This window comes from Halioxenophilus aromaticivorans (assembly GCF_042850945.1).
GTDB lineage: Bacteria > Pseudomonadota > Gammaproteobacteria > Pseudomonadales > Cellvibrionaceae > Halioxenophilus > Halioxenophilus aromaticivorans.
Genome location: NZ_AP031496.1, coordinates 4,491,838 through 4,549,508 on the forward strand (window position 1 = coordinate 4,491,838; position 57,671 = coordinate 4,549,508).

A 57,671-nucleotide genomic window follows, 5' to 3' on the forward strand; every position below is an offset into this window, starting at 1 on the left:
ATGGGGTGATGTTAAAGCTGGTTTCCAAGCCGTTTAAAATACCGTCGATGGTGGCGCTGTCCATGTCGTTTTTGTAGCCAAAGCCAAACACTATAAACAGCACCAAGGCGATGGTAATGGAAGGGACGGTGGTGAAGGTAAGGTAGCGAATGTGGGTAAACAAATCCGTGCCCGCAGAGGCACTGGCTAAGTTGGTGGTGTCACTGAGCGGGGACAGTTTATCGCCAAAATAAGCGCCGGATAATATGGCACCGGCCACCAACCCCGGGTTAATGCCCAGCACCTGGCCAATGCCCATTAAAGCAATACCAATGGTGGCGGAGGTGGTCCAACTGCTGCCGGTAAATACCGCCACCACCGCACAAATGACACAGGCGGCAAACAGAAATATCACCGGGTTTAAAATCTGTAGGCCATAATAAATCATGGTGGGGATGATGCCGCTGACCAACCAGGTGCCGGATAGCGCCCCCACCATCAACAATATAAGAATCGCTGGCGTTGCCAATTTAATGGAATTGACGATGCCGTCCTCAATGGTTTGCCACCGACTGCCAAAAAAATGGGCCAACCCCGCGGCCAGAGCTGCGCATACAATCAATATGATTTGGTTGGAGCCAGAGATGGCGTTATCGCCAAAAATCTTCACGTTGAGAGTCAGTAGCGCTATCAGCACTAGGATGGGCAAAAGCGCCACAAACAACGGTGGATGTTTCAACGGTGGATTTTCGGCCATGCGGACCCCCTTAGTGACAATTGAGTGACACTAGCAGGACGAGCGAATTCACTCAATGCTCATAAGGGGAATTAGGCACTAACGCTGAAAGTCGTACACCGGGCCGGTTTGGTCAGTCTGTAACCGCAGTAAGCCAACCAGCTCATCCAATGCGGTTTGCGACTCTTGCATTAAGGCAGGGTCGTGCAGGTCTTGCGCGCTGAGTTCGTCCCGATAATGGCGATTCACCCAGGCCACCAAGTCCTCGTATAGGGCATCGTCCATAAACACCCGAGCTTTGCAGTCTTGGATTTGCTGCTCAGACATCACCACTCGCAGCCGCAGGCAGGCAGGGCCGCCACCGTTGCGCATGCTTTGGCGCAGGTCAAAGTAGATCACTTGATCTATGGCGGGGTGATCTGCCTCCAGCCATTGCAGGTAATCGTGCACCCGGCGCAGGTGCTTGCACTCTAAGGGTACAATAATGGTGGTGCCCTGCTTACCCGGCATGCGCAGCAGTTGAGAATTAAACAGATAGGAGTTCACCGCATCTTCAATGGGCACCTCCATGGCCGGCACTTCGATAAAATGAATGCCAGAGCCATCGGGCAGTTTTAGCGCCCGGTAAGCCGCATCCAATTGGCTGCGCACTTCATCGGTATTTAAAAACGCCTGCTGGTGATAAAACAGCACATTGGCGTTAGCCACGGCGATAACATCGTTGTGAAACACCCCGGCATCAATGGCCTCTGGGTTTTGCTGGGCGAACACACAGCGGTCGTCCTGCAATCCGTGATGGCGAGCAATGGCCTGGCAGGCCTCTAGGGTTTGCCGGGCTGGAAACCGCGCCGGCCGGGGTGCCGCTTTATTGAATGCACTGGCGCCGTAGACGAAAAACTCCACTCCGGCATGGCCGTAATCCACACCCAGGCGGCTGTGGTTGGCCGCGCCCTCATCGGAGAAGTGCGCACCGGCGGGTAACGCAGAATGATGCTGATAGCTGCCGCCGGTAAAAATGGATTTTAGGATGCGTTCGGTGGTGGGCGCCTCGATGGAGCGGTGAAACATACTGCTCAGGTTGGCGGTGGTGAAGTGGGTTTTGCCATCCACGGTATCCGGGTACGGCGATACCGTAGCGGCATTGGCCACCCACATATTTGAGGCTGAATACACGCCCTGCACAATCTCTGGCGAGCGCGCCAAGGCTCGGCTTAATACATCGGCATCGCTGGTGCCGGTAAAGCCGAGTCGCTTTAAGGTGCTGATGTGCGGCCGATCGTGGGGTGGTAGCACCGCTTGTTTTAAGCCGCGGTCGGCCAGGGCTTTCATTTTTTCTAAGCCCTGTAACGCGGCCAGTTTTGGCGAAGCTACCAAACCGGCGTTGTTACCCGAAGCAATATTGCCATGGGCCAAACCACCGTAGTTGTGGGTAGGGCCTACTAGCCCATCAAAATTGACTTCGAAGGCAGTTGGGCCGGCGTCTAGCTGCGTCATAGTTTAATTCCTGGCGACAGGGCTGGGGGTAGTTCGACTTTATCAGCCAGCAAGCTGGCCACGGGGTGGGCGCAATAGTCCGCCGCGTAATAGGCGCTGGGACGGTGGTTACCACTGGCGCCCATACCACCAAAGGGCGCGGCCCCGCTGGCGCCAGTCAAGGGCCGGTTCCAATTAACGATACCGGCATTAATGCGCGGACTAAAGTAATCCCACGCGGCCACGTCATCGGCCAATAAGCCGGCGGATAACCCAAAGCGGGTTTTGTTTGCGGCGATCACCGCTTGCTCCAAGGTATCCACCCACAGCACTTGTAACAACGGGCCGAAGTACTCTTCATCCGGCAGCTCGGCAACGTTGGTAACATCCATAATCCCCGGCCCAAGCAGCGGCTTATGCTCGTGCAATTTAGCCATGGTCAACAACGGGTGGCCGCCAGCGTCGATTAGATTCATTTGCGCTGTTAACAATTGCTCGGCAGCAGCCTCATGAATCACGGGGCCGTAAAAATCCTCTTCGCCAAAACCCACGGCCATCTGTTTGCTGGCTTCAACCAGGGCTTGCAGTGTTTTCTGGTTGTGCTCGCAACGCAGCATTATTAAACGCCGGGCGCAGGTACATCGCTGGCCAGCACTGACAAACGCGGATTGCAAAATGTTGTACACGCAGGCGTCGATGTCGGCAACCTGCTCTACCACCAGCGGGTTATTACCGCCCATTTCCAGGGCCAATATTTTTTCCGGTTGGCCGCCAAACAGTTGGTGCAGCGCGGCCCCCGTGCGGGAGCTGCCGGTGAACAGTAAGCCGTTGATATCGCTGTGGCCAGCCAGAGCTTTACCAGTGTCGCCGGCACCTTGCACCATATTGATTACCCCGCTGGGTAAGCCTGCCTGTTGCCAGCAACGCAACATTAATTCTGCGGTAGCCGGGGTAGCCTCGGATGGTTTGAACACAATGCAATTACCCGCCAACAGCGCCGGCACAATATGCCCGTTGGGCAAATGGCCCGGGAAATTGTAAGGGCCCAACACCGCCAGCACACCCTGGGGTTTGTGGCTTAATTGGGTAACCACGGGGCCGGTTTCGTCACGGCGATGGCCGGTACGAGCGTGGTAGGCGATGATGGATAATTCCACTTTACCCACCATGGCCGCCGCTTCGGTCTTGCTTTCCCACAAAGGTTTGCCGGTTTCCAAATGGATGACCTGGGCAAATAAGTCACTATGGCTTTTTAGCGCTTGCGCGTAATTTCGCACCACTACTTCACGCTGTTCAAATGGCAGCATGGCCCAGGCGTCAAAGGCGGCGCGGGCCGCGGCCACAGCCTGGCCAACCAGATTTTTGCTGGCGCTAACACCAGACCAGCCGGTTTGTTGTAAACCGGGGTTTTCTGGATGGAGAATTTGATCATCACCGGCCTGCCACTTTCCATTGATAAAATGCTCGCCGGTTAATTGCGACAATTGTTCTATCATCATTACTTCCTCACTAACGCAGCACTAAAGTCGAAACCCGCTCTCCGGGCTGAATGTTGAGTGCGTCTGTTGCTGTGGCACAGACACTGGCACTGCCATCCGAGTGCACAAGCACCTTGCCCATCACCGCGCGAAAATCGTCAAATGTACGATTACTGATAATGCAGTCCACGGCGTCCTGGAGCTGTTCATCGGCTAGACAATCGCGCACTGGGTAATCCTGGGTATCGGTTACCGAGACAATACGATTTTGCTCGCATTGCACCACCGGGCCAGCATCGAAAATATCCACCAACCCTTGATACTGAAAGCCCTCTCGCTCCAGGATTTTTTTAGCGGCTACGGAATCCCGATTAGGCTGGCCTATAACGTTGACGGCCTCCTCCGGTAGCAGTTCCAAATAAACGGGAAAGCGCGGCATTAAATCGGAGATAAACTGGTAGCCATTGACGGCACTGATAAAATCCGCTTTTAAAAACGGCATATCAAAAAACTTTTTGCCCAGGTTATCCCAAAAGGGCGAATTGCCTTCGGCATCTAGCCAGCCACGAATTTCGGCGAACACAGTTTTGGCAAAAAAATCACTAAAATCGCGGATAAACATAAATCGTGTGCGTGATAAAAACTGGCCAATTTTGCCCTGACGGTATTCCTGCTTTAAAAACAACGACACCAACTCGGTTTCACCGGTAAAGTCGTTGCACAAATTCAAGGTATTACTGTTCACCGTAATACCCAGCTGCTCTGACTTGGACATGTGCCGACTGAGTTTGTAGTTGTAAAAAGGCTTATTAAGGCCAACGCCGGTGTGCATGCCGCAGGTGCCGGCAATACTGCCGCTGATTGGATCTTCCAAAATAAAAAAGTAGATGGCCTCATCAATACTTTTCGGCGCTGGCCGGGCGCTAAAGCTGCGCTCTACCAACTGCAATTTTTTTTGCCAGCTGTCTTGATTGCACGGCATAGACGTCATGCCGCCGGGCAAGGAACTGGATAGATCCATCAGCGCGGGCAGATCGGATAATCGTGCGGAGCGAATAATCATGTTAAATCCTGTCGCTGTTAACCATTGGTTAATAGTGTTTTTAGCTGCTCGCCGTGACGACTGGCCCGTTGCAGCAATAAAAAGCTTAACTTGGCCCGCTCGGCCAAACTGTCCACCAACATAAATTCTTGGTCGGTATGAATTTGACCGCCGCGCACCCCCAAGGTGTCGATGTTGGGTAAACCAGCGGCGGCTAGGTTATTGCCATCGCAGCAACCACCGGTGGCCTTAAAGGTAATGGGCACCTGCAAGGCGGCACCGCAATCGGTGAGCCATTGGCACAATAGCCGATGGGCCGGTGTACTCAACTTGGCCGGCCGTGTAAAGCCGCCAAATAATTCCAGGTGAATGCCATCAAGCAAATTGGCTTGGGCCACAATAGCGTTGATTTCCTCTTGCAGCCAACGCTGTGCGCCGTCGTTAACCATGCGTACGTTGAAGTGCGCCACGGCTCGGTCTGGCACCACATTCACCGGGCCACCGCCCTGAATGCGGCCAATGTTCAGCGTTACACCGTCGTGCTGTTGCTGCGCCTTGGTATTAAGACCGTGTAACTGTACTAATACCTCAGCCAGGGCGGCAATGGCGTTGCGGCCTAAATGGAATTCTCGGCCAGCGTGGGCGCTGCGGCCGGTAACTCGCAGTGAAAAGTTACCACTGCCCTTGCGCTCACCCGCTAGGGTGCCATCGGCTAAGGCGGGCTCGAACACCATGCCCAAATCCGCCTCTTTGGCATAGTGGGCAAGGTGTGGAGCAGACGCTAAAGAGCCGGTTTCTTCGTCTGGATTAATCACCACCCGCCAACCCAGTTGATTGGCATCGGCCTGCTGCTCCCACGCAGCCAAAGCCATAAACATCACCAGTAAGCCACCTTTCATATCGGCAACGCCAGGGCCATGCAGCGTGTTGCCATCAATAAAGTTGGCGCTTTGAAAGGCACAGTCGGCGGGGAACACCGTGTCCATATGGCCGGTGAGCAACACCTGGATAGGCGCTTGTGGCCGCTTGCTAAAGGTCAGCAGCGAGCCATATTGCACCGCGTGGATTTGTCCATCATCAGCCAATTGTTCGGCATCGGCCAAATCAACACTGAGGGCATCTTCAGCAATGGGGGTGAACAACGCCTTTATTTGCTCCGCCATGGCTTGCAGGCCAGCGAGGTTATGGCTGCCGGAATTGATTCCAGACCAGGCTACCAACCGCTCCAACATGGCGGGTGCCGACTGATCTATCCAAGCAAAGGTGGTTTGGTTTTCACCTAAATGACTCACAAGCTACTCCTTCGGGGCCACCAGAGCGGCGGTTTCGGCTATGGCCGAATCGCTGGCGGCCGCCGCTTGGGCGGCGTCTTTTACAACGTCCTCAAGAATGGCGACGGCCTGTTCGATGTGCTCTTCGCTAACATTCAGCGGCGGCAGCAAGCGCAGCATATTAGCGCCGGCCTTGCCCACCAACAGGCCTCGCTGGCGACACTGGGCTAGCAATTCGGTGTTGGGCAGCACACACTCAACCCCTAGCATTAAGCCAGTACCCGCAACGCGCTTTAACACCTCGGGATAGCGCTCGCACAGGCTCTGCAATAGCCGCTGGGTTTTATCGCCTTTGGCTTGCACACTCTGTAACAAACCGGGCTCTAGGGTAAGCTCCACTACTTTACTGGCCACCGCCATGGCCAGGGGATTACCACCGTAGGTACTGCCGTGGGTGCCCATGGGCATGGCCTGGGCCACTGCTTCGCTGGCTAAACAAGCGCCCACGGGGAAGCCGCCGCCAAGGCCCTTGGCAGAGGCCAAGACATCGGGCTCCACGCCCAATGATTGATGGGCAAACAGCGCCCCGCTGCGGCCAATACCGCATTGCACCTCGTCGAACATCAGTACCAGGTTATGCTGGTCGCATAGCTCACGCACACCGCGTAGGAATGCTTCACTGGCCGGGCGGATGCCGCCCTCGCCCTGGATGGGCTCAAGAATAATACCCGCGGTTTGCGGGCCAATCAGCGCCTCCAACGCGGCGAGATCGTCCCACGGCGCTTGGTCGAAGCCGTAGTCACCCGGGATAAACGGCTGGCAATGGGCCGGATTGCCGGCGGCTGCCACCGCCGCCATGGAGCGACCGTGGAAGCTGCCGGCCATGCCGATGATGCGAAAGCGCTCGGCACGGCCAATATGCGCTTGGTAGCCACGAATGGCTTTGAGGCCTGCCTCTACCGACTCCGTACCAGAATTGGTGAAGAAAACGCCGTGGGCGAAACTGTTAGCCGCCAGGGTGTGAGCAAGGTGCTCCGCCGCTGGCACGCGGAACATATTGGATAAATGCCACAGTTTTTGGGCTTGCTCATTCAGCGCGGCAACCAGCGCCGGATGGGCATGGCCAAAGCCGGTAACCGCGATGCCGGAGATGAAATCCAGAAACGACCGGCCGTCTTCGGTGTACAGCACGGTGCCGTCGCCATGGCTAAACACCAAGTCCATGGGGGGCGCATAGGTTGGCCACAGCGCCCCTCTAGGGTCCAGGGCCGAATTTTGTTCGGTGGGCAAGGTCGTTTCTATTGTGTTCACGGCTTAACTCCTCGTCATAGCAATTGCTGAGAAATCTAGCACGCCGCCGGCCGAATGAGCTGAGCCATTTACCCCGATTAAAATAGAATGGACGCGGCTCGCGGCCCCACACCAAAGATTCTGCGGTAACATCGACTCAAATCAGGCCTAGGCCTACTAAACGCGACTTTGGGGCGTGCTACAGTGATAAAAGACTGGCCTTAATGGTGGCGAACCCGCCCTTCCCCGCACCACACGAGCTTGCTATGAAATTGGATCGAACCGACCTAAAAATTCTTACCACGCTGCAGAAGGATGCGCGCATTACCAACCAAAACCTGGCCGACGCCATTGCCCTGTCGCCCAGCTCTTGCTTACAGCGCGTTCGGAGATTAGAAAGTGCTGGTATTATCAGCAGCTATCACGCACACATTGAGTTAAATCAGCTGTGCCGGCACCTAACTTGCCTATGCACGGTGACTATGAAGAATCACACGCAAGAGGATTTTCGCGAATTTGAAAAGCTGGTTGGCGACATTGACGAAATCGTAGAATGCCTCACCGTCAGTGGAGAATTTGATTTCTTTCTGCGAATTGTTTGCCCAGATATGCAACGCTACGTGGAAATCAACGAACAACTGGTTAGCTCCGTAAAGCACGCCATTAATATTAATACCCATGTGGTTATGATAGAAAACAAACGCTTTACCGGAGTTCACCTAAAGACACTGGGCTTGCCCGATAACTAGCACGCAGCAGGAACAAGGCATCTTGTTTGAGTTAGTTTTATTGCAGCTTATTTATCACGGCATCCAGGAAGGTTTGACGGAACCATTTACAGGCTAAGAATTTTCAGGGCTATAAAAACAAAGTAAAGGGATAAAAAAATATGAAAAACATAACGTTATCGACACTATTCACCTTAGCCATGCTTGGCTGGGGCCTGTGCTGCAAGGCCGAAGCTTTTAACACCCAACCGCGAGCGGGTTTATGGCAGAGCGATGTTAAGCTCATCATCGATGGCCGAGATATTTTGGCCGAAGTTAAAGCCATGCAAGAGCAACTTATGGCCAATTTACCAGCAAGCGCCCGGGAGGCCATGGGTAAGAGCGGCATGATGCCCAACATGAACAACGACACGCTGTCTTGCATTACCCCGCAACAGGCCGCCGATGCGAAAGACATTGATCACTGGTTGGGGCAAGCCTCCCAAGAAGGTTGCGACGTTCAAGAAACCGACCGTTCAAAGAATACCGTGGGCATAAAAGTAAGCTGCGACGGCAGCGGCGGCTACACCGGTGAATACACCGGCACCTTGAGCGTAGAATCGGAAAAGTCCTGGTCAATGACCCTACAAGGCAAAGGCACCATGGGCGATAGCGGGCCGGAAGTTGCGCAGGATATCAGCGTCAATGGCACCTGGATTTCTGACGACTGCGGCGACGTCAACCCAGAAGAATAACCTCGGGCAACCTCTTCTATACGACCACCGGCGCACAAGCCGCCGGTGGCAATCGCCTCTTAAATTCTAGTAATTGGCTACATCGGCAATTTAACGGTAACACCCATCAAACGGTTGCCTGGGACCGGCGCATCCACACTGACACTACACAGTAAAAGTCACGAAATTAATAAATATCATACCGACCAAAATCGCGCATATGCGACCGTTTATCAAACCAGCTCGTCTATTTTGAAAAACCATTGCGGCTATCGACGACACATTCGTTTTAACGGCGAGATTTTTTTGGAGCAAAGGCATGCACAAGGCCTCACTTATTGCGGCTATTTTGGTTGCGCTCAGCGGTTGCGATTTTGCCGCTGAGATCCCACCAGAAATAAATAAAGACCCCTACCCCAGCACCTACCAAGCGCTGCCTCGCACGGATTTTGCCATCACCGGCGTTACTCTACTCACCGGCACAGGCCAGCGCATCGACAACGCCGATGTGCTAGTCAGCGACGGCAAAATCACCAAAGTAGGCACCAAACTCAGAATTAAAACCGACACCTTGATCGATGGCAGTGGCCGCTGGCTAACCCCCGGTATCATTGACGTGCATTCTCACCTGGGCGCCTACCCCAGCCCCTACGTTGATTCGCATCAGGATGGCAACGAGATTACCGGCCCCAACACCGCCATGGTGTGGGTGGAGCACTCCGTGTGGCCGCAGGATCCGGGCTTTAACCGAGCTCGAGCCGGTGGCATAACCACCCTGCAAATACTGCCTGGCTCTGCCAATTTGTTCGGCGGCCGCGGCGTAACCCTAAAGAACGTCCCTGCGACCACCGTCCAGGGCATGAAGTACCCAGGCGCGCCCTATAGCTTAAAAATGGCCTGCGGAGAAAACCCCAAACGCGTATACGGCAGCCGGGAGCAAGCGCCGGGCTCTCGCATGGGCAATATGGCCGGTTTTCGCCAAGCCTGGGCGAACGCCCAACACTACCGCGCTGACTGGGCCAATTACGAAACCGGCCTAGAGAAACTCCCCCCCAAACGGGACCTACAGTTGGATACCCTAGCCGGCGTGCTGGATGGCGAAATCATGGTGCACAACCACTGCTACAAAGCCGAAGAACTGGCCATGATGATCGATATGAGCAAGGAATTTGGCTATCACGCGGGCACCTTTCATCACGCCGTGGAAGCCTACAAAGTGCCGCAGCTGCTGGCCGACAACAACGTCTGCGCCGCCATGTGGCCAGATTGGTGGGGCTTTAAAATGGAAGCCTATGATATGACCCTGGAAAACATCGCCATTGTCGATAGCGTTAAAAATGGTTGCGCCATTGTTCATTCCGATTCCGATCGCACCATTCAACGCCTCAATCAAGAAGCCGCCAAGGTGCTGTATCGCGCCCAAGGCCTGGGCTACGAAATCACGGAAGCCGATGCGATCAAGTGGATCACCAGCAACGCCGCCAAGGCGCTGGGCATTGGCCAATACACCGGCGCCATTGAAGTGGACAAACAGGCCGACCTAGTACTGTGGAATCAAAACCCATTCAGCGTATACGCCCAAGCCGAGCAAGTATTTGTGGATGGTGCCAAGGTCTATGACCGCAACGACCCAGCCTACCAAGCGGTAAGCGATTTCAATCTCGGACAATCCTTGGAGGCGCTATGATCACTTTCCCTCTGCGCCAGCTATGCCTCGGTGTTAAACACTCTGCGCTGGCCCTGGCGCTGTTCACCAGCAACCTTAGCTTGGCCGACAGCACCGCCATCATTAACGCTCGGTTGTACACCGCCACCACCGCTGACGTCAGCGTTGGCAGCGTTCTCTTTGAGGACGGCATCATCACTGAAGTCAGTGACCAACCGTTAACTGCAGATCACGTCATCGACGCCGAAGGCAAAATAGTGACCCCGGGCTTTATCGGTAGCCTCAACCATTTGGGTCTATTGGAGGTCAACGCCGTCAGTGAAAGCGACGACAGCACGGTGGAAGAAGGCGATCTATCCTTCAGCCCCGTGACCGCCTTTAACCCCGAATCCTCGGCCATCCCTTTGGCGCGCATCGGCGGCGTAACCCGCAATATCGTCACCCCTGGCGCCGGTACAAAGGCGTTTGCCGGTGTGGCCGGCAATGTGGATTTGACTGGTGACTTAACCCTTCCCAGCAGTGCGGCCAGTGCCGCAGTGGTCTATCTCTGGGGCGATCAGGAATCCTCCCGCGCCAGGCGCTTGGGTAAGATTCGAGCCGCCCTGCAAGATCGCCGTGACAACGTGGCCAAATCCGAGGCAGATAACGCCAGCGAGGCCGAAACTGCTAAAAAGGCCACTGAAAAAGAAGCAACACAAAACACCGACAACGAATCCAATAGCCAAGCCGGTGCGGATAAGCAGCCAGAGACCAAAACCGAAGATGCCCATTCGGTAGTTGAGTCGGTAGTTGAGCGCCACCTGGATGAACTGCTGGCTGGCACCCTACCGCTGCTGGCATTTTGCGACCGACCCGCCGATATACTGCAACTGTTAGCGTTAAAAGAAGAGTTTGGCCTGAAATTGATCATCGCCGGCGGCGATGGCGCCGTGGCAGTAAAAGAGCAGTTGGCCGAGGCCCAGGTTGCCGTCATCTTGGATGCGCTCAATGATCTACCCAAGAGCTTCGACAACCTCCACGCCTCGCTCAATAACGCCGCTACCTTGCATCAAGCCGGCGTCACCGTGGCCTTGGCGGTATTATCCGATGCCACCCACGCTCTCTACCAACTGCGCTTTGGTGCCGGCAACGCCATCGCCAACGGGCTACCCAAGGATGCAGCCCTAGCGGCCATTTCCCAGGTGCCGGCGCAGTTGTTTGGCATCCAGGCCGGCAGCATTGAAAAGGGACAGTCCGCCGATTTAGTTCTGTGGGAAAACGACCCCTTTGACTACACCGGCAAGGCCAGCACTATGTGGATAAACGGCGAGGAACAGTCTCTCGAAACCCGGGCCGACAAACTCCGAGACCGCTACACACAACCATCCAAACTTCCTCCGGCTTACGTAAAGTAGGCAGTACGGCAGAAGCCGGCGCCACGCTGGCGCTGCCAAATGGTGGCAAGCCTTAGCGAATTGGTTAGCAAGTTAGGACGGACAAGCTATCTCCTAGCGAGATCCTCTGTGCTTAAATTCGGCCCTAAGCTGCCACCACCAATGCCTCAACGAACGGGGCAAAGGTGGTGAAACTGTGCAATTGTCCGCCTTTAAGGGGAGCAATCGTACACCGGAACCAGCCTGATACCCCTCGCCCAGAGACTTAAGCTGTGCTTTCGTGTTAGTATGCGCCGGCTAAATAACATCCTTAGTAGTGCATCCTAAGTATTAAATAGCGCATTACCGGGAAATAAAGAACTTTTGTCAGTCCGGAGAGAAACAGTAAACATGTCACTAAAAATACTCGTAGCTGTGAAGCGGGTTGTTGACTACAACGTCAAAGTGCGCCCACTAGCAGACGGCAGCGGCGTTGATATCGCCAACGCCAAAATGTCCATTAACCCCTTCTGTGAAATCGCTGTTGAAGAGGCCGTACGTCTTAAAGAGAAAGGCGTCGCCAGTGAAGTCATCGCGGTATCCATTGGCCCTAAGCAGTCCCAAGAGCAGATTCGCACCGCTCTGGCCCTGGGCGCAGATCGCGGCATTCTGGTAGAAACCGACGACGCACTGCAACCGCTGGCCATCGCCAAGTGCCTTAAAGCGCTGGTTGAAAAAGAATCACCTGACCTCGTCATCATGGGTAAACAGTCCATCGACGGCGACAACAACCAAACCGGCCAAATGCTGGGCGCCCTGACCTCCATGGGCCAAGGTACTTTTGCCTCCGAAGTTGACGTCAACGACGGCAAGGTTAAGGTAACCCGTGAGGTTGACGGCGGCCTGCAAACCGTTGAGCTAAACCTACCAGCCATCGTCACCACAGACCTGCGCCTCAACGAACCTCGTTACGCCTCACTGCCTAACATCATGAAGGCCAAGAAAAAACCATTAGACACCACCACCCCAGCCGACCTCGGCGTAGATTCAGCGGCCAGCGTACAAACGTTGAAAGTAGAACTGCCAGCAGAGCGCTCCGCCGGTGTGATGGTAGCCGATGTGGCTGAACTGGTTGATAAACTGAAAAATGAGGCGAAGGTAATCTGATGAGTATTTTAGTAATTGCTGAGCACGATAACGCTAGCCTGAAGCCCGCCACCCTTAACGTTTTGGCCGCAGCACAAGCCATTGGTGGCGACATTGATGTACTGGTAGCCGGTGCCGATTGTGCTGGTGCTGCTGAAGCAGCCGCCGCCGCTGCCGGCGTTGCCAAAGTGATCAAAGCCGACAACGCAGCCTACGCCCATCAACTGGCCGAAAACGTCGCTCTGTTGATCGCCGAAGTGGGTAAAGGCTACAGCCACATTCTGGCTCCAGCCACCACCAACGGTAAGAACATCATGCCGCGCGCGGCTGCTCTGCTCGACACCCAAGCAATCTCCGACATTATCGCCGTGGAAAGCGCCGACACCTTCAAGCGCCCCATCTACGCCGGTAACGTCATTGCCACGATTCAGAGCAGCGACAGCATCAAAGTCATCACCGTGCGTACCACAGCATTTGATGGCGTAGCAGCTGAAGGCGGAAGCGCCAGTGTTGAGAGCATCGATACTGCCACCGACGCTGGTATCTCCACCTTCGTTGGTGAAGAGCTGGCCAAGAGCGATCGCCCAGAACTGACCGCTGCATCCATCGTCATTTCCGGTGGCCGCGGTATGCAAAACGGCGAAAACTTTGAAATGCTGTACAAAGTAGCCGACAAACTGGGCGCTGCCGTGGGTGCATCTCGTGCCGCGGTGGATGCGGGTTATGTGCCTAACGACTTGCAGGTTGGCCAAACCGGTAAAATCGTCGCCCCAGATTTGTACGTTGCCGTTGGTATCTCCGGTGCCATTCAACACTTGGCTGGTATGAAAGACAGCAAGGTGATTGTGGCGATCAACAAAGACGAAGAAGCGCCGATTTTCCAAGTGGCCGACTACGGCTTGGTTGCGGACTTGTTCACGGCAGTGCCTGAGCTAGAGCAAGCGCTCTAAGCTCAAACCACTGGTACAAAAACCCACGCTTGCGTGGGTTTTTTTATAGCTGGCTGAAACACACAAGTATTGCTGATACCTCAGCTAACGGTTTTTCTGCGAGGCAGTGCAAAAAAATTTAGTCTGGGGTGGGATGACTTTTTAGCAGCGGATACTAACTACTTATGGCATTATTGCTGGCGGGTCTGTCAAGAATTACTGACTAAGGATTGGGTCAGCTCAAACAGACGCCAAAAACAACTAACAACACCTGCGCCAATGGGCGCAATCCGCTAGATTCACTTGGGAATTAGGGAAATTTGGGGTGAGCGCTTCCGGCGAAACTTCTGGTCATAAAGAACCAAATCAGCTGTCTTACGAAGAACTGGTCAACCAAATCCGCAGCGGCAATGCGCAGGCCGAGCTGTCTATGGTGACTCGGTTCGCCCCTGGTTTGAAAACCATGCTCAACCGCAAATGCTCTCCAGATATTGCTGAAGATGTGTTTCAGGAAACCTGGCGCGTGGCCATTGAAAAGGTGCGCAAGGGCGACCTGCGTCAACCCGATCGCCTACCGGCATTTATTCATCAGATTGCCCGCAATCAAGTGGTGATGTACTACCGCAAGAATTCCGACACGCAGGAAACACCGGACGACAACGATCTGGTTGCCCCAGGTCCCAGCCCCGAACAAGCACTAGAGACCAGACGCATACAAGACCACGTACGTGGAATGATTGAGCAATTAGATACGCCAAGGGACAGAGAAATTTTAAAACGCTATTACGTTCTTGAAGAAGACAAAGAACAAATCTGCGAGGACTTGAACCTCTCCAGTCAGCACTTCAATCGAGTGATTTATCGCGCCAAAACTCGGATGAGGTCATTCTTTGTAAAAGACAATACAGTCAATGTCAAATAGAACGTAAATGTGAGACTAATTTCTACCGGCGAACACTACTACCAAGGAACCACCATTCAAGGTGGCTAAATTGCGGAGAATCCATACGTGAATAACCAATCCGAGCAGGTACAATTCGACGAGCGAGTCGACCTTTACCTTCGCGGCAAAATGTCCGAGGAAGAAGAGCTCGCCTTCGAGATCGAATACCTCGACAACCCTGACTTGTTGGCGCAAGTCGAGATGGTAGAAAGGCTAATACACGGCTTAAAGCTCAACGAAGACTCCTTTAGCCAGGCCGCCCAAGTGGCTGAGCCCAAAGCACGCTATCAAGTTAGCCAACAAGCGGCGGAGGCATCGGACTCTTTCATCAGTAAAGCCAGCGCTTGGCTAGGCAAATGGTTTACCCCTCAAACAGCCTGGGGCGCCGTGGCCGCTACCTTGTTTTTGGTGCCACTGATGTCCGTTATTAACCAGTCCGCTGGGCCCGCGTTAACCAACCCTGCGGTACAAGGCACCTACGTGCACTTGCTGGGCCAACGCGTACGCTCTGCCAACGGCGCAGCAGATACCATATTTATTGAGCCTAAGCAGCAAAACCTTGTGGTAGGTTTTGCCACGGAGCCCACCTTTGGTGTGCCAGAACCACTCACCGTAACGGTATACAACGCCGATGACGTCGTTGTTTGGCAGCAGCAAGGTTTGCAGCCCGACTACCGCTGGACGGTATACCTAAGCGTTAACACCCAAGCCATAGCGCCAGGCACCTATCGCTACGAACTCACCAATGGCGATACCATTGTTAACAGCGGCAGCTTTGCCATGCAGTACAGTGACGGCGGCCACTAAAACGCGCAAAACCGCCAGAGAGAACTTGGTATAAGCGCAGGCTTGCTGTCGAATCACAACTAATAGCTAATACGCGTTTAACCCCCCGACTCATTCGCCAGCCCAGGTACACACCTTAGCTGGCAGTGCCCCCGCCACTTTTGACTAAACGTTTTACTATACGCGCCCCCAGTTCACCTAAAAGTGGCTTTTTCAGGCTGCTATCTTCAAGCGCCTTTCTTCAAGCGCCTTCTTCAAGCGCCTTTTTTCAAGCGCCGGACCAAAACTCAACCCACCAGCAAACCGAAATAGTCAGCACTAAAGCTTGTTTGCATATGCAGGTGGCAGCAAACTACGGCTTTTCGTTAAAATCCGCCTCAAATCCATAAGAAAATATTGGCGCCAGCATTGACCTAAAAGTGTTAACTGGTTCACCATATCCTATTTTGGTGGCGAGACTTAACAACCTTTATAAGCACAAGTTAATTGATCTGAGCTGCCCCTTCAGGTTGACCGAGTCAACGCGTACCTTGTGGTTAACCAAGGTACCGTACAAGATCATTCAGGGATAGTTTTGTGGCAACGCCGATTATAAAACCCGAAATTACAAGCCCAACTCCAAAACCCTGGCGATTATTAACCATCGCCGGGCAGAGTATCGCCTCGGTTTGCCTCGCGCTGTTGTTTTCGACCAACACAGCCGCGCAAATCGCGCAAAAACAGCCACTGGCCAGCAGCAAACAACGGCACACCACGTCAGCCACTGAAAAACAGCTAACCCTGGTTTTCGACGAGCAGCAGTCGGCGGTAATCACCATTGAACAGTCACCCCACCAAACCACGCTTTTGGTGCTACCCACCTACGGCTCAGATTTGGGTGTGCACTTTAAAGAACCCTCAACACTCACCAAACAACCGGATTACAACCCGCACCTGTTGAGCAGCACGCTGTTGATCAGCGGCGAGGAATGCCAACAATGCGAAATTGTAGTTTCCCGTCCAGACGGCAAGATTAACGGTGTACCCAGTGAAATTAGCGCACAGCTAATCTTCTTTAGCGATGAGTTTGACCCGCGCCTGCACGTTGAGAAAACGCTTCAAAAGCTCAGTTCTTTGGATTACAACGTTAAAGGTAACACCCAGCTGGAAAACGCCTTTTTAGGCAGCATTGAACAACTTGAGCAATCCCATAGCCCTATCAACCAAGCGCGCGCTTGCTCCTTTCGAATAGTGTATTCGATGTACAACCAATCCAACGTTGATAACATCAACACCTTGAAGCAGTGCATTAACGTTGCCGAAGCCAACCAACAATGGGCGTCTTATTTTAGTCTTAACATAGAACATATCCGGCTAGCGCTTTGGTACCAAGACAAAGAAGAAGCTGCACTGGCGGCGCTCAAAAACCTATACCGTCAAATCCCAGAGAAGCTAACCAACAGCTCGCAAAGCGTTACCGACTATTTACTAGGCCGTACGCTTTTAACCCAGGGCATGATTGAAGCCAAGCTCGGCCGATACAGCAAAGCGGAAAGATCATTAAAAGACGCCAGCAAATTGTTCGCAGCAATTGGTAACCACTACAACCTAGCCGAGGCAGAGAGTGAAATCGGCACTATGTATCGGTTTCAAAACCAATACACCAAAGCCGCGGCCCACTTCGAAAATGCCTACAACACAAGCAAACAAAACCTACTACTTGATTCGCAACAACGTATGCGGATTCATTACCAGATGGCCGCGGTGAGCCTACTCAATGGGCAGTATTACTTGGCGTTGAAACTACTGGAAACCATCGACCAAGAAAACTACACCAAAACCAAGGTTTGGAAGGCGCATATTTTAGCGTTAAAAGCGCGTGTGCTGTTGGAATTAAACCGCCTTAACGAGGCTGAAAAAATCTACGCCCGCACCTGGACTATTTACCAAGAGCTGGGCAGCACTTCGCACCTGGCAACACTGGCCACGAACTTGTCTCGTCTGCACAGTTCGCTGGGTAATATCGAGTTAGCCAAACACTACACCGAGGAATCCGTTCGCCTGGCAGGCAACTCCTGGGGCATGGACCAAACCATTCGTATTCAACAGGCGCAGGTCAATTACCATATCGAGCAACGTGAATACGATCTAGCCCTGACGCAAATTGAGACCATAGAACAGCAGTTTACAGTAGCAAAGGATCCCTATCGTTTAGGCCGGGTACTAACGCAGAAAGGCGAGACTCTGATTCGGTTGGGTAAATATGAGGCAGCGGTGAATGTATTGGAACAAGCTCAAAGCCTGCACAATACCGCCGGTGATTATCTGTTTGAAACCAAATCCAATTATTTGATTGCCAAGGCCTTTATCCAGGCTGGGCAACCGTTTGCGCGGGTGGAGCCCTATATCACCAAAGCCAAAGGGTTGATTGAGTCCATCCGATCTAACTTCCTCGACGACCGTATCCGGCAAGAATACTTCGCTCTGCAAAAAGATCTGTACGAACTCAGCCTATCGGCACATGTCAAAGCCTCATTGCCGGCCAGCGCACTAAACAGCCTCTACGAAGCGGAAACCTTTAAAGCGCGCACCCTGTTAGAAAGCATGGCGCAAACCAAACCAGCAAAAGGACGCAGCGATAACCAAGAAATTACCTTCGACTTTTTAAATTCTAGTTTTAAAGCAGCATCTAAGCGTCCCAGCCAAGACACCACATTGGCCAAACCCAGCAAAGTGGCATTAAAACAACACCAACAGTCGCTGAAGGCCGACGAGGCTTTGGTATATTATTTTCTAGGCCAAGAACAGAGTTACCTCTGGCTAATGGACCAACAGGGTATCGAGGTTTACCCTCTGCCCAACGAATCTGAAATTGCACAGCAAACAATCGCCCTGGTGGAGCTTATCAACAGTAACCCTGCGGTTTCTAACAGTCGCAGCCACTGGGCCAATATTTTACAGGCCGATAAAACGCTGAGTGAGACTTTGCTGGAGCCCATTGCACAAAGAATAAGTCGATACCAGCAAATTACCGTGGTGCCCGATGGCGTGTTGCACCGATTACCCTACGCTGTGCTTTTATCGCCAGCCCAGAACTACCAACAGCCACTGACAAAAACACTCGCGGTCGGCTACGCCAACTCGATAGCAACACTGCACCACTTAAAACAAAGGCGCAGGCCCATCGGAGCCAACAAAGGTTTGTTGATGATTGCCAACCCGGCAATGGAAATCGCTGAAAGCGGCACAAACGAAAGCGATAATTTGGTGTTGCAGCAATTGCCGGCGGCTGAAATGGAAGCCAACAAATTAATTAACCTGTGGGGTTCCGTGAGCAAAAGCACGTTACTGCTGGGCCGTAGAGCCAGCAAAGAAAGCCTGTATGCGTCGTCGCCAGAGGACTACCAGGTTATTCACTTTGCCAGCCACGCAAAAATTAACTGGGATAACCCAACCGATAGCGCCATCAAACTGGCCAGCACCAATAGCAACGATAGCAGTGACAGCGCCGACCTTACCTTGGCGGAAATCACCGAACTGAAATTAAATGCTGAGCTAGTTGTATTAAGCGCTTGTGAAACGGCCAGCGGGCAACTGCGCGGAGGGGAAGGTCCCATTGGTTTATCCCGGGCGTTTTTTGAAGCCGGCGCCAATCGCGTACTAGCGTCTCTTTGGCCGGTTGAAGACCACGCCACGGCGGCTTTATTAGAGCTATTTTACAGCGCGATTTTACAGGATGAAATTAGTCCAGGCGAAGCCTTGCAAATAGCGCAACAAAAAATGATGAATAACCGGGAGTATGCTCACCCCTATTATTGGAGTGGCTTTATTTTTATTGGCGATGACAGAACGTGGACCAACTCCGACGCAACTTTGATCAGCCAAGCCGTACAACGGTCGTCACTACAAATCAGCGGGCTAACCGCCAGGGGGATTTCGCAAGCTGAATAGCCCCAGTTTGCTTGAGCGCCTTGGCTAAGGCCAATTAACGATAGGTCTGTTTTTGTATAAAGGCCCAACCAACATGGGTAGGTTTTTTTAATTAATTAATAATGACCAGCAAGGATGTGAACTATGCAAGACCAAAGCTCAACCCAATCGTTTGAAATACTGATCACCCATTCTGATTTCTATATTCAAAATAAAGATGTAAAGGCTTCGCCGTGGTTTACAAGCGGTGACATCCTAAGCGTAACAATGCCCACTGCCAGCGACCAAGATCCGACTCTCGTTGTTTATAACCCCGCGAGCACAGATAAGCTTTCTTTCAAAACCATCAACAATACCTACAGCTGTAACGCGCTATCTGCGGCTACTTTGTTTGTGACTTTCGACGTACAACTGGAGGATGCGCCAGAATTTAAATGGCGATTTGAGCTTTTTTCACAGCGCATTCCTTCGAAAGTCTGTTACAAACCCAACAACCAAGATTTAGAAACACGCTATAACTTCTACGTCTTAGACCAGAGATTCGACCATAAGGATACCTCCTGCGGGCAACCCCAGCACAATGGTAACGATGGCAGTGGCGGCGGCCTAAATAGAAAGTAGCCAATGAAACTATATATCGGCGAACCTATTGAGCATTCTGGCACGCCGTTTTGCGGTGCGCTGGGCGCGTTTGTGACTGCCCCAAACACTGACCAGGTTGGCTTGATCAGCGCCGCCCACGTTATCGCCAATCAAAAGGCGCGCAGGGGCGATACGCTGACGGTGGATGTAAACACCAACACTGGGCTAATTAAACGCGCTGTGGCTAGGTTAGACCGGCGCGCCTTTAATAACCATTGCGATGCTGCAATAGCCTGGCTGGAGCCAGGCATCCAGCCTTACTTTCAAGTCCCACACTTAAACACCGAATTCACCGCTGTTCGCGATCCCAAGGTGGGCGATATTCTCACCAAAATTGGCGGCCGTTCTGGCCTGCGACGCGGCCGGGTCACCGCCATTGGTGACTACCCTACCCGCTACGACGGCGAGATAAAAAACGTCCGCGCCATGTACTTGGAGCCGCTGTACGAAACCGACGAACACAAGGTGCTCAGTGAAAACGGCGATTGTGGTTCCGTTTGGTTTGACGCCAACACTGGAGCAGCCGTGGGTTTGCATTTTGCCGGTGAAAGCTTTTCTGCCTACGGCCCCCTGCACGCCAAGGCGTGCTTTTTATCCACCACATTAGACCAATTGCAGGTGTCACTTTGCACCGCACAGTGCGTTGAGGCGTGAAGATTACGATGCCACTACTGTGCAGCAAGGCCGTAATACCTTCTATCGAAACCGGCGCCTGTGCACGCCTAGGGCCTGTTGACACTAATTTGGCACCACTGCTGGAGGCCAGCTTCCCGTTCAACTAGGCGCCAATCGTGAAATGTAGTGGGCCTACATAAGCGATTGGCAACAACGTTGAGCGGGAAGCTGGCCCCAGCCCTACGGGTTGAGCCAGGAAATAGCCCACTCGTTGTTGCTCGCCGCTTATTTGGGCCCACCAAACTTCCCAGCTCGCGCCTAGATTGGACTATTTCCTGACTCAACAGAGGCTCCGAATTAGAGTCAACAGGCCCTGGCAAGCACTCACTTCTGATACAATGCCCGGCTATGTTTAGCAAACAGTTGCCCTTGGTTAGCACCGTGAAATGGACTTTATACCGCCCAAATACCACCGCAATAGGTAAGACTTTCGTAGGCCGAGGCTTGTGCCACACATTACGGCTTATATTAGCGCTTACCTATATGCCGGTTATTGCCGCCGAGCCCGTGGAGCGGAAAATTACCGTGGCGTTCAATAACACGGAAACAGCGACGGTGTCGTTTTCTCAAACGGTAGACCAATTTACGCTACTCACCCTACCCACCCATGGCTTGGCGTATAGCCTATCCCATACCAGCCAACCCATCAGTGCCGGTGACTCTACCCCCCCCGTGCAGCAAATTAGCAGTGATGCATTCTTCACTATGGAAACGCGTTTATTGTTAACCGCACAGGATTGCCAGCAGTGTGAAATTACCGTTATCCGAGCACCGAGCGAATACAGCCCATCTGTGGCAGAGCTATCAATTACCTCCTATCAAAACGATGGTCATCGCGACCGATTGGCCGCCGAAAAATACTATCGACTCCTCTTTAGTGACGGCTTATTTGACGATTTATTGGTAGACGCGGGCCAAACTGCAAAACGTTTTACCGCATTAAATACCGCCGACGACAAACTCCGGGCCTGCGAGTTGGATTTATTCCGAGTCAACGAATCCTTGGAAGCCTCGGCTAAAGTTGCTAAGCGTTGTGCTGCGTTGGCAGAAAAACTGAACAAACCCCATTTGGTTAATTTATTCACGGTTGAGCAAGCCCGTTATTTCTGGCACATGGATAAAACCGATGCCGCCATTGCCAACCTTACCCAGGTGCTCGAACAAAACCAAGCAAGCGGATCAGACGTCGCCTTTGTCAACGCAAACGCGGAGCTGTTGCTGGGTATGATCCACAACAAAAAAGGCGAGTACGCCAGCGCCGATGAGTATTTTCAGCGGGCGGCCGAACAATTCGACACACTGGGTGAAAAAACGCTGATGACCGATGCGTTGGTGGAACAAGGGCTGTCGTTGCGTTTTCGCAACCAAATGACCAAGGCTGCCAAAGTGCTGGAGCGTGCCTATGGCGTTAGCCAAGCCGCGTTACGCCACTACGACTATCAAACTGCCAATATCAAATACAATATGGCCATCGTCAGTGCACTGAGTGGCCAGTACTACCACGCTTGGCGGCTCATCGATTCTTTGCAAAGCTACGCCGATAACGGCGCAACACCGCTGTGGCGAGCTCATATTTTGGCGGCCAAAGCACGTATTATTATGGAGTTGGGGCGGCTAGATGAAGCCGAAGCCCTGTATCAAGAAGTGTGGCACTTATACGAAAAACTGGGTGCCAACTCCCACTTGGCCACCGTGGCAAACAACCTGGCTAATTTATACATCGACCGCGGTGACTTTGAGCAGGCGCGCAACTATTTAGAACAAGCCAATCAATTTTGGGGGTCGCAGTGGGGCGAAGAACAAAACCTGCGCATTCGTCAGGCCCGGGTAAATTATTACCAAGCCAACGATGATATCGAAGCAGCCCTGGCAGAACTGGCGGCCATGGCGCCTATGGTGGAAGCCTCCAACGACAACTACCGGCACGGCCGCTTTCTAAGCCAGAAAGCCAACGCCCAGATATTGCAGCAACAATTTGAACCTGCGCTACGCACCCTAGAGCGAGCCTTGGTGTTGCACAAAAAGGCCAACGATGACCTGGCCAGCACCCGCAGCCATTACCTTACGGCGGTGGCCTTGTACCGCGCACAGAAGCCCCTGCAGCAGATCTCTGAGCACTTAGAACAAGCCATTGGCATCATTGAATCCAAGCGCTCGCAGATGACGGACGACCGCGTACGCCAAGAATACTTTGCCCTGCAAAAAAATATTTACGAATTGGCCATTCGTGCCAACCTTACCTTGGAGGACCAGGCCAGAATCCTCACCGGGTTACACCATGCCGAAAATTTCCGGGCTCGAACGCTGTACGAAAACCTGCTGCAAAAAACCGCGATTGGTGCTGAAGACGGCGAAGGCACACTGCTGAAATCCAGCTTCGATATTTTTGCCAACAAACCCACTGCCGAACAATTGCCCAAGCTGAGCTTCACGCAGTTACAGCAATATCAACAGGCGTTACCCAGTGGCGATGCACTGTTGTATTTTTTCGTTGGCGAGGAACAAAGTTACGTTTGGTTTATTGCTGCAGGCCAGGTAAAAATGCAATTGCTGCCCGCGGCGCACGAACTCAACGAGCAAATTTTGCCGCTGGTTGAGTTAATGGATCAACGCCCCAGCACGAGCACCCAAGCCTCGCCTTGGCAGTCTTTAGTTGCCAGTAATCGGCAAGTCAGTGATCTACTACTCGGCCCACTGGCGGATCAGTTAAACGGCGTGAACAACCTCACCGTTATACCCGATGGCGTTTTGCACCGGCTGCCTTTTGCCTACCTACTGGACCCAAACGCCAGCAAACCAGCCCCCATTATTGCCAGCACCAATATCCGCTACGCAAGCTCCATCGCCACTGATAACTGGTTAAACCGAGAAAAACCCAGCAGCCAACACGCCAAGGGAATCTTATTAGTGGCCAACCCCAAGCTCACCACAGACTCAACGGCAGTGGCCGCCCTGCGCGATGGCAATGGTTTGGGCAACCTCCCGTTTGCCGAAAAGGAAGCCGACGCCCTAATGAAATTATGGCGTCAGCGTGGCGACAGCTATCTGCTGGCCCGTGAAAACGCCACTAAACAAAATTTCACTCAGTCCACACCCAACGACTACCAAGTGGTGCACTTCGCCGGCCACGCCACCATCAACTGGGATAACCCAGCCCTCAGTGCAATTAAACTGTCACCGGGAAATGATCTGAATGACAACTCCTTAAACGGGGCGGATCTTACACTGAGCGATATTGCCCAACTGGAGCTGAACTCCGAGTTGGTGGTGCTAAGCGCATGCGAAACCGCCGCTGGCAAACTCACCACGGGCGAAGGCCCCATCGGTTTATCGCGCGCGTTTTTCGAGGCTGGCAGCGCTCGAGTACTCGCCTCATTGTGGCCCGTGGACGACACCGCCACAGCTTTACTTTTGGAGTACTTTTACCAAGCACTGTTACAAGAACAACTGGCGCCCGCCCAAGCCTTACGCTCGGCGCAGTTAAAAATGTTGCAAAACCCCGACTACTTCCATCCCTTCTACTGGGCCGGATTTATCTTTATCGGCAAAAACGCGGCTTGGCTTGGGCAGCAGAACGCGGCAAACAGCACCGCTATTACCTCGCCTACCTTTTGGCCATTATACGCCCACTATTCGGTAAGCGAAAACTAGCCCGTCAGCCCACCGCAGTTTTAAGTGCACTCGCCCCATACGTGCGCCCTTCACCACAATTTACAACCACAAGTGAGATAAACCCTAATCGCTGCGCACCTGCATAATTAGGCTCGCCAGGATGGGAGTGATTTTCAATTTTCGATTTAACGGCCGTATTACTTTCGTAGCCAATTAATACTTGGAGGAAGCCATGGATCCAACTTCGTTATCCGGCGCATCAGCAGAGCACAAGGATGTGAACCTTAAAATCGATAGTTCCACTTTCACCTTGGACATAGAAGACAGAACCTGGATCGGCCCAGGGGATCACTTAAAAGTAAGCTTTGCCAAGGCTGCTGCCAGCCCACCCACGCTAACCATCGTGGATGGCCAGAACCCGAAAAAAACACTGACCTTCAGCCCCAACGCACAGGTGCCATTCAAAAAAGTCGATTTATCCACCTACACAGAATATCTGACATTCAGTGTTGAGCATGCCATTGGCGGTGGTGACAAATACGTTTGGCAGGTTGAAATCGTGCGTGATCGCATTCCCGATGCTATCAAAGGCAAACCGGGCCACTACCAAAGTCAGGTTAATTTCTTTTTTAACAAGCTATTACCCAGACACGTTCAGCCAGGGCCAGATCGTGGCAGCGGTGGAGGTTTTCAACCTAACTAACGGCCGTTGGGACGAAATAGCGGCAAGCACTAAAAAATCACCGTTTTGTATTTCACTTGCGCGAACTAGTAGGGATGCGGTTTCAGGATAAACACTGACAAGGAACCTTTTATGTTGATGGCGAAATCTGCCCTAGCCCAAACGGATGGCGCCCCTTGGGCACCGATTGGCGCTTCCGTGGCACACCGTAAGTGTTTGGCCGGCACTCTGGGTTGTTACGTGCGCTGCACCACTAGCCAGCGAATTGGGCTACTGAGCAACTGGCACGTGCTCAGCCACAGCTTGGCTCAACCCGGTGATCGAATAAATTGGCACCGGCCAACGCAACAACCCACGTTTACGCAGTACAAACAGCATATTCCCATCGCCCAATTGGGCGATGGGTTTATCGATGCGGATGGTGACGCCGCCGTTGCCTGGTTGACCCCAGAACCTACTCAGCTTCCCGTAAAACTAGGCTCTTTTACCGGCACTCGCCGAGCACAAGTGGGAGATATTTTGGCCAAAGTCGGAGCCAGCAGCGGCCTGACCCGAGCCAGAGTCACCGCCTGCGGCCCGTTTCCTTTAGTGTTTTCGCAACGGGTTATTACAATCAATGCCATCCAATTGGAACCGCTGGATGAACAGCCGCAACACCAGACGATATGCGCGGCCGGCGACAGCGGCTCGGTTTGGTTTGATGAAAAAACCAACCAGGCGGTCGCGCTGCATTTTGCCGGCCAACCCAATCCATTTGTGGGACCGGTAAACGCACAAGCCGCGGATATAGGAACGGTTTTAATGCGCTTAAACCTCTCGATTTTGTAGAGGAAATAAACTGTTTCTGCAGACGAACAATCACGCCGGCTATTAATTGGCACCAGTGATTAATTTGTTTTACATTGAGTGAGATTATTTTTCAGATGGCGCACTAATAGTCATATAAGCTACACGCCGCAACATTGTGGCCATAGGTTTTAATAACACTACTGGATTTCCTAGTACGGGAATTCAGCTCAGGGAGGAGCGCCGGTAAATGTTAATCGCGTGGCCGAAAACCGTGTTGATAGTGAATACGAATGCTAGGAAATGATTGTGCAGCAAGACCAAACCTCAGATTCCGACTCGCCTTTTTCACACGCCTTCGCGTTGTTTGGTGAACGAACTGAGGTCATCGGTATTGACATCGGCACCCTACCCATAGCCCACGGCGACTGCCCGGTGGGGATACGAGTGCACGTGGCTACACCGGCGGATGTATTGCGCCTGCATCAGGTGTTGCGCGTGCCCGACGACATTAACGGTGTGCGTCTAATGCTGTTGCCCACGCAATACCGCACGGTGGCCAGCAAACCCAATAAAGCCGACCCATCCGCTGTGACTAAATACACCATCCAAGCCGAGGGCCTGGGACAGTTGATGAACCAAATCCTGGCCAAGCAGCATCCCTTAGCCGGCCGCAACCATACGTTAATCGCCACCTCCGGTAGTAATGGCCAGGTGATCGCCCCCACCGTAGCCAGTGCGGCTAGCGAGATTTTAAAAACCCTGGAAGTGCTGGAAGAAAGTATTAAATGCACACCGGACGCCACAGCCCCCATACTGTGTTACCGCATTGGCCACTTCAACGATATCGCCCCTATAGAGCTGTCCATCACCAACGCCGCTAATGGTTTTAAGCATACCCATAGCGGCACCAAATTTGTGGTTGATGGTTGCGGTGTCTACACCCATCAATCCGACAAACCCGAGCGTTTCGTGGAGGGTTTTAGGGTCATCCCGGCCAGCTAGAGCCCACAACATTCCCTTGCCATTACCTCCCCACCAAGCAAGGTTCGCATTCTAGCGCTGGGGCCAGTAGAATTTGCGCCCCGACGTTAACCGCTATTCATTCATGCTATGGCCGATTTTAGCACTGACTACCTCAACCGTTTTGGTGGCATTGGCCGCCTCTATGGCAACCAAGCACTGGCGGCCTTACAGCGCGCGCACTTTGTGGTGTTGGGTATTGGAGGCGTGGGCAGCTGGGCCGCAGAAGCCCTGGCCCGCACCGGCGTGGGCAATCTAACACTGGTAGATTTGGACGATATTTGCGTTTCCAACAGCAATCGCCAGGTACATACCCTTGCCGATACTATTGGCCAAATGAAAACCGAGGTTATGGCACAGCGGTTACGCGCCATAAACCCAGAACTCAACGTGCATGTGGTAGCAGACTTTATCCACGCCCAAAATCTCAGCACCATCATCACCGATGCCCACACCGGCGTATTAGATGCCATCGACTCCACCAAATCTAAAGCGGCGTTAATTGCTTTTTGTAAGCGTCGTAAGTTGCCCTTTGTAACGGTGGGTTCGGCCGGTGGCAAACGCGACCCAAGGGCCATTACCAGCGGCGATTTGACCCGCACCACCAACGACCCACTATTGGCAAAAGTACGCAATACCTTGCGCCGGGAATACGGATTCTCACGCAATACTAGGCGGGTATTTTCGGTAGAAGCCATCTACTCCACAGAGCAGATGACCTATCCAGACGGCAACGGCGAAACTTGCCACAGTGCAGCCGGGCTGGGGGATTCTGTACGGCTGGATTGCAGTGGCGGCTTTGGCGCCGCCACTATGGTGACCGGCAGTTTTGGTTTTGTTGCGGCCAGCCGGCTGGTGGACATTTACCTACGCAAGGATGCGTTAAAGTCGGCCCGTCGTCAGGATGCTCGGGTCAAGCAAGAGCTAGAGAACGAGCAACAGCCTGAAAACGACTCTTAACAAACTACACGGCGCTTTGCTGGCCTATTTTGGCCAAGCGCTGGTTGATGGCTTCGGTAATAGCAGCGGCACTGAGACCGGCCTGCTCTAGCAGTTGATCACGTTTACCGTGATCCTGGAATTTGTCCGGTAGCCCTAGCTGCAATACGTTCACAAACAAGCCCTGGGCTTGGCAAAACTCCACCACGGCACTGCCAGCACCGCCGGCAACCACGTTGTCTTCTAAGGTGACGATCAAGTGATGCTGGTTGGCCAGTTCGGCCACCAGGGCTTCATCGATGGGTTTCACCCAGCGCATATCAACCACACTGGCGTTCAATTGGGTGCCGGCCACCAGGGCGCGGTCTAACAGGGCGCCAAAGTTAAGTATGGCAACACCCTTACCTTCTTTAACGGTAACCGCACGGCCAATCTCCGGCAGCGACTTGTCTTGATCTAGGCTGGCGCCAGGGCCGGTGCCCCTTGGGTAGCGCACCGCGCTGGGGCCGGGGTGCTGATAGCAGGCACTGAGCAGCTGCTGACACTCAAATTCATCACTGGGTGCGGCAATGACCATGTTGGGGATGCAGCGTAAAAAGCTGAGGTCAAAGCTGCCCGCGTGGGTGGGACCGTCTTCGCCCACCACACCGGCGCGGTCAATGGCAAAGGTAACATCCAGGTTTTGCAGGGCTACATCGTGCACCAGTTGGTCGTAGGCGCGCTGTAAAAAAGTGGAGTAAATGGCGACTACTGGCTTTTGCCCCTCGCAGGCAAGGCCGGCGGCAAAGGTCACTGCATGCTGCTCGGCAATGGCAACATCGTGGAATTGATCCGGGAATCGTTCGGCAAACTCCACCATACCGCTGCCTTCGCACATGGCTGGAGTAATGGCCGCCAACTGCGGAGATTGCTCTGCCTGCTGGCAAAGCCAGTGGCCAAAAACGGTTTGGTATTTCAGCTTTTTGGATTTACCGGCGGCCGATGGCACCGCCGCTGCCGGAGCCTTAGGCTCAATTTTGTTCAGCGCGTGATAACCCACAGGGTCGGCCTCGGCGGGTTCAAAGCCCCTGCCCTTTTGGGTGATCACATGCAGCAATTTTGGTCCCTTAAGCGCCCTGAGGTTGCTCAAATCGTGCACTAAACGCGGCAAATCGTGGCCGTCGATGGGGCCGATGTAATAAAAGCCCAGCTCTTCGAACAATGTGCCCGGCGAAACCATGCCCTTGACGTGCTCTTCGGTTTTGCGCGCTAGCTCCCAAGCCTGGGGGATTTTCGACAACACGCGCTTACTGCCCTCGCGAAACTCGGTGTAGAGCTTACTGGCCCATATCTTGGAGAAGTAAGTGGCCAAACCGCCGACATTGCGAGAGATCGACATGTTGTTGTCGTTCAGTACGACTAAGACATCGGAGCCCATGTGGGCGATGTGGTTGAGTGCCTCAAATGCCATACCAGCGGTCATAGCGCCATCGCCAATAACGGCGGCCATCTTGCGGTCGCTGCTGGCCATTTCGCTGCCTACCGCCATACCGGCCAGGGCACTCACCGAAGTACTGGAATGGCCCACGCCGAAGGTGTCGTACTCGCTTTCGCCGCGTTTAGGAAAGCCCGCCAAACCATCCAGCTGACGGATGGTTTGCATCATTTCTCGGCGCTGGGTAAGAATTTTGTGCGGATAGGTTTGGTGGCCAACATCCCACACTAGGCGGTCTTCCGGAGTTTTATAAACATAGTGCAAAGCCACTGTGAGCTCTACGACACCGAGGCCTGCGCCAAAATGGCCACCGGTTTTGCCCACGCTGTACAGTAAAAACTCGCGCAACTGCTGTGCCAGCTCTGGCAACTGCGCCTCATCAAGGGCGCGCAGATCCGCAGGGCTCTCGATGCTATCGAGCAGGGGCGTCTCTGGGCGAATGTGAGGTATTTCAGTCGACATAATCAATAAGGCAAACAGCAGTGAATACGTGGTTAGACCCTTGGATTCGAAAGGGCCCATTCAAAAAAGGGGCATTTTAGCGATCATTGGCGTGAATTAATATCACTAACTGCCGGCCGGTCCTTTGCTGGTCGGCCCTGGTAATGCCGGCGCCGATCGGCAGCCGACAACACGGGCTTTAGTGAGCCCGATTCACTATATACCCCGATATATGGCGTAGGTTATCGGCGCGATAATCAAAGCCGGCCAACACATCCAAGGCTTGGCGATGTAGGCTCTGGGCGTATCTTTCTGCCTCTTTAAGCCCCAGTAAAGACACAAACGTGGGCTTGTTCATATCGGCATCGGCGCCTTGCGGTTTGCCCAGGGTACTGGTGTCCGCAGTGACATCCAACACATCGTCTTTTACTTGGAAGGCTAAGCCCACACACTGGGCATATTGCGTTAGTTGTGCAAGCTCGGTGTCATTTGCGCCTGTGGCAACGGCCCCCATGCGCACTGCAGCGCGAATCAATGCACCGGTTTTCAGCCTGTGCATGGTTTCTAATTGGGACTGACTGAGGGTTTGTGACACAGCGTTTAGATCCACGGCTTGGCCCAAAACCATGCCCTGGCTTCCAGAGGCCAGGGCCAACTCCTGCACCAGTTGCACCTTTATTTCGCTGGCCAGTGCCAGTTCTGGGGCCGTCAATATGCGGAAAGCTTCGGCTTGCAGAGCATCACCGGCCAAGATGGCATTGGCTTCACCGTAGGCGATGTGACAACTGGCTTTGCCTCGGCGCAGGTCGTCGTCATCCATGGCGGGCAGATCATCGTGAATAAGACTGTAAGCGTGAATGCACTCTATGGCACAGGCAATGGCATCTAGAGAATCCCTGGCCGGCTCGCCACAGGCTTCGGCGCTGGCAAACGCCAATAATGAGCGCACACGTTTACCGCCATTCATGGCACTGTAGCGCATAGCTTCCGTCAATTTTGCGTTGTCATCCGTGGCGGCTTGCAGCCACTGGTCCAGCGCCAACTCAACTCTGGTTTGGCTGGTCTTTAAGAATTTTTGAAACAAGTTACTGGCTCTGTTGCTTGGCTATGGCGGGGTTTGCTCTGGTGTAGTCTCGGGAATGTAACCGGCTGCGTGGCACCGGTGATCACCTAGCTAGGGCGCGGCCTCATTTTGGTCGAAATCAGTGAGTTTCAACTCGCCTTGCTCGGCCACCAACTTGCTGACCTTTTGTTCAGCATCGGCCAGCTGTAATTGGCACTCACGGGTGAGCTTAACGCCCTGTTCAAACGCTTTTAGCGACGCATCCAGGGTTAAGTCACCGGATTCCAGCTGCTCAATTAGCCCTTCAAGCTCGGCCAATGCAGTTTCGAAATCCATGTTCTTTTTACGGGCTGCCATACCTTTTCCCCATCGGTTATCACGCTGCACCCTACCTAAGCCCAAGGGCGCGGTCAATCGCTTATTGTCACGGATTAGCGCGCCACTGCCAAGGCGTACCAATCGTCCTACACCGCACCTAAACCGCCCGACGCGCCAAATCAGCACGGCCTAAATTTGGGCCTAATGATTCTCTCATCATGGCCGAAGAATAGAGACAAACGGTAACACCAAAATTGCCCGTGTAAGGAGTGGCGTGTGGATTTAGCAACGATTGTCGGTTTATTGGGTGCGATGGGCTTGATTGTCGTCACCATGTTGATGAGTGGCTCGCTGGCCATGTTCATCAACATTCCGTCACTTATTATCGTGGTCGGCGGAAGTATCTTTGCCGTTATGGCTAAATTTGGCTTGGGCCAGTTTTTGGGCGCCATGAAAGTCGCCGGCAAGAGTTTCTCCAACAAAATCGACGATCCCTCCGAGCTGATTAGCGAAATCGTTGAGCTGGCCGACGCCGCCCGTAAAGGTGGCTTGCTGTCGTTGGAGGGGAAGGAAGTCAGCAGCGACTTTTTACAAAAAGGCATCCAACTCTTGGTAGACGGTCACGATGCTGACGTTGTCAAAAGCGTGCTTTCCAAAGATAGAACCATGGCTGAAGAACGCCACGCAAACGGTGCCAAAATTTTCAGCGACATCACCGGTATGGCCCCCGCCATGGGGATGATTGGAACCCTGATCGGACTCGTAGCCATGCTGGCCAACATGAGTGACCCGAAATCCATTGGCCCCGCCATGGCGGTGGCCCTGTTAACCACGCTCTACGGTGCGGTGCTGGCCAACGGTATTACCGAACCCATTGCCGATAAACTTTCTTTACGAGCAGCCGAAGAAGCCATGGTAAAAAATCTGGTTATTGATGCATTGTTGGCCATTCAGGCCGGACAAAACCCACGTGTGATCGACACTATGCTGCGCACTTATTTACCCGAAGGTAAACGCGACAGCGGTGTTGACGAATAATCCGGCCCTAGGAAGTTTACGGCATGAGTGACGAAGAAGAGCATAAGTGCGACTGTCCAGCGGGGTTACCGGCCTGGATGGGCACCTTTGCCGACTTGATGTCGCTGCTGATGTGTTTTTTCGTATTGCTACTCTCGTTTTCCGAGATGGATGCGCAAAAATTTAAGCGTTTGGCCGGCTCCATGGCCAACGCCTTCGGTGTGCAGAATAAAGTCAGTTTGGATGACCCACCCAAGGGCACCAGTATTATTGCCCAGGAATTTAGCCCGGGCATTCCCGAGCCTACGCCATTGAATGTGATATACCAAAACACCGACGACTTTACCGAGATGAACCTAGAAGTCGATTGCCAAATGGAATATGACATCGAACAAGGTGAGGACAGTCGCGACGCCGGTGTCAAAGCCCGAATAAAACAAGAAATAAAAGATTTGGTGGAACAAGCGGAGGCCAAGGCCCAAGACGACGCCACCGAATTGGCCAAAGCCCTGCAAGATCAAATTATTAAGGGCGAGGTAGAAGTCGAAACCCAAAGCCGCAACATCATTATTCGCATTCGAGAAAAAGGCGCATTTAAATCTGGCTCCGCCGATTTGGCAGAAAGTTATTACGATGTATTAAGCGAAGTGCGCGAAGTACTAAAAGACACCCAGGGAGCAATATCAGTCGAGGGGCACACCGATAATATTCCCATTCGCCGGCAGCGGTTCCGCTCCAACTTTGAACTGTCTTCTTCCCGAGCGGTGTCTGTGGCGATGGAATTAATGAAAGGCAGCGTGTTGGACAAGGACCGATTCCAAATTATGGGTTTTGCCGATACCAAACCCTTGGCTAGCAATGACAGCGAAGAAGGCCGCACCCGAAACCGACGCGTGGAAATTGTAGTGCGCCAAAGCCTGGCCGATGAATTATCGGATGCAGATAAAGAAATGCTCAAACAAGACGGCGGTAATTTACTGCGTGATTTGGACTTGGACCCAGACTACTTATTTGAGTTAACACCGGATGAAATCTTTTAAGAACAATAGGTATAGCCATGACAGATGATCGACGCCGTTTCTTCCGCATAGATGACCACATAGGCGTATCTTACCAAATGGTGGAAGAAAACGAATTGATGGGTCAATCGGAACCGCCCCATCAATCAGACATCTTTGGTTTGCTCAACGACCTCGATAAAACCATCGCCTACGAGCTCAATGAAATCAAAGTTAGCGACCCTAAGCTTGCCACGTTGCTAGAGGCTTTCGACCGCAAAATCAATGCATTGGTCAACCAAATGGAGATCGACAACTATTTGGTGCAACGCTTGGCGCACAAAATTCGGCAGGTCAACATCAGTGCCTGCGGTATGGGCTTAGAGGTAGAAGAAGGCCTGCGAGAAGAAGATATTCTACTGGTAGATCTGGTGCTGATCCCCGGTAACATCAACATTTCCACCTACGCTCGGGTAATATCTTCAGAGAAGGTTAGGGACGAGGAATATTACGTACGCATGGATTTCTTTGGTATGGCTAGCAACGACCAAGAATTGCTAATTCAGCACATTGTTCGCCGCCAGGGCCATTTGATACGCTCCAATTGGAATGACTAGGTTGACCTGCCTTCGTTGACCTGCCTGTGTTGCCCTGGGGGCGTGGTTTACACCCTCCTGCATCCTCTTTCATAGATGCCACGCTCAGGTCTTCACCTAAGGCTATACACGCTGTTCAAAAACACCGCTTAGCGTTGAAAAATAGAACAATTTGTTGGCATCGTCATAGAAATGCCATATTCTTTGGCTAGTTTATAGCCGATTGTTTTCCAGACTGACGATTTCGTTAACCCAACCATCGCAACAGGCCAATTGATTGTATCACCGGTCCTGGAAACAGCAGTATTCATAGGTCAACAAGTAAAGTATACAAACGCGCCAGGCACCTCGCCATGGGCGCCCAAATGGAAGGAGTCTCGCCTTCATAAGTCGTATTCGGATTGCCCGTTACACCATTTGTACATCCCTCTACCCGCTGGGGCCCTCCTCGCTCCGGTGCCAGTCTTCACCTCGCTGTAAAAATACCGCCCATTTTCTGCCTGATAGCATTAGCGAACGAGGATTCCTATGGAACCGCGCATACTGCGGCTGAATTCAGCCGGCCAGCCCATCGAATGGCTGCATTGGAAACAAGCTACCTGTCTTTTCGCACGTGACCTGGTGTGTTGGTCCCTGGGTGGCGTGGTGCGCCGCGTCCACGGCGGCTACTCCCGGTTTACCGGTGAGCAAACCACCATGGATTTGCCTGCCATCGTCGCCTGCAATGGTAAGCGCGTTAACCGAGCCCACGTAGTGCCACCGCTCACCAACCGAGCTCTGTTCTCCCGGGACAACTACCAATGCTTATACTGCGGTGGCCACTTTGAGCTGGAACTACTGTCCCGAGACCACATAATCCCAGTGAGTCGCGGCGGCCTAGATACCTGGACCAACGTGGTTGCCGCCTGTAAACGCTGCAATCAGCGTAAGAGCAATTTTTTGCTGTCTGAGATCAGCATGGAGCTTATCGCCCTGCCCTTTAAACCCAATACCGCGGAATATTTAGCGCTGATCAACAGCGACCGAATTAGAGGCGACCAAATGGAGTTTTTAAGCAGCCAATTTTCGCGTAATTCGCGTATTAAAGTAGCGCTATAACCCAAGGCTCCTCAGGGTTTGAAACGCGCTGGCGCTACCAATCTTTTGGGCAGCCTGTGCACCCTTGCATAAATGCACCGGCAAATATCGCGTAGTGAATTCGAGTGCCGTCAAAAGTGGCACCCGCCAAATTGGCAGCATTAAGCTTTGCTTCCTGAATGTTGGCATTGGTGAGATCGGCATTGATTAACTTCGCTTTCCCCATCCAGGTTCTTTCTAATCGAGCCGCGCGCAAGCTCACTGCAGTTAGATTAGCACCAGAAAGCCGCCCCTGGTCAATGTTAGCGCCGTCCATATTGCTGCCAGAAAAATCAACGCCCTGGGCAAACAGTGCCCACGCCGTAATGCCTTCTAAATTAGCGTTTGTAAAAGAGGACGAACGCACATCCGCGTGATTCAAATTGGCTGAGGCAAGATTGGCCCCATCCAAAGAGCATTGCGCGAATTTTACGTAGCTCAAATCAGCATGTCGCAGATCTGCGGCATGGAATTTCACCTTGGAGAATCGCGCACCGGATAAATCAGCGTGTTTTAAATCAACACCGGATAAATCCACATCGGCGCACACCGTTTTTGGCTTTATTTCACAACCGTTAATGACTTGTACACCATCGTAAAAGTCGTCGCTTGCCAGGGCTAACGCACTGCCGAAGACAAGCATTAATAATAACCAATGAAACATAATAATGCCTCGTTAAAAAAAGCGGGATACCCCGCCTAAATCACACAAACTACCAAACTTTCAACAGCTAGGTTTTGGGTAATTTAAAAACCCAAAATGAGCCACCCTGGGCCACGGGCTTGGTCAAATCCGCCATATCTCCGCCCCATAACGGCACCGCGCCACCATAACCCGAGGCAAAACCGATGTACTGCTCACCGTCCAGCTGCCACGTAATTGGACAAGATACGACGCCTGATCCGGTTTGAAACTTCCACAGCTCTTCGCCGGTTTTTTCGTCAAATGCTTTAATAAAACCATCGCTGGTACCGGTAAAGATCAAGCCGCCTTTGGTGGCCAAAACCCCGGCCCATAAAGGCAGTTTTTCTTTATGCGACCATTTTATTTCACTGGATTTTGGATCCACCGCGCGTAGCACTCCAACGTGATCGTCGTACATCTTTTTGATACGAAAACCCTGCCCTAAATAAGCATTACCCTTGCTGTAGTTGACTTCTTCGGTCCAGTAATCTTCTTTCCAGTGATTGGCCCCCATATAGAACCAACCCGTATTCTGGCTATAAGCCATGGGGTTCCAGTTTTTCCCACCCAGAAATGGCGGCGATACTTCTATGGATTTTCCTTTTTCTTCACCCAGCCCAGGCAGCGGTGGCCTTTGCCCTTCTACTTCCACCGGCTTACCGGTTTTGGGGTCTATATGAGTGGCCCAGGTGACGCCATCAACAAAAGGGAAACCGCGTATAAATTTTCCGTTGTCTCTATCAACAACGTAGAAAAAACCATTGCGATCTGCGTGTGCCGTTGCCTTTACTGTCTTGCCTTTATCTTTGTATTCAAATAACACTAATTCATTGTTACCGGAGAAATCCCACGCATCGTTAGGGGTGTGCTGGTAGAACCATTTCACTTCGCCGGTCGAGGGGTCCACACCTACCTGCCCAGAGGTATATAAATTGTCCCAATTGCGTGGATCGTCCCCTTTGGCGGTGCGCTTCCAGGTGTTCCAAGGCGCGGGATTGCCAGCGCCGATGATAATGGTATTGGTTGCCACATCGAAGCTGGCGCTCTGCCAAGGAGCACCGCCGCCGTGATGCCAAGCCTCAACCAACTCACCGTTTTCATCGCGCGGCCAAGTTTTAACGTCTTCAGGCATTACTCCACCGGTGGGTGTGCTTTCTTTACCATTCAAACGGCCCATATGCCCTTCTACAAAGGGGCGCATCCAAACTTCTTCACCGGTCAACGGGTCGCGTGCAAATAGTTTGCCGACCACACCGAACTCATCGCCTGAAGATCCATGAATCAAAAGCACCCTGCCAGTTTTCTGATCTTTAACGAGTGTGGGGGCGCCGGTCATGGTATAGCCCGCTTCATAGTCACCAAAACGTTTTTTCCACACTGGTTTTCCTGTGTGGCGATCCAAAGCGACGATCCCGGCATCCAGAGTTCCGAAATAAACCAAATCACCAAAAATAGCGGCACCCCGATTGATCACATCGCAGCAGGGCCGAATGCCTTCCGGTAGTCGATGGGAATAGGACCATTTTTTTGCCCCGGTCTTAGCGTCGAAGGCAAAAATACGGGAGTAGCTGCCGGTCACGTAGACAGTACCATCGTAAACCAGAGCTTGAGCCTCTTGCCCACGCTGTTTTTCATCGCCAAAACTCATTACCCAGGCGGGAGAAAGCGCATGCACATTCTTTTTGTTAATTTGTTTGAGCGGGCTAAAACGCTGGGCTTTAGGCCCCATTCCGTACATTAATACGTCTTCCGGAGTATTCGCATCGTTTTCGATGTCTGCCCAGGTTACCCCTTTAGCAGCTACCCAAGGTGCGGCCATTGCGCACAGACCGGCCACTGCCAACCGGAGCACAGTTCTCTTATTGTTGGTGTTAGAAGACATTGCATACCTCTGTTGTTATTGGTTTTAAAATGCAGAGGAATTATCGGCAGGCCAAACAGGAGCGGATACAGAACTTTGCCTGAAAAACCCAGGGAACAATTCCCATAGATTTTCTAAGGCGAAAAAAAAGCCAGCTCGGGTGAGCTGGCTTAAGCCGTTAGCGAACTGAGTTCGCTCTCAAGATTCGGTTCCATGGCGAAAAGTATCACACAGGGATTGCCGCTCTCGAAAGGGAACTATTCCCGAACTGGCCAGTTATTTTTCACGACGCCACCTTAACCAAACCTCGCTCGATGGCCAAATGCACCAACTCAGTGTTGGTGGAGACCTGCAATTTACTTTTTAGATGCGTTACCGTGTTAGAGACGGTTTTTTCAGAGATATTCAATCCAGTGGCGATTTTTGATCGACTCAACCCTTTTGCCACTCCCATAAAGACATCAAACTCGCGCTGGGTCAGTAAATCGCTAATATCTTTATCCTCACCATAGGAGTAGGCGGCCAACTTTATGGCTAAATCATGCTCAATATAGGTTTTCCCCTTAAGCACGGTTTTGATGGCCTCTATCATGATTTCTGGATTACTGCGTTTACTAATATAACCAGCAGCACCAGCCTGCATGGCCCGATGGATCACCGCAGCTTCATCGAACATGCTAAAGAAAATTATTTTGTTTTTACTGTTTCGCGCGTGGATTCTTGGCGCCAAGCTCAGACCACTGGAATGTTCTAAATTAATGTCCAAAATCACCACATCAAATCTGTCCCCATCTAGAGCAGCCATGGTTTGCTGAGCATTTTCCGCTTCGGCCACTTGCGACGAAGGAATCATCATTGATAAAAGTGCTGCATACCCCTGGCGCACCACAGCGTGATCATCCACCAACAGAATATTGATCATCATTTCCCTCCTGGGATTCTGCAGCAGCCGTGCAAACCAATGGCACGCGCAGTTCAATTACCAACCCGGCTGGCGATGGCATGAACTGAATTTGGGCTGCTATCAACGATGCCCTATCTTGCATGGATGCCATACCCAGGGTATCGGATTCCGCCGTAAAACCCGGCTCCATACCCACGCCATTGTCTTCGATGCGCATTTTTAAAGAGCGAGTTCTTACCTCAACGGCCATAGCGGCCTCGTGGGTTTGAGCGTGTTTGGCTACATTATTCAAGGCCTCTTGGGCAATGCGGTAAATATGGGTGTCCCGATCTAAATCGGCCTCCAGCGGTAGGCCAGAAACACTAAACGCTACAGTGATGTTATGCATTTTCTGCCAACTTTCGCACATCTCTTTTAAGCCCGCGATTAGCCCTACTCGGGCCAAGGCCACAGGGTAAAGTTGATTGGTAATAATACGCAGGCAGTTTTGCACTTCATCGCATTGCTTTTGTATCTCGTTGGCGTATTTTTTGACGAATATCTGGTTGTGAGATTGCTGACCTAACATATAACTTTGCACGGTAATCGCGGTTATGATCTGACCGAGGTTATCATGTAATTCCCGGGCCAAGGAGCGTCGTTCGTTTTCCATCAAGTCGGCCAAACGAGTCCGCAGCCGAGTCACTTGATGTTCTTTTTTGTCCAAACCTTCGGCCATAGCCGAGTAATGTTCGATCAGTTCATTTATTTCGTTAATATCACTGCGCGCCACCTCAACATGATACTCACCCTTAGGAATAGAGCTAAGCGCATTGCACAAGCTCTGCAACGGTTTCAAACGAGCCTGTACAGCAACCCGCAGAGACTTGAGCGTGAGCAGTAAAGAAAATATAAAGATGCCAAAAACCGGCAGTACCGTGGCTCGGATTTCAGCCACCTCGGATTCAGGATTAGGCTGGATAAGTAAAAATCGCCCATTCAGCTCTGGCGGTTGGTATAGCAAACTCAGAGGTTCTATCCTTGGCTTTACTTCGGGGTCTGCCAATATCTGAGTGGATAGATGCCGGTTTAAATCCAATATGGATTGTAATTCCTGTGCTGGGATACCCTGCTCAGTCAATGCTTGGGCCATCAACATGGCTGAGCGGGCCTCACGCTCCACATCGGTTTTTGCCTGGGTAAACAAAGCCACCGCCAGGGCGAGAAACACCAACGAATAGATAGAGACAATGGCTATGGTAATTTTTTTAGACGCTTGCATGGCGCGATAGTGTTAGTTTTATTATTGATCATCTATTACACCAAGCTTAGCATCGCGCTACCCTACGCCTTTAGCAAGGGCTCCGCCCCTACTTTAGGCGGAGAACCACAAATACGTCGGCTTGCAAGAAATCAATGGGATCTGACCCCATTGATTTCTGTCCCTTTGCTTTACTGACTTACCAAATCAAACAGCCGCTGGCTGTTGGCGGTGGTTTGGTGGGCTATGACGTTCAACGGCTCCTGCCTGAGCTCAGCCACGCGGGCTGCTACATCCAGCACTCTCACAGGGTGATTGGGTTGGCCTTGCCGGCCTTGCAGTGGCATATCCGGCGCATCGGTTTCTAGGACGATGGCCTCCAGCGGCAGTGCTTTAACCGCCTGTTGGGTTTTGCTGCCCCGGGGGTAGGTAATGGTTCCGCCAATCCCCAGATGGAAGCCCAGCTTCCAATACTGCTGGGCTAACTCCGGGCTACCGCTGAAGCCATGGATAACACCCCGTACCAGGCCTTTATATTTCGCCAAGGTTCGCTGAATTAAAGGGTGAGCCCTAACCGCGTGCACGACGATAGGTTTGTTCAGCGCCTCGGCAACTTTCAAATGTTGCTCAAACCAACGCTGCTGCAGATTTACATCCACGCCTCTCAGGCCATCAATTCCGGTCTCACCAATCGCGACACAGCAACTTGCTTCGGCATTCTCCAACAAGGCTTGTGCAAATATCGACAAATCATCGTTCTCGCCAATCCACCAGGGATGACGGCCGCAGGCAATGTGTAACACCGTGTGTTCATCGGCTAACTTGCGCAGTGTTTGCCATTGCGCCTCGTACAAACCAGGCACCACGATATCCTGCACCCCTTGTGCGCGGCATACGGCCAAGGTTGACGCTATATCGTTAAACACAGGGGCATCTATATGACAGTGGCTATCGACGAAGTGGAGTGTGTTGTTCATTGAATGCAAATGATTGCAGCGTTGGATTAATGGTGTTTGTGGTTAACGAATCATGGCTTATGAATAAAGGCACAGCAGTGACGCCAAAAACAAAAAGGGCTGCAAAAGCAGCCCCAAAAAAAACGTTAGATGGCGTTACACATAACGCACAGCATCAATCTCGTATTCTACGTCGCCACCCGGTGTACGCACCATGGCAACGTCGCCCACTTCCTTACCGATTAGGCCTCGGGCAATGGGGGAGCTTATGGAGATTTTGTTATTTTTTACATCGGCTTCGTCATCGCCCACAATTTTGTAGGTGAGCACTTCTTCGGTTTCGATATTCAAAATATCCACCGTGGCACCAAAAATAACTTTCTCGCCAGCTGGCATTTTAGTGACGTCGATAACCTGGGCATTGCTGAGCTTGCCTTCAATCTCCTGAATGCGACCTTCACAAAAACTTTGTTGTTCACGGGCGGCGTGGTATTCGGCGTTTTCTTTTAAATCGCCATGCTCACGGGCTTCGGCGATGGCGGCGATGATTTTTGGCCGCTCTACTTTTTTCAGGTGCTCAAGTTCTTGTTCCAGCGCAGCCGCGCCTTCTTTAGTCATTGGAACTTTAATCATACTTTACCTTTTATAGTGATGAATCCAGCGCCGCATTGCCACGGGGCTGGATTCTATTCGCTTGAGTTTGTAACGGCTTCTACGGCTGAAAGCGCCTGTTACAGGCTGGCGTGCAGCTCTTGTAGGCGGCGTACGCGAGTCTCGTGCTGGTTGCGCAGTGCTGTGCACACCGCTAGGCCACCGGCCAACGTAGTGGTGTAGTAAACCGCGTGGGCCTCGGCGCTTCGACGGATATCGGCAGAATCGCGAATCGCTTTTTTACCTTCGGTGGTGTTAATAATTAAATCCACCCCGTCATTCTTAATCAAATCGACAATGTTTGGCCGTGCTTGGTTCACTTTATTGACCGTTTCAACCTCTAAACCAGCAGCTGCAATAGTTTCTGCGGTGCCCGGGGTAGCAACAATTCTAAAACCTAACTCCGACAATTGGCGAGCGACTTCGGCGATACCAGATTTATCAAAATCGCGCACACTTAAAAATGCCGTGCCGCTGGTGGGGATGGCATCGCCGGCGCCACGCTGGGCTTTGGCGTAGGCTTCGGCGAAGGTATCACCTACTCCCATCACCTCACCAGTGGACTTCATTTCTGGGCCAAGGATTGGGTCAACCGCTGGGAATTTATTGAACGGAAACACCGCTTCCTTCACGCTGTAGTAACTCGGAATAATTTCCTGGGTGAAGTTTTGCTGCTCCAAAGTTGTACCCGCCTGGCAGCGAGCGGCAATTTTAGCCAGGGACTGGCCAATACATTTGGACACAAACGGTACTGTTCGCGAGGCGCGTGGGTTCACCTCAATAACATAAATTTCGCCATCCTGGTAGGCCAACTGCACGTTCATTAAACCAACCACGCCCAATTCCAGCGCCATGCGCTTAACCTGCTCACGCATCTGGTTTTGCACGTCTTCTGGTAAAGAGTATGGCGGCAGAGAACAGGCGGAGTCACCGGAGTGCACACCACACTGCTCAATGTGCTGCATGATGGCACCAATGACCACTTGGTCGCCGTCGGATACCGCATCGATATCGACCTCGATAGCAGAGTTCAAGAAGTGATCCAGCAATACGGGCGCATCTTCGGAAACCTGCACGGCTTCGCGCATGTAGGTTTTTAATTCGCTTTCTTTGTAGACGATTTCCATGGCCCGGCCACCCAGTACGTAGGATGGACGCACTACCAGAGGATAGCCAACGTCTTCGGCTTTACGCAGAGCTTCGTCCACCGAACGCACAATGGCGTTGGAAGGCTGCTTTAAGCCCAAGCGCTCAATCATTTGCTGGAAGCGCTCGCGGTCTTCGGCGCGGTCGATGGCCTCGGGCGTGGTACCAATGATAGGCACACCCTCGGCTTCCAGGGCACGAGCCAGTTTCAGCGGCGTTTGTCCACCAAACTGTACAATCACACCCTTGGGCTGTTCGATTTTAACAATGGCCAGCACGTCTTCCAAGGTTACTGGCTCAAAGTACAGGCGGTCGGAGGTGTCGTAATCGGTGGAAACGGTCTCTGGGTTACAGTTGACCATGATGGTTTCGTAGCCATCTTCACGCATGGCTAGGGCCGCGTGCACACAGCAGTAGTCGAACTCAATGCCTTGGCCGATACGGTTAGGACCGCCACCGATAACCATGATTTTGTCTCTATCGCTGGGGTTGGACTCACACTCTTCTTCATAGGTGGAGTACATGTAGGCCGTAGCGGTAGAAAACTCGGCGGCACAGGTGTCTACACGCTTGTAGGTGGGCAACACGCCCCACTTAATACGCTGCGCACGCAGGGCCTTCTCGGATACGCCCAACAGGCTGCCCAAACGCTTATCGGAGAAGCCTTTGCGCTTCAACATGCGCAGGGTATCGGCTTTGATGTCCGCAAAGGGCATACTGGCCAATTGCATTTCGATCTTAATTAGTTCTTCAATCTGCACCAAAAACCACGGGTCTACCTTAGACGCCTGATGTACTTTCTTCACGCTCATGCCGGCGCGGAATGCGTCAGCTAGGTACCAAATGCGATTGGCACCCGCGGTGGTGATTTCACGCTGGATGGTTTCGTTAGCGTCGTCGCTGTTGAGGTCGACAATGGGCTCAAAGCCGGCGGAGCCAACTTCCAAGCCACGCAGGGCTTTTTGCAGAGATTCCTGAAACGTGCGGCCAATGGCCATTACTTCGCCCACGGATTTCATTTGCGTGGTTAGGCGCGCATCGGCCTCACCAAATTTTTCAAAGGTGAAGCGCGGAATTTTAGTCACGACGTAGTCGATGCTGGGCTCAAACGAGGCCGGAGTGGCACCGCCGGTGATATCGTTGTGCAGTTCGTCCAGGGTATAGCCCACCGCCAACTTGGCCGCAACCTTAGCGATGGGGAAGCCTGTGGCTTTGGAGGCTAGCGCCGAAGAGCGAGATACCCGAGGGTTCATCTCAATCACTACCATGCGGCCGTTTTCTGGGTTAACGGCAAACTGCACATTGGAACCGCCGGTTTCTACGCCGATTTCACGCAGTACCGCCAAGGAGGCGTTACGCATGATTTGCAGTTCTTTGTCGGTGAGGGTTTGCGCCGGCGCCACAGTGATAGAGTCACCGGTGTGCACACCCATTGGATCGAGGTTTTCGATGGAACAAATAATAATGCAGTTGTCGTTTTTATCCCGCACCACTTCCATTTCGTATTCTTTCCATCCGAGCAGGGATTCGTCGATCAACAGCTCGTTGGTGGGCGATAAATCGAAACCACGGTTACAGATCTCTTCGAACTCTTCCCAGTTGTACGCCACACCGCCACCGGAGCCACCCATGGTGAAAGATGGGCGGATAATGACCGGGAAACCCAACGCCTTGGGCACCGCCATGGCTTCTTCCATGGTGTGTACGATTTCCGCTTTAGCGCACTCTAGGCCAATGCGTTTCATGGCTTTGTCGAACTGATTGCGATCTTCAGCTTTATGGATGGCCTCGTAGTTTGCGCCAATTAGCTCAACATTGAATTCCCTCAACACGCCGTTCTCGTGTAAATCCAACGCACAGTTCAGAGCCGTCTGGCCACCCATGGTGGGAAGAATGGCATCTGGGCGCTCTTTTTCAACGATTTTCGCTACCGTTTGCCACTCGATGGGCTCAAGGTAGGTAGCGTCGGCCATGGTCGGGTCGGTCATGATGGTGGCCGGGTTAGAGTTCACCAGAATAACTCGGTAACCCTCTTCGCGCAGAGCTTTACAAGCCTGTGCGCCGGAGTAATCAAACTCACAGGCCTGGCCAATAACAATGGGCCCTGCGCCTATGATCAGAATGCTTTTAATGTCGGTTCTTTTTGGCATGGTGTCTAAAACTGTCTCAATTCGAGTGCTACGGTCTGGGCGTTGGATTACAAATCTGCATTAGGCTTTGGCGCTTTGCATTAGGGCAATAAACTGATCAAACAGCGGTGCCACATCGTGCGGTCCGGGGCTGGCTTCAGGGTGACCCTGGAAGCTAAACGCCGGCGCATTGGTCAGGGCGATGCCCTGCAAAGTGCCATCAAACAGCGACTTGTGGGTCACCCGCACATTGCTGGGCAGAGAAGCCTCGTCGAGGGCAAAACCGTGGTTTTGCGCGGTGATCATTACCTTGCCGCTGTCGGTATCTTGCACCGGATGGTTACCACCGTGGTGGCCAAATTTCATTTTCATGGTTTTGGCGCCTGCGGCTATGCCCAATAGCTGGTGACCCAAACAAATACCGAAAGTTGGGATTTTCTTTTCGATCAGCACTTTGATGGCGGCAATGGCGTAATCACAAGGCTCTGGATCGCCGGGGCCATTGGATAAAAACACACCATCGGGCTGCATCGCCAGCACATCGGATACCGGTGTTTGCGCCGACACCACAGTGATGTCACAGCCGCGCTCGGCCAGCATGCGCAGAATATTACGCTTAACGCCAAAATCGTAGGCAACAACTTTGTAGGGCAGGGAATGCGGCGTCTGATAACCTTGGCCTAACTGCCAAACCCCCTCTTGCCAGGGGTAGGATGTCTCGGTGGTTACTTCTTTAGCCAGGTCCATGCCTTTTAGGCCGGCAAAACCTTTGGCCTGGGCCAACGCACCGGCTTCATCGGGCTCGGCGGCGGCAATCACGCAGCCATTTTGAGCGCCCTTGTCGCGTAAAATCCGGGTTAGGCGGCGGGTATCGATATCGGCAATGCCGACGATATTCTTGGCTTTCAGATAATCAGACAAACTCTGCTCAGAGCGGAAGTTACTCGCCATCAGAGGCAGATCTCGAATCACCAAGCCAGATGCCCATACCTGACTGCATTCGTCGTCTTCGGCATTAACGCCGGTATTACCAATGTGCGGATAGGTTAACGTGACAATTTGCCGGGCGTAGGATGGATCGGAGAGGATCTCCTGGTAACCGGTCATGGAGGTGTTAAAAACAACTTCGCCCACTGCCGCACCATCTGCGCCAATGGCTCGACCCTTAAAAATGCTACCGTCCTCTAGGACTAGAAGTGCGGGTTTGAATTCCCCAAACAACAAGGCGGCCTCCTACTGACTGCGCAAAAACTAAACAAAACCTTTACCACTCAGGTGAGCGTATAAAGCAGCTAAATTTGGGCCTCGCCACAAAACCTTGGCCTGAGTTAGGCCACCACACAAAATCTTGCGCGGGGCACATCTAAATCCTGGGATATTGCGGCTGTGAGCTGTATCGATACCGGCACGATGGCTTTATTTAGCTCAAAAAAAGCGAGATAAAACCCTTTGGCTTCACCTCGCTCCCTGTGCGGCTAGCCTAGGATTCGCCGAGCAAATCCGTAAGCACCGAGTATCGAATTTTAGAGGGGTTGCAGTATAGAACTTGTGTCTATCTGACAGGCCCAAAATTAACGGCGGATTCTAGCCGAAATGGGGCCTGTCTGTCCACGCTGGATTTGAGGAACTCAATGTAACTTAAATTGGCGTACTATAGCCGACATGTTCTCGGCCAAACGGGCGAGCTCGGCAGAACTAGCCGCAATCTGGGTGGAACCAGCGGCCGTATTCTGGGCCACAGAAGCAATGTTTTCCATATTGGATTCCATTTCTCGGGTGGCGGCACTCTGCTCCTCGGAGGCACTGGCGATTTGCACGGTTTTGGCTTTAATGGAGCTCACGCCTGCGGTGATGGCCTCCAGGGAGTGGCTAGCGGCCTCAGCCTGAGCCACAGATTCCTGGGCTTGGCTGGTACCTTTCTCCATCATGGTTACCGCTTCGCGAGCACCGGACTGTAAGCGCTCAATCATTTCTTGAATCTCTTGGGTTGAGGTTTGCGTGCGCGATGCTAGGGTTCTCACCTCATCGGCGACCACAGCAAAGCCCCGGCCCTGCTCACCGGCGCGGGCAGCCTCAATGGCAGCGTTCAAGGCCAACAGGTTGGTCTGCTCAGCGATGCCACGAATCACATCCAACACCGAGCCTATATTGTCGGTCTCCTGGCGCAAACGGTCGATCACCACGGAGGCAGCATCCACATCGTTGGCTAGATTTTCAATTTGCGACATGGTGGACACCACCACCTGGCGACCACTGCCAGCCTCTTTATCGGCTTGCTCGGCATCCTGGGCTGCTTGCGATACATTATGCGCCACTTCCGCCACCACAGAGGCCATCTCGCGCACCGCGGTAACCACCTGCTGAATTTCGGATTGTTGCTTAACCACACCTACTTCAGTTTCTTTGGTGGTACTGGTTAGCTGCTGTGAGCTTTCGTCAATTTGACCAACGATCCCGGCAAACTCACCAATCATATTTTGGATACGCTCGATAAAGACGTTAAACCAGCGACACAGCTCTCCCACTTCGTCGTCGGTTTTGACGCGCAGGCGACGTGTCAAATCGCCCTCGCCTTGCGCGATGTCTTTCAAGGCCTCAACCGCTTCAGATACTGGCCGCACAATACTGTTTTGAATCAACATAGCCACCAAACCGGCAACCACACTAACCCCCAGGATGATCGCAACTGCACGCCATATGGCCGAGCTAATAATGGCTTCAATCTCGGTTAATTCCACATCCAACACCATTCTACCCACTGGGCTGCCGTCCGATATAATAGAATGCGTAATTACCAGCTCACCATCTAGTTTTACCACACCATCAGAGGCGCTGGGGCGAGACATACCCATGGGCAGGTCACCGCCGCTTTGGCCACGTACATACCAGGCAAAGGGCTCGCCATTGCTGTACACCACCACACTTTTGGTGCGCTCACTAGCAGAGAGGCTAGCTAAGGCGCTATTGGCAGAAACGTTATCGCCAAAAGCGATAGCACCGGCCAACGAGCCACCCACCACCTTGGCCAAGGTAGAACTGTCGGCCTCGATGGCTTTCGACATCGCCGAGATATTCGAACTGGCTTGGATGATTACTGAGACAACGGCGGCCAGAATGCTGGTTAGAGTCACCGCGAGAATTACTTTGTATTTTAAAGACAATTTGCCCATCACTTTGCCTATTTGCTCCACTTTATAAGCGAGATACTGCCCACGCCTTTTCTGTTAATTTTATCGTTGCGCAGTGTGACTGCTCCTACCTATATAACGGCAGGTCACTGCCAATGCTTTAGGCTGGTAAGTAAGTTGCCACAGGCGACCGGCCTCTTTAGAGCTTAGACGCTAATTGTAAAACCGAGCTTTTACCGTGGCTTGCGCCGACAAATGGCGCCAATAGAGAAAATCAGCGGGGGCTAAATCAGTGGGAGAAGAGATCAATGGGGTCAGAGCGTTTGATCTCAGATCAAACGCTCTGACCCCATTGATTTATTTACTTAAAGGGATTTTAGGCCTAGAACATCTTGCATGTCGTAGCTGCCATTGGGTTGCTGACTCAACCAAGCCGCAGCGCGCACTGCACCGCGGGCGAAGCTCATTCGGCTGGAGGCTTTATGGGTTACTTCCAAGCGCTCGCCCTCGGCCATAAACATTACGGTGTGGTCACCCACCACGTCACCCCCACGCACGGTGGCAAAGCCAATGGTGTCGCGTTCACGGGCGCCAACTATGCCCTCGCGGCCATACACAGCTACTTTGCTCAAGTCTCGGCCTACGGCACCAGCTACCGCCTCGCCCATGGCCAGAGCGGTGCCTGATGGCGAATCCACTTTGTGACGGTGGTGAGCTTCAACGATCTCGATGTCGACGTCGTCACCCATGGCCTTGGCAGCAAGTTCGAGTAGCTTGAGGCTAACGTTCACGCCAGTACTGTAGTTGGCGGCCACGCACAGAGCGCCCTGTTCGCCATAGGCGCTGAGCTGCTCGCGCTCGGCCTCGGTAAAGCCAGTGGTACCCACCACCAAGCCCTTGCCATTAGCAAAACACACTTGGGCGTTGGTCAGAGTGGCTGCCGGCACCGTGAAATCGATCAATACATCGATATCCTTGATCACATCAGCCAAATTGGCCACCAGAGCGACGCCATTTTTGCCGATACCTGCCAGCTCGCCAGCATCGGCGCCAAGCAGGGATGATACGGGCCGCTCTATAGCCGCGGTTAAGGTAGTAGTCTCGTTTAAGCTCACCGCCTCAATTAAAATTTTACCCATACGACCGGCCGCGCCGGTAATACCTATACGTGTGGTCATGTGTGCTGCCCGTACCTTAGAGTTTCATATCGCCAAAGAAGTTTTTCATTCCCTCAAACCATGTGCTTTGTTTGGGGCTGTGTTTGCCTTCTTTGGTTAAGCCCTGAAACTCGCGCAGCAGGTCTTTTTGTTTTGAGGTTAGGTTGACTGGGGTTTCTACCAATACACGGCACAGTAAATCGCCGGTGGAGCCACCGCGAACCGGGGCAACGCCCTTGCCACGCAGCCGGAATAACTTACCGGTCTGGGTGCCCTCTGGCACTTTTAACTTAACCCGGCCATCCAGTGTGGGAACTTCGAGCTCGCCACCCAATGCCGCTTCAACAAAGCCGATGGGTACTTCGCAATACAGATTGCTGCCTTCACGCTCAAAAATCGGGTGCTGGCGAATGGACATTTGCACATACAGATCACCCGCGGGGCCACCATCTGCGCCGGCTTCACCTTCACCAGACAGGCGAATACGATCACCGGTGTCCACGCCGGGTGGCACTTTAACGGAGAGCGTTTTGGTCTCTTCTTTACGGCCTCGGCCATGACAGCTGGTGCATGGGTCGCCAACAATTTTGCCCTTGCCGTGGCAATTGGGACAGGTTTGCTGAACAGAGAAGAAGCCCTGCTGCATGCGAACCTGGCCGTGGCCACCACAAGTGGTACAGGTTTTCGGGGTGGAGCCTTTTTTGGCGCCACTGCCGCCACAGGGTTCACAGGCAACCAAAGTCGGCACTTTGATTTTAACGGTAGTGCCGCGAACCGCCTGCTCTAAATCCAAATCTAATGTGTAGCGTAGGTCCGAGCCTCGGGCCGGGCCACCGCGCCCGCCGCGGCCACCGCCGCCACCAAAGATATCGCCAAATACATCACCAAAAATGTCGCTGAAGTTACCAAAGCCTGCCCCACCGGCGCCGGCAGCGCCCTCAACACCGGCGTGTCCATATTGATCGTAGGCGGCACGCTTTTGCTCGTTGGAGAGAATCTCGTAGGCTTCGGCGGCCTCTTTGAAATTCTCTTCCGCGGCGGCGTCATCCGGGTTGCGGTCGGGGTGGTATTTCATCGCCACGCGGCGATAGGCTTTTTTCAGGTCCTTTTCGGAAACGTCACGCTCGACGCCCAATACTTCGTAATAATCGCGTTTAGACATGTATTTGGTTCTGCGTTTTGTGGTGGATCAACGTTTAGATCTACGGAATTTTTCTCTGGTTGCTAACACGCCAAACGCGGGCAAGCCCGCGTTGGTGTAATAAGAACACAGTGGGGCATTGATTGCGCCCCACCTAAACCACGAGTGTGGCTTATTTTTTGTCGTCTTTTACTTCTTCAAACTCGGCGTCTACAACGCCGTCGTCGGCTTTGTTGTCTTGGCCGGCGTCGGCACCCGCACCTGCGCCGCCTGCTCCTTGGGCTGCTTGCGCTTGCTCAGCGTACATTTTCTGAGCCAGCGAGCTAGACGCTTCGGTCAGTTTGGCAGTGGCAGCTTCCATAGCGGCTTTGTCGCCGCCTTTAACCGCGGCTTCGGCTTCTGTGAGGGCTGCGTCGATGGCAGATTTCTCTTCATCGCTAGCCTTATCACCGGCCTCTTCCAAGGTTTTACGCGTGGCACTGATTAAACCGTCCAAGGTGTTGCGGGTGGTAACTAGCTCTTCAAACTGCTTATCGGCTTCGGCGTTAGCCTCAGCATCGGCAACCATCTTGTCGATTTCGTCATCGCTGAGGCCAGAAGACGCTTTAATCACAATAGATTGCTGCTTACCAGTGGCCTTGTCCTGGGCGCTAACGTTCAAAATACCGTTGGCGTCGATGTCGAAGGTTACTTCAATTTGTGGCATGCCGCGTGGTGATGGCGGAATGTCGGCCAAATCGAAGCGGCCTAGCGACTTGTTCTGCGCGGCTTGCTTACGCTCGCCCTGCACCACATGAATGGTTACAGCAGATTGGTTATCTTCGGCGGTTGAGAAAACCTGCGACTTTTTGGTCGGGATGGTGGTGTTTTTCTCAATCAGCGGAGTAGCCACGCCACCCATGGTTTCAATACCCAAAGTAAGCGGGGTAACGTCCAGCAACAATACGTCTTTAACGTCACCGGCCAGTACCGCACCCTGAATGGCTGCACCTACCGCTACGGCTTCGTCTGGGTTAACGTCACGACGTGCTTCTTTACCAAAGAACTCAGCAACTTTTTGCTGCACCATTGGCATACGGGTTTGGCCACCCACCAAAATGATGTCATTGATCTCTGAGGTAGACAAATCGGCATCGGCCAAAGCTTGTTTAACCGGAGCCAGCGATTTGATCACTAGGTCTTCAACCAGGGACTCCAACTTGGCGCGAGTCAACTTAACCACCAAGTGCTTGGGACCGGTTGCATCTGCAGTAATATACGGCAGGTTAACTTCGGTTTGCTGGCTAGAAGACAATTCGATTTTGGCTTTTTCAGCGGCTTCTTTTAAGCGCTGCAGGGCCAATGGATCGTTGTGCAAGTCAATGCCGTTACTCTTTTTGAACTCGTCGGCCAAGTACTCGATTAAGCGAAGGTCAAAGTCCTCACCACCCAAGAAGGTGTCACCGTTGGTAGCCAGTACTTCAAACTGGTGCTCACCGTCTACGTCGGCGATTTCGATGATAGAAATATCGAAGGTACCACCACCCAAGTCGTATACCGCAATGGTGCGATCTCCGGCACCTTTATCCATACCGTATGCCAGGGCTGCTGCGGTAGGCTCGTTGATGATACGTTTAACCTCTAAGCCCGCAATTTTACCGGCATCTTTGGTGGCCTGACGCTGGGAGTCGTTGAAGTAAGCCGGCACGGTAATTACCGCTTCGGTGACTTTCTCGCCCAGGTAATCCTCGGCGGTTTTCTTCATTTTCTTCAGTACTTCAGCAGAGATCTGAGGCGGTGCTTTCTTATCGCCTTTGACTTCTACCCAAGCGTCGCCGTTGTCGTTACCGACGATTTTGTAAGGCACCATAGAGATGTCTTTTTGCACAACATCGTCTGTGAACTTACGGCCGATCAAACGCTTAACGGCAAATAAGGTATTGGTTGGGTTGGTAACCGCCTGACGCTTAGCGCTTTGGCCTACCAGGATTTCATTGTCGTCAGTGAAGGCAACAATGGAGGGTGTGGTGCGATCGCCTTCGGCGTTCTCAATTACCTTGGGTTTGTCACCTTCCAGTACGGCCACACATGAGTTGGTTGTACCTAAATCGATACCAATGATTTTGGCCATCTGTTATCTCCAAAATTCGTTACTTGATTCTGTTACAGCGCCGGCTTGTGGCCGCTCGCTCGTCGTTTGCTTGTTGATCTATATTGGCGCTGGTGATGCTATTTCAAGCCCAATATCAACATTTTTCTTGGGCTTTTTACGCGGTGGCCGTTAAGCCGGCGCTTTGCTCACCACCACCATAGCTGGGCGCACCAAACGGCCGTTCAGTGTGTAGCCTTTTTGGAACACGTTGAGCACGGTGTTGGGCTCTACATCAGGGTTCTCTACCATGCTCATAGCCTGGTGCAACTGAGGATCAAATGGCTGCCCCTCCGGATCTACCGCCTCGAGCTTGTGGCGCGCCAGGGCATCCAATAGCGTTTTCAGAGTCAGCTCCACGCCCTCTAACATGGGCTTGGCGTTATCGTCGGCACCTTCAAATGAAGCCACTGCGCGCTCAAGATTATCGGCGACAGGCAACATGTCGCCTGCGAATTTCTCCAGCGCGAATTTGTGCGCTTTTTCGACGTCTTGCTCAGCTCGGCGACGTACGTTTTGCGCTTCGGCTGCGGCACGTAGAGCCTGCTCTTTAGCCTCTTGCAGCTGGCTTTCTAAATCCGCCACTTGGGCTGCCAGTTGCTCTGGGTCAACTGCACCCGCCTCTACTTCAACTTCAGAATTTTGCCCTTCCTGTGCAGTTTGTTCCGCTTCGTTTGGGGCAGCATCCGCTTGTGGGTTTTGCTGTTCGTTAGACACCTTGCTCTCCAATGCCAATGGTTAGCGATAAAATTGTCACCTCTATATGGGGCCAGCCTTGGGGGCTTCAAGGGTCATTATTAATTTTTAGCGAATCCCTTCTCGCTGTTGGCCATTTGCGGTATAAAACCGGCTTACTCGCCTTGGCGCCAAACGAAGGAACAGCGGTTGTGTTAACCCACCTGAGCATCAACAACTTTACTCTGGTAGAGCACCTAGACCTGGAAATAGAACCAGGAATGACCGCCGTTACCGGCGAAACCGGCGCCGGTAAATCGATCATGCTGGATGCCCTAGGCCTTGCCCTGGGTGACCGTGGCGATGGCGACCGCGTGCGCACGGGTACGGAGCGCGCGGATATTTGTGCCCAATTCGATTTAAGCAAACTGCCCAAGGCCGCCAACTGGTTGAAAGCTCAGGATTTCGAATCAGCCGAATGCCTACTGCGCCGTGTTATTACCAGTGAGGGCCGTTCGCGGGGTTATATCAACGGCCAACCGGCCACCATGTCACAACTGCGGGAGCTGGGTAATCTACTGATAGATATTCACAGCCAGCACGAGCACCAATCGCTGTTGCGCAAGGACACCCACCGCCTGCTGGTGGACGATTTCGGTAATCACCACAGCCTAACCGCCAGCGTTGCCGAGCAACACCAAGCTTGGGCTGCCACCCATGCCCGCGCCAACCAATTGCGCGAACAGAGCGCCGATTACCAGCAAAAAGTGCAATTGCTAACCTTCCAAGTGGAAGAGTTGGATGCCCTGGGCCTGCAGCCCGGTGAGATAGACGCCCTTGAAGAGGAGCAGAAGTTGCTGGCCAGCGCCGAGGATAGCCTCAACCTCAGCCAACAACTGGCGGAGCTGTGTGGCGGCGAAGACCAAAGCCTGGAAAACCTACTGGGCCACGCCCTGCACTTGCTCAACAACCTACCGCATAAATCTGCCAGCCTGACCGAAGCCCAAGAAATGCTCACCGGAGCCGAAATTCAAGTGCGCGAGGCCAGCAGCGCCATCAACAACCACCTCAACAGTACAGAGATCAACCCGGAGCGGCTGCGCGAGGTGGACGACCGTTTAAGCACCATTTACCAAACCGCACGCAAGCACCGAGTGAACCCTGAGGAACTGCCCGACCTGTATCAGCGCCTAAGTGACCAACTCGCCGACCTAACCGGCGATGACAACCAACTGGAAGCCTTAGAAGCGAAGGAAGGACAGCTAAAAACAACACTGCTGACCAGTGCCAAAAAACTCAGCGCCAAGCGCAAAACCGCCGCCGCCAAACTGGCCAAAGCCGTAAACCAGCAACTGAAACAGCTGGCCATGGCTAACGCCTGCGTGGAGATTGCTCTGCAAGCCGAAGAGGTCACCAGCCACGGCTTAGAAAGCGTGGAATTTTTAATCAGCACCAACCCCGGCGCCAGCCCCAAGCCCCTGGCGAAGGTCGCCTCCGGCGGTGAGCTGTCTCGGGTGAGCTTGGCCATAGTAGTGGTTACTGCGCAAACCTCGAAGGTACCCACAATGGTGTTCGATGAGGTCGACGTGGGCATTGGCGGCGCCACCGCCGATGTGGTGGGCAGCTTGTTGCGCACCCTAGGCGACGCGGGCCAGGTAATTTGTGTTACGCACCTTGGTCAAGTGGCCGCTAAGGCTCACCACCACTTACAGGTGGTGAAAGCGCAAAATAAAAAGACCACTACCAGCCAACTCAAAGCGCTACACGAAGAAGAAAAGGTCGCAGAAATTGCTCGGATGATTGGCGGTTCAGAAAGTGCCCAATCGCTGGCCCACGCTAAAGAGATGTTAGAAAAGGCCTGATAGAACATCAGGCCGGACATATATCAGTTATCTTTTTTTACGCACGTACAACACTAGGCTGTGGCCGGTTAGCTCGTAGCCATGCTTTTTAGCGATTTCTTCTTGCAGGCGCTCAATATCATCGCTGTGAAATTCAAGAACGTCTCCGGTATCCACGCAAACCATGTGGTCGTGGTGGTCGCCGCGATCCAGCTCAAACACAGAGTGGCCGCCATCGAAGTTATGGCGCTCTACTAAGCCTGCGGTTTCAAATTGGGTTAGCACTCGGTAAACCGTGGCCAAACCCACGTCTTCACCGGTTTCCATTAGGGTTTTGAACACATCTTCCGCGCTCATATGGTGCTGTTCCGACGACTCTAGAATCTGCAGAATTTTTACCCTCGGCAGGGTGACCTTGAGGCCGGCTTTTCTCAGTTCGGAATTTTCCACAGTTTACTCGTCTCCGCTCTATTCAGATTTAAGGCGTTTGGGTATTATCCCCGTTCGTTTTAGAATGTGGAACCCCCGCTATGCAAAAATCGATTCATTGTTGCTTTATCATCCTGCTGCTTGGCAGCTTGAGTGCATGTTCTGCACTTAAGTTCCCTGGGGTTTATCGCATCACCATCCAGCAGGGTAATGTTGTAACGCAAGAAATGATCGACCAGTTAAAACCCGGCATGACCAAACGCCAAGTACGATTTGTGTTGGGAACGCCATTGATCGATGACCCATTTGCCGCCAACCGTTGGGATTACTACTACAGTTACACCAACCCACGGGCGATTACTGTGAACCACAGTCTAACCGTGTATTTCGACGAAGATTCGCTCAACAACGTAGAAACCACTGACCGCTTTAAAATGCCTGCGAATTTTCAAGCCAGCGAGCAGCAAGCCACGCCTTCTGCCGAGCCGGATGCCGCCTAAGCGCTAATATTACGCTTAAGCCATACAAACCAGCAGCCCAATTACAGACAAGTATTGGGCTGTTTTTCTATCTGCAATACATAAACAGCAAAAAGCCCTATTTGGTTTGGCCGTCGCTTTCTTCGGCAGCTTTTTCCGCCTTGGCGGCTCGTCGCCGGCGAGCCTCTTTGGGGTCGGAAATCAGCGGCTGGTAAATTTCTACTCGGTCGCCCTCTTGCAGCTCATGTTCCGGCGCTTTCTTTAAGCCTTTAGTGCCCAAAGCCTGGCCAAAGATACCCATTTTTGCGGTTTCGATATCGATCTCTGGAAATTCTTGGTCGATGTGCGAAAGCCGAACCGCTTGCAAAGCAGTGGTGCCCGGCTCTACCTGCAAGGCAATAATTTTTTGTTTATTGGGCAGGGCGTAGGCCACTTCCACAGTGATGGTGTTGCTCATAGGGTTGCTTACTCTGCGTAGATTTGGCGGGCGCGCTGACAAATGGCATCCACCTGCTGGTTGGCCATGGATTCAAACAACCTACCCGCCGCCATAGCAATCAATTTATTACTGAATTCGAACTCTAATTTAAGCTCCAGCTTACACGCCCGCTCTGCCAACTCGGTAAAAGTCCATACACCATGAAAGGATTTAAATGGCCCTTCTGTTAGGGACAGCTCCATGCGGTTGGGAGCATCCACTACGTTGTGGGTGGTGAAACTGGTATTTAACCTGCCCCTCCCTAGGTGCAGCTTGGCCTCTAGCCAATCGTCACCTCGGCCGATCAGATCGGTTTTTACACAGCCGGGCATAAATTCAGGGTAGCGCTCTACGTCGCTTACTAAATCAAACATCTCTTGGGCCGAAAAGGCCACTAAAGCGGATCGCTCTATGGTTGTCACAATGTTGTCCGTGTATTTATGAGTGCGGTTTCGCCAAACGCCAGGGCCATTAAAAACTGAGGGGCAGGCTTGGGTTCTCCGTCTTGTGTGCGGGATTGTAGAGAAGAGCGCCGGCCTGGGCAAACCGGGGCCGAGCCTGAGCGCACCCTAAACGACAATCCAGGACAAAGTTGGTACTATCTACCTTTCGTGCCACAGGCGTCTAAAACGGTGCCTTGGCCGCTATTTCCAGGCACAGTACACACCACAAAAACAAGCAGAAACACAGGTTACGAAAGCATCTATGGTATCGACCTCAAGAGAACAATTTGGCTCTAAACTGGGCTTTATTTTGGCGGCAGCGGGCTCAGCCGTGGGCATTGGCAACCTGGTGGGCTTCCCGGTGAACGCTGCCAAAAACGGCGGCGCCGCGTTTTTGATTCTGTACGCTATTTTTGTGTTTGCCATTTGTGTGCCGGTAATGATGGCAGAGCTGGCCGCCGGCCGCGCCAGCCAGCGCGGCCCTTTTGGTTGTTACCGGCACTTTGCTGACGCCAAGCCCTGGTGGCATATCGGCGGGCTACTGGCCGTAATTACACCATTTATGATTGCCGTATTCTACTTGGTGCTTACCGTGTGGATATTTGGCTACCTGGCCGCCATCGTTAGCGGCAATCTTTCAGCCATGAGCGATGCCAGTTTCTTTGGCGACTTTATTAACGGTAAAATTCTATTCTTGTACGTGGTATTTGTGGCCGCCTTTGTAGGCGTTACCCTTCACTTTGGGGTGCAAAAAGGCATTGAGCGCGGTGCCAAAATCATGATGCCCACGTTGTTTTTTATGCTCATTGCCTTGGTGGTGTTTATTTTGTTCCAAGAGGGCGCCGGTGCCGGTGTTAAATATTATTTAATTCCGGATTTCTCAAAGCTCACCACGGAAGTCGTCAATGGAGCCATGTCCCAGGCATTTTTCTCGCTGTCTTTAGGTATGGGCATTATGATCACCTACGGCTCCTATATGGATAAACGTGAGAGCATCCCCGGCTCCGCACGCCTGGTGGCCCTAGCCGATACCACCGTTGCATTCACCGCCGGCTTACTGGTACTACCCGCCATTTTTGCCTTTAACCCCAACACCAATCCAGACGACTTATCCAGCTCCTCCGTTAGCTTAATTTTTACCTTTCTACCAAAAATTTTTCTAGCCATGCAAGCCGCCATTGGCTATTTTGGGGCCAGCTTAGTTGCCGCGTTATTCTTTTTGTTGGTGCTTTTTGCCGCACTCACCTCGCTCATATCCATAATAGAAGTGCCTGTATGTGCCGCCATGGATCAATTCTGCATTACACGGAACAAAGCCTTATTAGTGGTAGGCATCGCCATCATCATTACCAGCTTGGCCTGCGTGGTGTCGTTTGG

The 57,671-nt window shown here is 52.7% G+C and carries 48 protein-coding genes (2 of these 48 only partly in view); 23 read left to right on the forward strand and 25 right to left on the reverse strand.

Going from position 1 to position 57,671, the window contains the following annotated elements; translation table 11 throughout:
* From nhaC to ACGHM3_RS19230, 6 genes are all read right to left on the reverse strand, one after another.
* Positions 1-736, reverse strand: partial view of a Na+/H+ antiporter NhaC gene (nhaC, locus tag ACGHM3_RS19205; RefSeq protein WP_345423994.1) — the 5' portion only. 734 nt of this gene lie to the left of the window's left edge; only the first 736 of its 1,470 coding nucleotides appear in the window; it begins with the start codon at positions 734-736; the stop codon falls past the left edge of the window.
* Positions 737-814: 78 nt separating this feature from the next.
* The gene (astB, locus tag ACGHM3_RS19210; protein WP_345423991.1) at positions 815-2,209 is read right to left on the reverse strand and encodes an N-succinylarginine dihydrolase; all 1,395 of its coding nucleotides are present in this window, start codon (positions 2,207-2,209) and stop codon (positions 815-817) included.
* Positions 2,206-3,684 (reverse strand): succinylglutamate-semialdehyde dehydrogenase, encoded by a 1,479-nt coding sequence (gene astD, locus ACGHM3_RS19215; protein ID WP_390518269.1) that lies wholly within the window; start codon positions 3,682-3,684, stop codon positions 2,206-2,208. The genes astB and astD overlap by 4 nt, the downstream gene beginning before the upstream one ends.
* Before the next feature lie 13 nt (positions 3,685-3,697).
* Positions 3,698-4,729 (reverse strand): arginine N-succinyltransferase, encoded by a 1,032-nt coding sequence (locus ACGHM3_RS19220; RefSeq protein WP_345423985.1) that lies wholly within the window; start codon positions 4,727-4,729, stop codon positions 3,698-3,700.
* A gap of 17 nt (positions 4,730-4,746) precedes the next feature.
* Positions 4,747-6,000 carry a hydrolase gene (locus tag ACGHM3_RS19225; RefSeq protein WP_345423982.1) on the reverse strand — a complete coding sequence of 418 codons (1,254 nt, stop codon included), beginning with the start codon at positions 5,998-6,000 and terminating at the stop codon, positions 4,747-4,749.
* A gap of 3 nt (positions 6,001-6,003) precedes the next feature.
* Complete coding sequence (locus tag ACGHM3_RS19230) at positions 6,004-7,290, reverse strand: aspartate aminotransferase family protein (protein ID WP_345423979.1); 1,287 nt, start codon at positions 7,288-7,290, stop codon at positions 6,004-6,006.
* 245 nt (positions 7,291-7,535) lie between these two features.
* Between ACGHM3_RS19230 and ACGHM3_RS19235 the strand changes: the two genes are divergently transcribed.
* From ACGHM3_RS19235 to tcdA, 16 genes are all read left to right on the forward strand, one after another.
* Complete coding sequence (locus tag ACGHM3_RS19235) at positions 7,536-8,018, forward strand: Lrp/AsnC family transcriptional regulator (RefSeq protein WP_345423976.1); 483 nt, start codon at positions 7,536-7,538, stop codon at positions 8,016-8,018.
* A 140-nt stretch (positions 8,019-8,158) separates the two neighbouring features.
* Positions 8,159-8,731, forward strand: coding sequence for a DUF3617 domain-containing protein (locus ACGHM3_RS19240; RefSeq protein WP_345423973.1), 573 nt, complete (start codon positions 8,159-8,161; stop codon positions 8,729-8,731).
* A gap of 298 nt (positions 8,732-9,029) precedes the next feature.
* On the forward strand, positions 9,030-10,397 hold the full coding sequence (locus ACGHM3_RS19245) for an amidohydrolase (protein ID WP_345423970.1): 1,368 nt from the start codon (positions 9,030-9,032) through the stop codon (positions 10,395-10,397).
* On the forward strand, positions 10,394-11,770 hold the full coding sequence (locus ACGHM3_RS19250) for an amidohydrolase family protein (protein WP_345423967.1): 1,377 nt from the start codon (positions 10,394-10,396) through the stop codon (positions 11,768-11,770). The genes ACGHM3_RS19245 and ACGHM3_RS19250 overlap by 4 nt, the downstream gene beginning before the upstream one ends.
* A 369-nt stretch (positions 11,771-12,139) precedes the next feature.
* Positions 12,140-12,895 carry an electron transfer flavoprotein subunit beta/FixA family protein gene (locus ACGHM3_RS19255; RefSeq protein ID WP_345423964.1) on the forward strand — a complete coding sequence of 252 codons (756 nt, stop codon included), beginning with the start codon at positions 12,140-12,142 and terminating at the stop codon, positions 12,893-12,895.
* Positions 12,895-13,824, forward strand: a complete 930-nt coding sequence (locus tag ACGHM3_RS19260) for an FAD-binding protein (RefSeq protein WP_345423961.1) — start codon at positions 12,895-12,897, stop codon at positions 13,822-13,824. The genes ACGHM3_RS19255 and ACGHM3_RS19260 overlap by 1 nt, the downstream gene beginning before the upstream one ends.
* Positions 13,825-14,128: 304 nt before the next feature.
* On the forward strand, positions 14,129-14,725 hold the full coding sequence (locus ACGHM3_RS19265; protein WP_345423958.1) for a sigma-70 family RNA polymerase sigma factor: 597 nt from the start codon (positions 14,129-14,131) through the stop codon (positions 14,723-14,725).
* Between the two features lie 87 nt (positions 14,726-14,812).
* Positions 14,813-15,553, forward strand: a complete 741-nt coding sequence (locus ACGHM3_RS19270; protein ID WP_345423955.1) for a hypothetical protein — start codon at positions 14,813-14,815, stop codon at positions 15,551-15,553.
* A gap of 555 nt (positions 15,554-16,108) precedes the next feature.
* Positions 16,109-19,462: a CHAT domain-containing protein gene (locus ACGHM3_RS19275; RefSeq protein ID WP_345423952.1), complete on the forward strand. Its 3,354-nt coding sequence runs from the start codon at positions 16,109-16,111 to the stop codon at positions 19,460-19,462.
* A gap of 123 nt (positions 19,463-19,585) precedes the next feature.
* Positions 19,586-20,062 carry a hypothetical protein gene (locus ACGHM3_RS19280; RefSeq protein ID WP_345423949.1) on the forward strand — a complete coding sequence of 159 codons (477 nt, stop codon included), beginning with the start codon at positions 19,586-19,588 and terminating at the stop codon, positions 20,060-20,062.
* A gap of 3 nt (positions 20,063-20,065) precedes the next feature.
* A complete protein-coding gene (locus ACGHM3_RS19285; RefSeq protein ID WP_345423946.1) occupies positions 20,066-20,737 on the forward strand; it encodes a hypothetical protein in 672 nt (223 codons plus the stop codon).
* A gap of 402 nt (positions 20,738-21,139) precedes the next feature.
* Positions 21,140-24,409 (forward strand): CHAT domain-containing protein, encoded by a 3,270-nt coding sequence (locus tag ACGHM3_RS19290; RefSeq protein WP_345423943.1) that lies wholly within the window; start codon positions 21,140-21,142, stop codon positions 24,407-24,409.
* A gap of 193 nt (positions 24,410-24,602) precedes the next feature.
* A complete protein-coding gene (locus tag ACGHM3_RS19295) occupies positions 24,603-25,073 on the forward strand; it encodes a hypothetical protein (protein WP_345423940.1) in 471 nt (156 codons plus the stop codon).
* Between the two features lie 111 nt (positions 25,074-25,184).
* A complete protein-coding gene (locus tag ACGHM3_RS19300; protein ID WP_345423937.1) occupies positions 25,185-25,880 on the forward strand; it encodes a hypothetical protein in 696 nt (231 codons plus the stop codon).
* A 267-nt stretch (positions 25,881-26,147) separates the two neighbouring features.
* Positions 26,148-26,843 (forward strand): hypothetical protein, encoded by a 696-nt coding sequence (locus ACGHM3_RS19305; RefSeq protein WP_345423934.1) that lies wholly within the window; start codon positions 26,148-26,150, stop codon positions 26,841-26,843.
* 108 nt (positions 26,844-26,951) lie between these two features.
* Positions 26,952-27,821, forward strand: a complete 870-nt coding sequence (tcdA, locus tag ACGHM3_RS19310) for a tRNA cyclic N6-threonylcarbamoyladenosine(37) synthase TcdA (protein ID WP_345423931.1) — start codon at positions 26,952-26,954, stop codon at positions 27,819-27,821.
* A 4-nt stretch (positions 27,822-27,825) separates the two neighbouring features.
* Here the strand turns inward: tcdA and dxs are convergent, their stop codons facing one another.
* The 3 genes from dxs to ACGHM3_RS19325 all read right to left on the reverse strand — a co-directional run bounded on the left by dxs (position 27,826) and on the right by ACGHM3_RS19325 (position 31,135).
* Positions 27,826-29,715: a 1-deoxy-D-xylulose-5-phosphate synthase gene (dxs, locus tag ACGHM3_RS19315; RefSeq protein ID WP_345424108.1), complete on the reverse strand. Its 1,890-nt coding sequence runs from the start codon at positions 29,713-29,715 to the stop codon at positions 27,826-27,828.
* A gap of 199 nt (positions 29,716-29,914) precedes the next feature.
* The gene (locus ACGHM3_RS19320; protein ID WP_345423928.1) at positions 29,915-30,799 is read right to left on the reverse strand and encodes a farnesyl diphosphate synthase; all 885 of its coding nucleotides are present in this window, start codon (positions 30,797-30,799) and stop codon (positions 29,915-29,917) included.
* Between the two features lie 90 nt (positions 30,800-30,889).
* The gene (locus ACGHM3_RS19325; RefSeq protein WP_345423925.1) at positions 30,890-31,135 is read right to left on the reverse strand and encodes an exodeoxyribonuclease VII small subunit; all 246 of its coding nucleotides are present in this window, start codon (positions 31,133-31,135) and stop codon (positions 30,890-30,892) included.
* A 237-nt stretch (positions 31,136-31,372) separates the two neighbouring features.
* Here ACGHM3_RS19325 and pomA point away from each other — a divergent pair, with 237 nt between their 5' ends.
* From pomA to ACGHM3_RS19345, 4 genes are all read left to right on the forward strand, one after another.
* On the forward strand, positions 31,373-32,134 hold the full coding sequence (gene pomA / locus ACGHM3_RS19330) for a flagellar motor protein PomA (protein WP_345423922.1): 762 nt from the start codon (positions 31,373-31,375) through the stop codon (positions 32,132-32,134).
* A 23-nt stretch (positions 32,135-32,157) separates the two neighbouring features.
* Positions 32,158-33,153, forward strand: a complete 996-nt coding sequence (locus tag ACGHM3_RS19335; protein WP_345423919.1) for a flagellar motor protein MotB — start codon at positions 32,158-32,160, stop codon at positions 33,151-33,153.
* Between the two features lie 17 nt (positions 33,154-33,170).
* Positions 33,171-33,728, forward strand: a complete 558-nt coding sequence (locus ACGHM3_RS19340; RefSeq protein WP_345423916.1) for a PilZ domain-containing protein — start codon at positions 33,171-33,173, stop codon at positions 33,726-33,728.
* A 507-nt stretch (positions 33,729-34,235) separates the two neighbouring features.
* On the forward strand, positions 34,236-34,805 hold the full coding sequence (locus ACGHM3_RS19345; RefSeq protein WP_345423913.1) for an HNH endonuclease: 570 nt from the start codon (positions 34,236-34,238) through the stop codon (positions 34,803-34,805).
* A 34-nt stretch (positions 34,806-34,839) separates the two neighbouring features.
* On the opposite strand, the gene ACGHM3_RS19350 is transcribed toward ACGHM3_RS19345, so the two are convergent.
* The 13 genes from ACGHM3_RS19350 to grpE all read right to left on the reverse strand — a co-directional run bounded on the left by ACGHM3_RS19350 (position 34,840) and on the right by grpE (position 52,666).
* A complete protein-coding gene (locus ACGHM3_RS19350) occupies positions 34,840-35,487 on the reverse strand; it encodes a pentapeptide repeat-containing protein (RefSeq protein WP_345423910.1) in 648 nt (215 codons plus the stop codon).
* A 67-nt stretch (positions 35,488-35,554) separates the two neighbouring features.
* Positions 35,555-37,327 (reverse strand): methanol/ethanol family PQQ-dependent dehydrogenase, encoded by a 1,773-nt coding sequence (locus ACGHM3_RS19355; RefSeq protein WP_345424105.1) that lies wholly within the window; start codon positions 37,325-37,327, stop codon positions 35,555-35,557.
* Between the two features lie 325 nt (positions 37,328-37,652).
* Positions 37,653-38,294 carry a response regulator transcription factor gene (locus ACGHM3_RS19360; RefSeq protein ID WP_345423907.1) on the reverse strand — a complete coding sequence of 214 codons (642 nt, stop codon included), beginning with the start codon at positions 38,292-38,294 and terminating at the stop codon, positions 37,653-37,655.
* A complete protein-coding gene (locus tag ACGHM3_RS19365; RefSeq protein WP_345423904.1) occupies positions 38,266-39,534 on the reverse strand; it encodes a histidine kinase in 1,269 nt (422 codons plus the stop codon). The genes ACGHM3_RS19360 and ACGHM3_RS19365 overlap by 29 nt, the downstream gene beginning before the upstream one ends.
* A gap of 170 nt (positions 39,535-39,704) precedes the next feature.
* The gene (locus ACGHM3_RS19370; RefSeq protein ID WP_345423901.1) at positions 39,705-40,490 is read right to left on the reverse strand and encodes a TatD family hydrolase; all 786 of its coding nucleotides are present in this window, start codon (positions 40,488-40,490) and stop codon (positions 39,705-39,707) included.
* A 135-nt stretch (positions 40,491-40,625) separates the two neighbouring features.
* Complete coding sequence (gene greA, locus ACGHM3_RS19375; protein WP_345423898.1) at positions 40,626-41,102, reverse strand: transcription elongation factor GreA; 477 nt, start codon at positions 41,100-41,102, stop codon at positions 40,626-40,628.
* Between the two features lie 98 nt (positions 41,103-41,200).
* On the reverse strand, positions 41,201-44,416 hold the full coding sequence (carB, locus tag ACGHM3_RS19380) for a carbamoyl-phosphate synthase large subunit (protein ID WP_345423895.1): 3,216 nt from the start codon (positions 44,414-44,416) through the stop codon (positions 41,201-41,203).
* A 60-nt stretch (positions 44,417-44,476) separates the two neighbouring features.
* On the reverse strand, positions 44,477-45,616 hold the full coding sequence (gene carA / locus ACGHM3_RS19385; RefSeq protein WP_345424101.1) for a glutamine-hydrolyzing carbamoyl-phosphate synthase small subunit: 1,140 nt from the start codon (positions 45,614-45,616) through the stop codon (positions 44,477-44,479).
* Positions 45,617-46,023: 407 nt separating this feature from the next.
* A complete protein-coding gene (locus ACGHM3_RS19390; protein WP_345423892.1) occupies positions 46,024-47,565 on the reverse strand; it encodes a methyl-accepting chemotaxis protein in 1,542 nt (513 codons plus the stop codon).
* Between the two features lie 323 nt (positions 47,566-47,888).
* The gene (gene dapB, locus ACGHM3_RS19395) at positions 47,889-48,701 is read right to left on the reverse strand and encodes a 4-hydroxy-tetrahydrodipicolinate reductase (protein WP_345423889.1); all 813 of its coding nucleotides are present in this window, start codon (positions 48,699-48,701) and stop codon (positions 47,889-47,891) included.
* 16 nt (positions 48,702-48,717) lie between these two features.
* Complete coding sequence (gene dnaJ / locus ACGHM3_RS19400; protein WP_345423886.1) at positions 48,718-49,842, reverse strand: molecular chaperone DnaJ; 1,125 nt, start codon at positions 49,840-49,842, stop codon at positions 48,718-48,720.
* A gap of 151 nt (positions 49,843-49,993) precedes the next feature.
* A complete protein-coding gene (gene dnaK / locus ACGHM3_RS19405; RefSeq protein ID WP_345423883.1) occupies positions 49,994-51,931 on the reverse strand; it encodes a molecular chaperone DnaK in 1,938 nt (645 codons plus the stop codon).
* 150 nt (positions 51,932-52,081) lie between these two features.
* Positions 52,082-52,666, reverse strand: a complete 585-nt coding sequence (grpE, locus tag ACGHM3_RS19410) for a nucleotide exchange factor GrpE (protein WP_345423880.1) — start codon at positions 52,664-52,666, stop codon at positions 52,082-52,084.
* 170 nt (positions 52,667-52,836) lie between these two features.
* Between grpE and recN the strand changes: the two genes are divergently transcribed.
* Positions 52,837-54,486 carry a DNA repair protein RecN gene (gene recN, locus ACGHM3_RS19415; protein ID WP_345423877.1) on the forward strand — a complete coding sequence of 550 codons (1,650 nt, stop codon included), beginning with the start codon at positions 52,837-52,839 and terminating at the stop codon, positions 54,484-54,486.
* Positions 54,487-54,513: 27 nt separating this feature from the next.
* On the opposite strand, the gene fur is transcribed toward recN, so the two are convergent.
* The gene (fur, locus tag ACGHM3_RS19420; RefSeq protein WP_345423874.1) at positions 54,514-54,915 is read right to left on the reverse strand and encodes a ferric iron uptake transcriptional regulator; all 402 of its coding nucleotides are present in this window, start codon (positions 54,913-54,915) and stop codon (positions 54,514-54,516) included.
* An 80-nt stretch (positions 54,916-54,995) separates the two neighbouring features.
* Between fur and ACGHM3_RS19425 the strand changes: the two genes are divergently transcribed.
* A complete protein-coding gene (locus ACGHM3_RS19425) occupies positions 54,996-55,394 on the forward strand; it encodes an outer membrane protein assembly factor BamE (protein WP_345423871.1) in 399 nt (132 codons plus the stop codon).
* Positions 55,395-55,491: 97 nt separating this feature from the next.
* Here the strand turns inward: ACGHM3_RS19425 and ACGHM3_RS19430 are convergent, their stop codons facing one another.
* Together ACGHM3_RS19430 and ACGHM3_RS19435 are read right to left on the reverse strand one after the other, a co-directional pair.
* Positions 55,492-55,830, reverse strand: coding sequence for an RnfH family protein (locus tag ACGHM3_RS19430; protein WP_345423868.1), 339 nt, complete (start codon positions 55,828-55,830; stop codon positions 55,492-55,494).
* Between the two features lie 8 nt (positions 55,831-55,838).
* Positions 55,839-56,273, reverse strand: a complete 435-nt coding sequence (locus ACGHM3_RS19435; protein ID WP_345423865.1) for a type II toxin-antitoxin system RatA family toxin — start codon at positions 56,271-56,273, stop codon at positions 55,839-55,841.
* A 283-nt stretch (positions 56,274-56,556) separates the two neighbouring features.
* Here ACGHM3_RS19435 and ACGHM3_RS19440 point away from each other — a divergent pair, with 283 nt between their 5' ends.
* Positions 56,557-57,671, forward strand: partial view of a sodium-dependent transporter gene (locus ACGHM3_RS19440; RefSeq protein ID WP_345423862.1) — the 5' portion only. Its footprint extends 307 nt past the window's final position; only the first 1,115 of its 1,422 coding nucleotides appear in the window; its start codon is at positions 56,557-56,559; its stop codon lies beyond the right edge, outside the window.

Bases quoted from the DNA above. Each gene is read 5' to 3' on its own strand.
- ACGHM3_RS19350 (WP_345423910.1), bottom strand. From the start codon at position 35,487: ATGTTTCATTGGTTATTATTAATGCTTGTCTTCGGCAGTGCGTTAGCC.
- ACGHM3_RS19300 (WP_345423937.1), top strand. From the start codon at position 25,185: ATGTTGATGGCGAAATCTGCCCTAGCCCAAACGGATGGCGCCCCTTGG.
- ACGHM3_RS19370 (WP_345423901.1), bottom strand. From the start codon at position 40,490: ATGAACAACACACTCCACTTCGTCGATAGCCACTGTCATATAGATGCC.
- dnaK (WP_345423883.1), bottom strand. From the start codon at position 51,931: ATGGCCAAAATCATTGGTATCGATTTAGGTACAACCAACTCATGTGTG.
- ACGHM3_RS19325 (WP_345423925.1), bottom strand. From the start codon at position 31,135: ATGGCAGCCCGTAAAAAGAACATGGATTTCGAAACTGCATTGGCCGAG.
- ACGHM3_RS19255 (WP_345423964.1), top strand. From the start codon at position 12,140: ATGTCACTAAAAATACTCGTAGCTGTGAAGCGGGTTGTTGACTACAAC.
- ACGHM3_RS19240 (WP_345423973.1), top strand. From the start codon at position 8,159: ATGAAAAACATAACGTTATCGACACTATTCACCTTAGCCATGCTTGGC.
- tcdA (WP_345423931.1), top strand. From the start codon at position 26,952: ATGGCCGATTTTAGCACTGACTACCTCAACCGTTTTGGTGGCATTGGC.
- ACGHM3_RS19245 (WP_345423970.1), top strand. From the start codon at position 9,030: ATGCACAAGGCCTCACTTATTGCGGCTATTTTGGTTGCGCTCAGCGGT.
- ACGHM3_RS19425 (WP_345423871.1), top strand. From the start codon at position 54,996: ATGCAAAAATCGATTCATTGTTGCTTTATCATCCTGCTGCTTGGCAGC.
- ACGHM3_RS19235 (WP_345423976.1), top strand. From the start codon at position 7,536: ATGAAATTGGATCGAACCGACCTAAAAATTCTTACCACGCTGCAGAAG.
- dnaJ (WP_345423886.1), bottom strand. From the start codon at position 49,842: ATGTCTAAACGCGATTATTACGAAGTATTGGGCGTCGAGCGTGACGTT.
- ACGHM3_RS19365 (WP_345423904.1), bottom strand. From the start codon at position 39,534: ATGCAAGCGTCTAAAAAAATTACCATAGCCATTGTCTCTATCTATTCG.
- ACGHM3_RS19250 (WP_345423967.1), top strand. From the start codon at position 10,394: ATGATCACTTTCCCTCTGCGCCAGCTATGCCTCGGTGTTAAACACTCT.
- ACGHM3_RS19285 (WP_345423946.1), top strand. From the start codon at position 20,066: ATGAAACTATATATCGGCGAACCTATTGAGCATTCTGGCACGCCGTTT.
- ACGHM3_RS19360 (WP_345423907.1), bottom strand. From the start codon at position 38,294: ATGATGATCAATATTCTGTTGGTGGATGATCACGCTGTGGTGCGCCAG.
- greA (WP_345423898.1), bottom strand. From the start codon at position 41,102: ATGATTAAAGTTCCAATGACTAAAGAAGGCGCGGCTGCGCTGGAACAA.
- ACGHM3_RS19260 (WP_345423961.1), top strand. From the start codon at position 12,895: ATGAGTATTTTAGTAATTGCTGAGCACGATAACGCTAGCCTGAAGCCC.
- ACGHM3_RS19430 (WP_345423868.1), bottom strand. From the start codon at position 55,830: ATGAGCAACACCATCACTGTGGAAGTGGCCTACGCCCTGCCCAATAAA.
- astD (WP_390518269.1), bottom strand. From the start codon at position 3,684: ATGATAGAACAATTGTCGCAATTAACCGGCGAGCATTTTATCAATGGA.
- ACGHM3_RS19335 (WP_345423919.1), top strand. From the start codon at position 32,158: ATGAGTGACGAAGAAGAGCATAAGTGCGACTGTCCAGCGGGGTTACCG.
- ACGHM3_RS19355 (WP_345424105.1), bottom strand. From the start codon at position 37,327: ATGGCCGCACCTTGGGTAGCTGCTAAAGGGGTAACCTGGGCAGACATC.
- ACGHM3_RS19390 (WP_345423892.1), bottom strand. From the start codon at position 47,565: ATGGGCAAATTGTCTTTAAAATACAAAGTAATTCTCGCGGTGACTCTA.
- carB (WP_345423895.1), bottom strand. From the start codon at position 44,416: ATGCCAAAAAGAACCGACATTAAAAGCATTCTGATCATAGGCGCAGGG.
- ACGHM3_RS19295 (WP_345423940.1), top strand. From the start codon at position 24,603: ATGGATCCAACTTCGTTATCCGGCGCATCAGCAGAGCACAAGGATGTG.
- ACGHM3_RS19220 (WP_345423985.1), bottom strand. From the start codon at position 4,729: ATGATTATTCGCTCCGCACGATTATCCGATCTGCCCGCGCTGATGGAT.
- ACGHM3_RS19280 (WP_345423949.1), top strand. From the start codon at position 19,586: ATGCAAGACCAAAGCTCAACCCAATCGTTTGAAATACTGATCACCCAT.
- astB (WP_345423991.1), bottom strand. From the start codon at position 2,209: ATGACGCAGCTAGACGCCGGCCCAACTGCCTTCGAAGTCAATTTTGAT.
- ACGHM3_RS19340 (WP_345423916.1), top strand. From the start codon at position 33,171: ATGACAGATGATCGACGCCGTTTCTTCCGCATAGATGACCACATAGGC.
- dapB (WP_345423889.1), bottom strand. From the start codon at position 48,701: ATGACCACACGTATAGGTATTACCGGCGCGGCCGGTCGTATGGGTAAA.
- ACGHM3_RS19345 (WP_345423913.1), top strand. From the start codon at position 34,236: ATGGAACCGCGCATACTGCGGCTGAATTCAGCCGGCCAGCCCATCGAA.